The sequence below is a fragment of the Alphaproteobacteria bacterium genome, assembly GCA_030739735.1.
In the GTDB taxonomy this organism is placed as follows: Bacteria; Pseudomonadota; Alphaproteobacteria; order UBA7887; family UBA7887; genus UBA7887.
The window spans coordinates 1-57,671 of record JASLYQ010000018.1 but is presented as its reverse complement, the minus strand read 5'-3'; the positions used below and the strand labels follow the sequence as shown (position 1 = coordinate 57,671).

General features: G+C 60.8%; 48 protein-coding genes (1 of these 48 running past the window's edge). 26 read left to right on the top strand and 22 right to left on the bottom strand.

The annotated features are described in order from the left end of the window. On the bottom strand, positions 1 to 1,616 hold the 5' portion of the coding sequence (locus tag QF629_09880; protein MDP6013838.1) for a mechanosensitive ion channel. The gene continues 559 nt to the left of window position 1, outside the view; 1,616 of the gene's 2,175 nt are visible here — the first part of the coding sequence; it begins with the start codon at positions 1,614 to 1,616; its stop codon lies off the left edge, out of view. A gap of 106 nt (positions 1,617 to 1,722) precedes the next feature. Here QF629_09880 and QF629_09875 point away from each other — a divergent pair, with 106 nt between their 5' ends. Both QF629_09875 and QF629_09870 read left to right on the top strand, forming a co-directional pair. Further along, a complete protein-coding gene (locus QF629_09875; GenBank protein MDP6013837.1) occupies positions 1,723 to 2,919 on the top strand; it encodes a mandelate racemase/muconate lactonizing enzyme family protein in 1,197 nt (398 codons plus the stop codon). A gap of 10 nt (positions 2,920 to 2,929) precedes the next feature. Continuing rightward, entirely contained in the window at positions 2,930 to 3,559 is a 630-nt protein-coding gene (locus QF629_09870) for a glutathione S-transferase family protein (GenBank protein ID MDP6013836.1), read from the top strand. Positions 3,560 to 3,629: 70 nt separating this feature from the next. On the opposite strand, the gene QF629_09865 is transcribed toward QF629_09870, so the two are convergent. After that, a complete protein-coding gene (locus tag QF629_09865) occupies positions 3,630 to 4,223 on the bottom strand; it encodes a hypothetical protein (GenBank protein MDP6013835.1) in 594 nt (197 codons plus the stop codon). A gap of 7 nt (positions 4,224 to 4,230) precedes the next feature. Further along, positions 4,231 to 5,484, bottom strand: a complete 1,254-nt coding sequence (locus QF629_09860; GenBank protein ID MDP6013834.1) for an acetamidase/formamidase family protein — start codon at positions 5,482 to 5,484, stop codon at positions 4,231 to 4,233. Between the two features lie 249 nt (positions 5,485 to 5,733). Here QF629_09860 and QF629_09855 point away from each other — a divergent pair, with 249 nt between their 5' ends. Further along, positions 5,734 to 7,293, top strand: a complete 1,560-nt coding sequence (locus QF629_09855; GenBank protein MDP6013833.1) for a PEP-CTERM sorting domain-containing protein — start codon at positions 5,734 to 5,736, stop codon at positions 7,291 to 7,293. On the opposite strand, the gene QF629_09850 is transcribed toward QF629_09855, so the two are convergent. The 6 genes from QF629_09850 to QF629_09825 all read right to left on the bottom strand — a co-directional run bounded on the left by QF629_09850 (position 7,290) and on the right by QF629_09825 (position 13,689). Continuing rightward, on the bottom strand, positions 7,290 to 8,186 hold the full coding sequence (locus tag QF629_09850) for an NAD-dependent epimerase/dehydratase family protein (protein ID MDP6013832.1): 897 nt from the start codon (positions 8,184 to 8,186) through the stop codon (positions 7,290 to 7,292). The genes QF629_09855 and QF629_09850 overlap by 4 nt on opposite strands. Then, positions 8,183 to 9,619, bottom strand: a complete 1,437-nt coding sequence (gene lpdA / locus QF629_09845; protein MDP6013831.1) for a dihydrolipoyl dehydrogenase — start codon at positions 9,617 to 9,619, stop codon at positions 8,183 to 8,185. Before lpdA ends, QF629_09850 begins: the two co-directional genes overlap by 4 nt. After that, complete coding sequence (locus QF629_09840) at positions 9,619 to 10,842, bottom strand: dihydrolipoamide acetyltransferase family protein (protein MDP6013830.1); 1,224 nt, start codon at positions 10,840 to 10,842, stop codon at positions 9,619 to 9,621. Before QF629_09840 ends, lpdA begins: the two co-directional genes overlap by 1 nt. Continuing rightward, a complete protein-coding gene (locus tag QF629_09835; GenBank protein MDP6013829.1) occupies positions 10,839 to 11,819 on the bottom strand; it encodes an alpha-ketoacid dehydrogenase subunit beta in 981 nt (326 codons plus the stop codon). Before QF629_09835 ends, QF629_09840 begins: the two co-directional genes overlap by 4 nt. Positions 11,820 to 11,823: 4 nt before the next feature. Continuing rightward, positions 11,824 to 12,912 (bottom strand): thiamine pyrophosphate-dependent dehydrogenase E1 component subunit alpha, encoded by a 1,089-nt coding sequence (locus tag QF629_09830; GenBank protein ID MDP6013828.1) that lies wholly within the window; start codon positions 12,910 to 12,912, stop codon positions 11,824 to 11,826. A 75-nt stretch (positions 12,913 to 12,987) separates the two neighbouring features. Further along, positions 12,988 to 13,689: a haloacid dehalogenase type II gene (locus QF629_09825; protein MDP6013827.1), complete on the bottom strand. Its 702-nt coding sequence runs from the start codon at positions 13,687 to 13,689 to the stop codon at positions 12,988 to 12,990. A gap of 228 nt (positions 13,690 to 13,917) precedes the next feature. On the opposite strand from QF629_09825, the gene QF629_09820 reads away from it, so the two are divergent. Then, a complete protein-coding gene (locus tag QF629_09820) occupies positions 13,918 to 15,276 on the top strand; it encodes a porin (GenBank protein ID MDP6013826.1) in 1,359 nt (452 codons plus the stop codon). Between the two features lie 21 nt (positions 15,277 to 15,297). Here QF629_09820 and QF629_09815 read toward each other — a convergent pair whose 3' ends face one another. From QF629_09815 to QF629_09800, 4 genes are all read right to left on the bottom strand, one after another. Then, positions 15,298 to 15,879 carry a class GN sortase gene (locus QF629_09815; GenBank protein MDP6013825.1) on the bottom strand — a complete coding sequence of 194 codons (582 nt, stop codon included), beginning with the start codon at positions 15,877 to 15,879 and terminating at the stop codon, positions 15,298 to 15,300. Further along, positions 15,858 to 18,035, bottom strand: a complete 2,178-nt coding sequence (locus tag QF629_09810) for a marine proteobacterial sortase target protein (protein MDP6013824.1) — start codon at positions 18,033 to 18,035, stop codon at positions 15,858 to 15,860. The genes QF629_09815 and QF629_09810 overlap by 22 nt, the downstream gene beginning before the upstream one ends. A gap of 183 nt (positions 18,036 to 18,218) precedes the next feature. After that, positions 18,219 to 19,022, bottom strand: coding sequence for an SDR family oxidoreductase (locus tag QF629_09805; protein ID MDP6013823.1), 804 nt, complete (start codon positions 19,020 to 19,022; stop codon positions 18,219 to 18,221). Further along, positions 19,019 to 20,068 (bottom strand): alcohol dehydrogenase, encoded by a 1,050-nt coding sequence (locus QF629_09800; GenBank protein ID MDP6013822.1) that lies wholly within the window; start codon positions 20,066 to 20,068, stop codon positions 19,019 to 19,021. Before QF629_09800 ends, QF629_09805 begins: the two co-directional genes overlap by 4 nt. Before the next feature lie 107 nt (positions 20,069 to 20,175). On the opposite strand from QF629_09800, the gene QF629_09795 reads away from it, so the two are divergent. From QF629_09795 to QF629_09785, 3 genes are all read left to right on the top strand, one after another. Continuing rightward, entirely contained in the window at positions 20,176 to 22,326 is a 2,151-nt protein-coding gene (locus QF629_09795) for a 4Fe-4S binding protein (protein MDP6013821.1), read from the top strand. 68 nt (positions 22,327 to 22,394) lie between these two features. Next, positions 22,395 to 23,390: a TAXI family TRAP transporter solute-binding subunit gene (locus QF629_09790; protein MDP6013820.1), complete on the top strand. Its 996-nt coding sequence runs from the start codon at positions 22,395 to 22,397 to the stop codon at positions 23,388 to 23,390. Positions 23,391 to 23,393: 3 nt separating this feature from the next. Beyond that, complete coding sequence (locus QF629_09785; protein MDP6013819.1) at positions 23,394 to 25,364, top strand: TRAP transporter fused permease subunit; 1,971 nt, start codon at positions 23,394 to 23,396, stop codon at positions 25,362 to 25,364. On the opposite strand, the gene QF629_09780 is transcribed toward QF629_09785, so the two are convergent. Then, complete coding sequence (locus tag QF629_09780) at positions 25,272 to 26,507, bottom strand: MFS transporter (GenBank protein MDP6013818.1); 1,236 nt, start codon at positions 26,505 to 26,507, stop codon at positions 25,272 to 25,274. The genes QF629_09785 and QF629_09780 overlap by 93 nt on opposite strands. 320 nt (positions 26,508 to 26,827) lie before the next feature. On the opposite strand from QF629_09780, the gene QF629_09775 reads away from it, so the two are divergent. From QF629_09775 to QF629_09760, 4 genes are all read left to right on the top strand, one after another. After that, entirely contained in the window at positions 26,828 to 28,117 is a 1,290-nt protein-coding gene (locus tag QF629_09775) for a carbohydrate porin (GenBank protein MDP6013817.1), read from the top strand. An 80-nt stretch (positions 28,118 to 28,197) separates the two neighbouring features. Then, positions 28,198 to 29,457, top strand: coding sequence for an imelysin family protein (locus tag QF629_09770; GenBank protein ID MDP6013816.1), 1,260 nt, complete (start codon positions 28,198 to 28,200; stop codon positions 29,455 to 29,457). A gap of 100 nt (positions 29,458 to 29,557) precedes the next feature. Continuing rightward, complete coding sequence (locus QF629_09765; GenBank protein MDP6013815.1) at positions 29,558 to 30,970, top strand: di-heme oxidoredictase family protein; 1,413 nt, start codon at positions 29,558 to 29,560, stop codon at positions 30,968 to 30,970. A 166-nt stretch (positions 30,971 to 31,136) separates the two neighbouring features. Next, complete coding sequence (locus tag QF629_09760; GenBank protein MDP6013814.1) at positions 31,137 to 31,667, top strand: paraquat-inducible protein A; 531 nt, start codon at positions 31,137 to 31,139, stop codon at positions 31,665 to 31,667. A gap of 206 nt (positions 31,668 to 31,873) precedes the next feature. Here QF629_09760 and QF629_09755 read toward each other — a convergent pair whose 3' ends face one another. After that, on the bottom strand, positions 31,874 to 33,385 hold the full coding sequence (locus tag QF629_09755; protein ID MDP6013813.1) for an AMP-binding protein: 1,512 nt from the start codon (positions 33,383 to 33,385) through the stop codon (positions 31,874 to 31,876). Between the two features lie 71 nt (positions 33,386 to 33,456). Here QF629_09755 and dctP point away from each other — a divergent pair, with 71 nt between their 5' ends. The 14 genes from dctP to QF629_09685 all read left to right on the top strand — a co-directional run bounded on the left by dctP (position 33,457) and on the right by QF629_09685 (position 47,643). Further along, entirely contained in the window at positions 33,457 to 34,608 is a 1,152-nt protein-coding gene (gene dctP / locus QF629_09750; GenBank protein ID MDP6013812.1) for a TRAP transporter substrate-binding protein DctP, read from the top strand. 18 nt (positions 34,609 to 34,626) lie between these two features. After that, positions 34,627 to 35,718, top strand: a complete 1,092-nt coding sequence (locus QF629_09745; GenBank protein ID MDP6013811.1) for a TRAP transporter small permease subunit — start codon at positions 34,627 to 34,629, stop codon at positions 35,716 to 35,718. Between the two features lie 3 nt (positions 35,719 to 35,721). Then, complete coding sequence (locus QF629_09740) at positions 35,722 to 37,053, top strand: TRAP transporter large permease subunit (protein ID MDP6013810.1); 1,332 nt, start codon at positions 35,722 to 35,724, stop codon at positions 37,051 to 37,053. A gap of 15 nt (positions 37,054 to 37,068) precedes the next feature. Next, the gene (locus QF629_09735; GenBank protein ID MDP6013809.1) at positions 37,069 to 37,872 is read left to right on the top strand and encodes an N-acyl homoserine lactonase family protein; all 804 of its coding nucleotides are present in this window, start codon (positions 37,069 to 37,071) and stop codon (positions 37,870 to 37,872) included. A 178-nt stretch (positions 37,873 to 38,050) separates the two neighbouring features. Continuing rightward, positions 38,051 to 39,193: an alpha-D-ribose 1-methylphosphonate 5-triphosphate diphosphatase gene (locus tag QF629_09730; protein ID MDP6013808.1), complete on the top strand. Its 1,143-nt coding sequence runs from the start codon at positions 38,051 to 38,053 to the stop codon at positions 39,191 to 39,193. Between the two features lie 27 nt (positions 39,194 to 39,220). Beyond that, positions 39,221 to 40,078 carry a phosphonate ABC transporter substrate-binding protein gene (phnD, locus tag QF629_09725; protein ID MDP6013807.1) on the top strand — a complete coding sequence of 286 codons (858 nt, stop codon included), beginning with the start codon at positions 39,221 to 39,223 and terminating at the stop codon, positions 40,076 to 40,078. Then, positions 40,053 to 40,835 (top strand): phosphonate ABC transporter ATP-binding protein, encoded by a 783-nt coding sequence (gene phnC, locus QF629_09720; protein ID MDP6013806.1) that lies wholly within the window; start codon positions 40,053 to 40,055, stop codon positions 40,833 to 40,835. Before phnD ends, phnC begins: the two co-directional genes overlap by 26 nt. Further along, on the top strand, positions 40,816 to 41,598 hold the full coding sequence (gene phnE, locus QF629_09715; protein ID MDP6013805.1) for a phosphonate ABC transporter, permease protein PhnE: 783 nt from the start codon (positions 40,816 to 40,818) through the stop codon (positions 41,596 to 41,598). Before phnC ends, phnE (QF629_09715) begins: the two co-directional genes overlap by 20 nt. Further along, the gene (phnE, locus tag QF629_09710) at positions 41,595 to 42,377 is read left to right on the top strand and encodes a phosphonate ABC transporter, permease protein PhnE (protein MDP6013804.1); all 783 of its coding nucleotides are present in this window, start codon (positions 41,595 to 41,597) and stop codon (positions 42,375 to 42,377) included. Before phnE (QF629_09715) ends, phnE (QF629_09710) begins: the two co-directional genes overlap by 4 nt. Before the next feature lie 411 nt (positions 42,378 to 42,788). After that, on the top strand, positions 42,789 to 43,778 hold the full coding sequence (locus QF629_09705; GenBank protein ID MDP6013803.1) for a MoxR family ATPase: 990 nt from the start codon (positions 42,789 to 42,791) through the stop codon (positions 43,776 to 43,778). 23 nt (positions 43,779 to 43,801) lie between these two features. Next, positions 43,802 to 44,689 carry a DUF58 domain-containing protein gene (locus QF629_09700; protein MDP6013802.1) on the top strand — a complete coding sequence of 296 codons (888 nt, stop codon included), beginning with the start codon at positions 43,802 to 43,804 and terminating at the stop codon, positions 44,687 to 44,689. Positions 44,690 to 44,720: 31 nt separating this feature from the next. Then, positions 44,721 to 45,770: a VWA domain-containing protein gene (locus QF629_09695; GenBank protein ID MDP6013801.1), complete on the top strand. Its 1,050-nt coding sequence runs from the start codon at positions 44,721 to 44,723 to the stop codon at positions 45,768 to 45,770. Positions 45,771 to 45,777: 7 nt separating this feature from the next. Next, positions 45,778 to 46,800: a VWA domain-containing protein gene (locus tag QF629_09690; GenBank protein ID MDP6013800.1), complete on the top strand. Its 1,023-nt coding sequence runs from the start codon at positions 45,778 to 45,780 to the stop codon at positions 46,798 to 46,800. 3 nt (positions 46,801 to 46,803) lie between these two features. Next, positions 46,804 to 47,643, top strand: coding sequence for a tetratricopeptide repeat protein (locus tag QF629_09685; GenBank protein ID MDP6013799.1), 840 nt, complete (start codon positions 46,804 to 46,806; stop codon positions 47,641 to 47,643). Positions 47,644 to 47,755: 112 nt separating this feature from the next. On the opposite strand, the gene QF629_09680 is transcribed toward QF629_09685, so the two are convergent. Both QF629_09680 and QF629_09675 read right to left on the bottom strand, forming a co-directional pair. Next, positions 47,756 to 48,010 (bottom strand): hypothetical protein, encoded by a 255-nt coding sequence (locus tag QF629_09680; protein ID MDP6013798.1) that lies wholly within the window; start codon positions 48,008 to 48,010, stop codon positions 47,756 to 47,758. Between the two features lie 174 nt (positions 48,011 to 48,184). After that, positions 48,185 to 48,931, bottom strand: a complete 747-nt coding sequence (locus tag QF629_09675; GenBank protein ID MDP6013797.1) for an MFS transporter — start codon at positions 48,929 to 48,931, stop codon at positions 48,185 to 48,187. Between the two features lie 56 nt (positions 48,932 to 48,987). On the opposite strand from QF629_09675, the gene QF629_09670 reads away from it, so the two are divergent. Next, positions 48,988 to 49,476: a CinA family protein gene (locus QF629_09670; GenBank protein ID MDP6013796.1), complete on the top strand. Its 489-nt coding sequence runs from the start codon at positions 48,988 to 48,990 to the stop codon at positions 49,474 to 49,476. Here QF629_09670 and QF629_09665 read toward each other — a convergent pair whose 3' ends face one another. The 5 genes from QF629_09665 to QF629_09645 form a co-directional block, all read right to left on the bottom strand. After that, a complete protein-coding gene (locus tag QF629_09665) occupies positions 49,477 to 50,100 on the bottom strand; it encodes a peptide deformylase (protein ID MDP6013795.1) in 624 nt (207 codons plus the stop codon). It abuts the gene before it with no gap. Positions 50,101 to 50,115: 15 nt separating this feature from the next. Continuing rightward, positions 50,116 to 51,525, bottom strand: coding sequence for an amidase family protein (locus QF629_09660; GenBank protein ID MDP6013794.1), 1,410 nt, complete (start codon positions 51,523 to 51,525; stop codon positions 50,116 to 50,118). Continuing rightward, positions 51,522 to 53,186: a thiamine pyrophosphate-requiring protein gene (locus QF629_09655; GenBank protein MDP6013793.1), complete on the bottom strand. Its 1,665-nt coding sequence runs from the start codon at positions 53,184 to 53,186 to the stop codon at positions 51,522 to 51,524. Before QF629_09655 ends, QF629_09660 begins: the two co-directional genes overlap by 4 nt. Before the next feature lie 26 nt (positions 53,187 to 53,212). Then, a complete protein-coding gene (locus QF629_09650; GenBank protein ID MDP6013792.1) occupies positions 53,213 to 56,689 on the bottom strand; it encodes an indolepyruvate ferredoxin oxidoreductase family protein in 3,477 nt (1,158 codons plus the stop codon). A gap of 347 nt (positions 56,690 to 57,036) precedes the next feature. Continuing rightward, a partial coding sequence (locus QF629_09645; protein ID MDP6013791.1) for an ABC transporter substrate-binding protein occupies positions 57,037 to 57,671 on the bottom strand: 635 nt, incomplete at its 5' end.

The window sequence follows — 57,671 nt, the reverse complement described above, 5'->3', positions numbered from 1 at the left end:
ATCGAGTCCTCGAGCAAGATGAAGACGCCGGTGATCACGTCCTTGACCAGGCTTTGCGCACCGAAACCGATGGCCAGCCCGGCGATACCGGCGCCGGCCAGCAGCGGTGCGATGTCGAGACCTAGCTCCGAAAGCACAGTCAGCGTGACGATGATACCGAGCACCACGCGCGCCACGTTGCGCACCAGTGGCAGCAGAGTTCGCATTCGCGCGCTGCGTGTGCCGGGTGCACCCGGCTGGGTATCCGACAAGAGGCGCTCGACGGTGGCGTTGACCAGTTCCCACACGGTCGCCGCGGCAACCAAAATGAAGACGATGGTCACCAGACGCGCGATCAGGGCGCGGCCGAGTTCGCTGGCCAGCCAGGCCAAAGTGTCACCGAACCAAATCTCGATCAGGAGTAAAGTGGCAACGATATAGATCAGTCCGACAACCACGCGGCGCAGCCCGCCCATATAGCGGTTGGCGCGTTGCTCGAGGCGTGGATAGAGCCGGCGCAGCTCGTCCGAGAGCTTGAGGCCGCGCTCGAGAGCGAGGCGCACCGCGCGCAGCACCAGGAACGTACCCGTCACGAGCACCGCGGTGGCGCCTGTAGCCCGTGCTAGAAAGGTGAAGTCCGTGCTCGACTGCAGCATCCAGGCGCCATAGGCAATGGCAATGTAGAGCAGCGCCGGCACGTGCCATATGTCGGCAAGGCGGGCCACTACCCCCTCACGCGACCGCATGGCATCCGCTAAGGGACGGCGATTCTGTAATACCAGGATGACCAGCAGCGCCGCGACGGCGAGGCCCACCAGTTTTAGCAATACAGCATGAGCACCGGCCGGCAACCCTAGCAGCAGCGCGGATTCCGCGATCACTGTTCCCAGCACGCCGACCAGCGCCAGGCGCCTGACCCAGATCCGTATGTAATAGGCGCTGGCGTCGCTCACGCCCATAATCCCAGCGCGCCCAGTCCCTGCCCCGAACACGAGGCCTGTGAGGATGGTGATCGCCTGAATGAAGATGACTGCATAGACCAACGCTAAGCCGATCACCCGGGTCGTTGGCACGGGTTCGGTTAGGGGCAGGAAGACCAGCGCCACGGCGGCGAACACGGCGATCGGCAGGTAGCCGTATATGACCCTGCCGAGGAACAGGATTGCCGCTTCCAGGACGCCGTCGCCGGTGCGTTTCGCCAGCTTCTCGCGCCCGGGCTTGAGCATGCGATGAAGCATGGTGCGTGACAGCCAGGCCAGCGTGATCACGGAGACGATTTTTAGCGTTATGCGCAGCCAGCGCACGCGGGTCTCGGCGTCCCCCGCCCCGGCGATCAGGCGATCGGTTGCTGCTGGCAGACTCGAGAGAAAGCCGGCGGTTTGCGAAAGTTGATGGCCGACGCGCTCTACGCGCTCAGACAGCGCATCCAGGATGCGTCCGCTTAAACCGGGTTGCACCTCGGTCTGCTGATCGGCCGCGATAAGCGTTTCGAGCGTCTCTATCAGCGCTTCACGCTCGGCCTCGTCCTCGAGGGTCGCTATCAGCGCCTCGACATCTGTGGTCTCGCCCGTGCTCTCTTGTGCAAGCGCTGACGGTGCCGCAAGAAGCAGCAATATCAGCATCAGCCAGCGTAGCATGATGACTCCGTCCCCTTCCGTTCCAAGAGCAGCCTAGCCAGACGATGTTGTCCTGTCACATACTCCGGGCCGAGTCGCAACCGTATTTCTGCCGAGGGTCCCGAGAATGAAGGTTACCAATATCGAAACCCTGCATTGCGATGCGGGGTGGCGTAATTTCTCGTTCGTCAAGCTGAGTACGGACGAAGACCTGGTCGGCTGGAGCGAATACCAGGAAGGCTTTGGGTCGCCGGGCGTCAGCGCCGTCATCGCGGGCCTGGCGCATCAGGTTATCGGTCGCGACCCGCGGCCGACGGAAGCAATCTACGCCGACCTGTATGCGGTGACGCGCCCGGCAGCAGGCGGTGTTGTCGCCCAGGGCATCGCGGCGATCGAAAACGCTCTGCTCGACGTCAAGGCCAAGGCGCTCGGCGTGCCGGTCTACGAGCTGCTCGGCGGGCCGGTGCGGGACAGCATCCGCGTTTACTGGTCCCACTGTGGCACCTATCGGGTATCGAGACCCGAGGCGCATGGCTGCGAGCCGCTGCGCTCGCTGGACGGCTGCAAGGCACTAGGCCAGGAGGTTCGCGAAAAGGGATTCAGCGCGCTCAAGACCAACATCTTCAATTTCGACATGGACCCGCCGCTCTGGGCACCGGGCTTCAACATGCCGCCGGGCCATATCGGCCTCAATGCGGAGCGCGATACCATCAATGCGTTGATCGCCGAGCTCGAGGCCTTCCGCGATGGCACCGGGCCCGAGATGGATATCCTCTTGGATCTTAATTTTAATTTTAAGGCCGAGGGCTTGCGCAAGGTTACTCACGCGCTCGATCCGCAAGGGCTGTTCTGGATCGAGATCGACCTCTACGACCCGGAGGCACTGGCGGATGTCAGGCGTTACTGCAACACGCCGATCTCCGGCGGCGAGACGCTGTTCGGCATCCGTGAGTTCAAGCCCTATCTGCGGCACCAGTCGATGGATGTGTTCATCATCGACGCTATCTGGAATGGTATCTGGCAGTCGATGAAGATTGCCGCCGCTGCCGAGGCTTGGGAGGTCAATATCGCACCACATAACTTCTATGGTCACCTATCTACCATGATGAACGCCAACTTTGTCGCCGCCGTGCCCAACTTCCGCATCATGGAGATTGACATCGACCAGGTACCCTGGCGCGACGAGCTGTTCACTGTGGTGCCGCAAATCGAGAACGGTATTTTGCAGCTTCCAACAGCTCCCGGCTGGGGCACCGAGCCCATCGAAGAGGCTCTAGCGGCGCATCCGCCCAGGCCCACGGGTGGAATCTTGGAGCGGCAGTAAGTTCGCACATATGAAGCTCTACGATTTCACCCAGGCGCCGAACCCTAGACGGGTGCGTATGTTTTTGGCGGAGAAGGGGATCAAGGTTCCCACCGAGCAGGTGAACGTGCGCGAGATGGCACAGTTCGCAGCGACGTTTCAGGCGTTAAATCCTTATGCGATGGTGCCGGTGCTGGAGCTTGACGACGGCACCTGCATTGGTGAGTCGGTGGCGATCTGCCGCTATGTCGAGGAGATGCACCCCGAGCCACCGCTGATGGGCATCGATGCCAAGGATAAGGCGATCGTCGAGATGTGGAACCGCCGCGCCGAGCATGATGGGCTGATGGCGGTCGCCGAGACTGTGCGCAATCTCTTGCCCCTGTTCGAGGACCGCGCTCTGCCGGGCACCCGAGGTGTGCCGCAGATCCCGGCATTGGTCGAACGCGGCCGCGCCTCGGCCGCGCGCTTTTTCGAGCACATCGATGTGCGCCTCGGTGATAGCGAGTTCCTTGCTGGGCCGCGTTTCACCATCGCCGACATCACCGCCTGGGTTGCCACCGCTATGGCCGCACGCGGCGAGATTGCGGTGCCGGAGGACCGTATCAACGTAAAGCGCTGGTTCGACGTCATCGCCGTCCGCCCCAGTGTCCAGGCTTGAGGGCAAATGAAAACTTTCGACCAGAATTTTTCAATTCAGTTCGGAGAATGAAAGCTAGCTTCCATTTGCCTTAATGACTGTGATCGTCTGGCACGCTGGCGGTCTGGTCGGTGGTGGATGGGCCTGCGGGCTCGCGGGCTCCGGCGGCATAGGCGGTGGCGCCGGGGTGTCTGACCAAAGTCACGTTGTTCGCAGGGGCAGCGGCCTCGAAATCGGCAAGGCGCTCGCTCAACGTCTTGGCGACCAGCCAGGCGTGGCGGTCGGGGAAATCGGGGCGGCTGACGAGTAGGTATTCGCCAAAGCGGAAGAGGGCGGTGAGTGGTGATGGCCCGAATTTCGCGAACGGGTCTTGGCCATTATTTAGCGCCCTGGCATCCGCTTTCGAGAACAGTATCACCTCAAGCTGGCCTGTGGTGATCAGGCTTGCCAGGCGCTGCTGGTCGGGCGCACGGCTGACCCGGGAGCGGCTTTCTGGAAGCCATTTGGCGAGTACCGCGGCGATGCTTTTGGCTAGCGGATAGGTGGGAGCATCAGCACGGCAGCAGCCGATCAGAAGATGTTTTTGGCGATAGACCGACCACTGGCGATAGGGCGTATGCCCGCTGGCGGCGGCAAGGCTTGCCGCCGCCAGAGTGCCACGCAGGACTGCGCGGCGGTCGAGCATTTTAGTATCAGTCCTCGAAGACGCTGAGGTCGAGAATGGCCGATACCGCATAGTTGGGCAGATCGACCACCTGGCCCACCACCAAGTCGGCGGCGACGCTGGTCAGGATATAGGCCTGCTCGCGGCTCAAGCCGTGTTCGCGCTGAATATAGGCGATCAACTCGATCAGCGCGGCGCGGGCCGCCAAGGTCAGGTCCTCGTTGAGGTTTTCTAGATCGGCGATCTGGCCGCCGTCGAGATAGGCGAGGAAGGGCGGAATCTCGCCCTTATTCTTGAGCGGAAAGCCGACCGTCGCGTAGAACTCGCTCGGTGCGATGGTTTTGAGCTGGGCGCCGCCCTCGAATTGTGGGCCCGTGATATGGGCACCGGCGCCGGAACGGATCTCGGTGCGTATGGTCACCTTGGCACCGATCTCGATCGCCGTGCCGGACACCTCGCCATCGCCTTGGGCAAAGTGCACGTCGCCGACAAACACGCCGCAGCCGTCCACGTAGCACGGCAACAAGAGCGTGGTGCCGATCTGCATCTGCTGCACGTCCATATTACCGCCATTTTCGCGTGGTGGAATGGTGCGCAGGCAGTCAGCTGCGTCACTGCCTTCAGGGCCGCACACCGCTGCCGGCTGGGCGCCGGTCGGTTGCGGCATCAAGGCGATGCCGCCTGCCGCGGCAAGGGCGCCTTCGCGCGCCTTCCAGGCAGCCACTTCCGGGGCACCGGGCATGACGCCGACGGAGCCCATGAAGGCGGCCATGGGAATGCGGACTCCCGGCATCTGGGCGGAGGTGGCGCCGTCCCGCGCCGTCCGCCAGCCGACGAAAAATGGCTCGGTATAGAGGTCGCGCAAAAAGCCAAACCCGGGAATGATCAGGGTGTAGCCGAACTGGTCAGGCTCGATGTCCACCAGCGTGATCGCGATGGCATCGCCGCGCTTAGCACCATTGATGTGCACCGGCCCGGTCATGGGATGGACGAGATTAAGGTCGACGGCGCTTAGGTCGTCGGCGGTCGAATCCAGCGTCAAGTCGCTATCGAGCGCGTCGCGGGTCTCGAAAGTGATGTAATCGCCGGGATTGGCGTTCACCACGTGCGGGATATTCTGGTGATAGCGATTGATGCAGTTCGGGTCGTCGGCGCAATGGGCACCGCTCTTGGGCACGGTAACGCGATCTTGCCAGGTGACGTCTGTGGTATCGGCGACAGCTTGAGAAGTCATGAGCAGCGCGCTGCCGAGCGCAACCGTCGAAGCGATAGATTTCATCATGGGATCCCCTCCGCAGAAAACTGTTGAGTACATGCTGGCAGCCCTCCGCTGTCAGCATTCGGTTGTCGTTGCGTGGTCCTCGCCGGACATATTTCGTCCCAGCGCAGAAGAACGCTACCTCTCCCCGGTCACGCGATCAATCGCTTATTGGAATCATGCGAAGTTCAGGTGGCTTGATTGGCACTGGAATCATGCCACAGTTATCGGGCGACGCCATGGCGTCCTTATCCGATTTTGGGAGTTTACGTTATGCGGATGCTGCTCAGGCTTCTCGGCCTCTTGGCGGTCCTGATTGTTGCAGCTGCGCTGGCATTGCCGTTCCTGCTCAACACAGACATGGCCAAGGCTAAGATCGCTGATACTGTGAGCCTGGCGCAGGCGGAGGTGCCTGACGCCATGCTGCGTGGTCTTGGCGGCTGGTCCGTTTCGCCGCTGGTCACAATAGGTGACGAGGTGGCGGGCTACCGGCCGCCGGGCGTTCCCGACGGCATCGGCGCTTTTGCCGTTGATGCCGAGACCGTGCGCGTGTTCGTTAATCACGAGCTCTGGCGCGATGCTGGCCCCAGCTATAGCATCGGCGATTTGAAGGTGGTTGGTGCGCGAATCAGTGTCTTTGACATTGATCGTAAGTCCCGCGGGATTCGCTCCGCTGGGGTCGCTTATGACCGCGTGTACGATCACGAAGGCAGGCTCGCCACCACATCGACCCAGATCAGCGAGCAGACCGATATGCCGGGTGTTGGCTTTAGCCGTTTTTGCTCGGGCCAGGGCGTACCCGCGGGCACATATGGCCTGCGCGACGATATCTATTTTGCCGCCGAGGAAGTGAAGCAGGGCGCGCACCCTCATGGCGGCTCTATCTGGGCGCTCAATGTGGCCGGTGGCACTTTGTGGGCGGTGCCGGCGATGGGCCGCGGCGTCTGGGAGAACGTGACGCCACTCGAGACGGGCGATCCTGCGCGCGTGGCCTTCCTACTTGGCGACGACATCGGCGCAGCACCGTTGATGCTCTATATCGGCGAGAAGGGCGCTGCCGATAGTGGCTTCCTTGCGCGCAACGGCCTCGCTCACGGTCGGCTCTATGCCTGGGTTGCCGACGACGGCGTGCTGACGCCGGACGACTTTTCAGGCGCTGGAGCGCATATGACAGGACAGTTTGTTCCGGTTGCCGAGAGCGCTACCGCTCGCGAGCGGCGCACAAGGGCCAAGGAGCTCGGCGCCTTTCGTTTCTCGCGCCAGGAGGATGTAGCCACCGACCCACATGACGGTAGCCGCGCGGTGCTCGCATCTACCGGCGGCGGCGCTTTCTCTTCGGATCGCTGGGGCACCACCTATCTTGTCGATATCGATTTCGGCTCAGGTTGGTTGGCCGTGCCTGCCGACGTGACCGTGCTCTACGATGGCGACCAGTCGCAACCCGGCCCAGACCACGGCTTGCGCAACCCGGACAATCTGGATTGGGGTGACGATGGTGTCATCACCGTGCAGGAAGACCGGGCCGAGAAAATGGGGTCGTTCGGCCGCATCTCGGGCCACGAGGCTTCTATATGGCGGCTGGATCCTGAGACCGGTGAGGCTGAGCGAATTGCCGAAATGAACCGCTCAGTGGTTGATGACGATCCCAAGCCCGACGATATCGGCAACTGGGAGTCCTCCGGCGTGCTCGACGTAACGGCCCTATTCGACGCGGGTCCGGGCGAAACTCTACTGCTCGCGACCGTGCAGGCGCATAGCCTTCGCGGCGGCGCCATCGAGGAGTACAGCCTCGTCCAAGGCGGCCAGATCGTTTGGTTGTCGAGCCCTTATTAACGCGCGTAGCAGCCGTGCTCTATCTCTTCGAGCACGCTCGGCCCGCTTGGCGACCAGCCGAGTTCGCTGCGGGCACGCTTGCCGCGGACGCGGCTGTTTGAGCCCATGGTGTAGTTGGCAGCGCCTTCACCCCATTCGGCGATGCCTTCTTCAAGATTCATGTGTGCGGTTCTGCCGCCTTGATCCAAAGTGCGGCTGATTGCTTCGCAAAGCTCGCGCATCGAGGCCTCGCCGTTCTCGGCAAAATAGAAGCTCCCGGTTGGCGCGCCTTCGAGGACGAGGCGATAAAGCTCCACCAGGTCCGTGATGTGGACGTTCGACCAGATATTGCCGCCGCTGCCGATATGGCGCGGCACGCCGCCATGCTTTTCGGCCAGCGCGAATAGCCAGGGCACCTGCATGCTGTGCTTGTTCAGACCCAGGCCTTCGCCGTAAATCAGGGTCGGGCAGACGATGGCGGTACGGAGTTCGTCGTTGCCGGCAGCACGCACCATGTCGTCGATGATGACGCGATCGGCGCGCCCGGGTAGGGGCGTGATCTTGCTGCCCTCGTCATAGACTGCGTCTCCCGCCTCGCCGCGCGCCATGTCGCCGACGATGCTAGAGCCGCTGGTCTGGACAAAGGTCTTGCCGCTACCCGACATGGCTTCGAGGAAAATTTCCACGACACCGCGGTGGCTGGTATTTGCCGCATTGACCACGGCGTCCGCCTGTGATGCCGCGCCGCTCAACACATCGCGGTCTTCGAGAGTGCCGATGACCGATGGCATGCCAAGCGCATCGGCCTTTGCCTGCGAACGCACCAGGCCCGTCACGCTATGTCCGGCGGCTATCAGGTGAGCAGCTACCGAGCCGCCGATGAAGCCGGTCGCGCCGGTCACAAATATTTTTATGACTTGCTCCTCTTCCGGTTCTTGGGCGTGCTGATGTGGATGGGGTGTCCCAGCGCAATATGCGCAGCCTCGGCTATCTGCTCGCTAAGTGTCGGATGCGGGTGGATGGTAAGCGCCACATCTTCAAGGCTCGCTCCCATCTCGACGGCGACCGCGCCTTCGGCGATGAGTTCCGAGGCGTGTGGGCCGACGATATGTACGCCGAGCACGCGCTCATCTGCCTTGTCGGAAATGATCTCGACGAAGCCCTCGCTCGCGTTGATCGTGCGGCCGCGCCCCGAGGCTGCAAGCGGGAACCTAGCAGCCAGCGGCTCCATTCCCTCCGCCTTTGCTTCCGCCTCGCTCAAGCCCACCGTGGCAATTTCAGGGTCGGAGAACACCACCGCCGGTACGCTCCCAGCCACGAACGCCGTGTTGCGGCCGCAAAGCGCCTCTGCAGCCACTTGCGCCTCGGCTGTTGCCTTGTGGGCGAGCGCGCGGCCCGGTGTAATGTCGCCGATGGCGGCGATATGCCGTGCCACGCGGCGGTCATCGGCGACCGTAAGCAGGCCGGTTTCATCGCTGCGCAGGTTGGTCAGGTCCAGGCCCAAGTTGTCCGTATTGGGCCGCCGGCCGATCGCGATCACCACGACCTCAGCGGGGATCTTAGTTTCGTTCTTGCCGTTCGAGATGGCCAGTTTTCCACGGGAATGGGCGAGTGCCCGGGTGCCGAGCTTAACCTCGACGCCGAGCGCCTTGAGACGCCGCGCGACGGGGCGCGTCAGATGCGCGTCCATGGTCGGCAGGACACGGCTTTCCGCTTCGACAATCGTGACTGCCGCACCGAGCTTGGTGAAGGCTGTGCCGATCTCGAGCCCAATATAGCCGCCGCCGATCACTGCCATGGTCTTCGGCACGTGATCGAGCGCCAGTGCGCCGGTGGAATCACAGATGGTTTTGTCGTTGACAGGCAAGTCGGCGAGGGTCACGGGACGGGAGCCCGTAGCCAATACCAGATCCTCAAAGCGCACGAAGCGCGGCTGGCCGTCCTTCGTAGCGATCACGCCGGCTTTGGCGCCTGTGAAATGGAAGTCTCCAGCTGCGATTTCGACGTCGGCCTGCTTGAGCAGCATGCGCACGCCGTCGGTCAGGCCGGATACGATCTCGCCCTTCCATTTTTGAATGCGCGGCATGTCGATAGCGTTTAGTGTGGCATCTATTCCCATATTCGCGGCATCGCGTGTGCGCTGTGCAAGCTCGGCGGCCTCGATCAGTGCTTTCGAGGGAATGCAGCCAACGCGCAGACAGACACCGCCGATACCGTCCGCCCCGTCGCGGTCGATCAGCGTGACTTTGCGGCCGAGTTGGGCCGCGCGAAGCGCTGTCGCGTAGCCGCCTGGACCGGCACCGACAACGACAAAATCGAGCGGGTCTTCGATCTGGCCGACGACCATTAAGTTTGGCCGAAGAACAGGCGCACGGGATCGGCGAGATAGGCGGCAATAGCGCCGCTAAAGGCGCCGAGATGCTCGCCATCATTGAGCCGATGGTCGCACGAAACGACAAGTGTCAAGTTGGGACGTACGGCTGGCGCGCCGTCGACCGGTATTACTTGGTCGCGGATGGCGCCAAAGCCGGCGATCGCTACTTCCGGCGGCCGGATGATCGGCGTGCCGAAGGTGCCCCCATAGCTGCCGTAATTGGAGATGGTGAAGGTGCCGCCCCGAAGCTGCTCGACGGTTACTTTGCGTGTCCGCGCCACTTCTGCCAGCGCTTCAATCTCGCGGGCGATGTCGATGACCGACTTGCGATCGGCGTCATGCACCACGGGCACGATTAGCCCGTCGGGCGTGGCTGTGGCGATACCGACATTGTAGCGGTGGCGGTAGATGATCTCCTGGCGCGTCATGTCGAGGCTGGCGTTGAAGGCGGGAAAGCGCTTCAGTGCGCCAACGCAGGCTTTGACGAAAAGCGGCAGATAGCTGAGTTTGATGCCGTCTGTTGCCAGCTCTTCGTTTAGTGCCGCGCGGGCGGCGACGAGGTTGGTGGCGTCGATCTCGTGCGTCGTGAGGATGTGTGGGATCTCGCGCCAGGCGGTGGTCATGGAGTTGGCGATTTGCCGGCGCAGGCCGCGCAGCGGCTCAACTCGATCTTCACCTGTTGGTGAAGCGATGGCCGGCGCAGCTGGGGCCGGAGCCGCCGCTGGTAGCGATACCGGGGTGCCACCTTCGGCTGCCCGCTGTACGTCGTCCCTGGTGATGCGGCCGTTAGGGCCACTGCCGGCTACATTGCTGAGCGTGACCCCGAGCTCGGCGGCGAGTTTGCGCGTGGTGGGGCTAGCCAAGGGCCGCTTGCCCTTCGCCTGTGGTGCGGGTGCTACCGCCGACTTAGGCGCTTCCGCATCGGGCGCAGGCGCTGCCGCTGCCGGTGCTGTGCCTTCGGTCTCGATCACCGCCAGCATGGCACCGACTGGGACCATGTCGCCAGGGTCGCCGCCTATCGACTTCATAACCCCCGCGATAGGTGCCGGAATTTCGACCACCGCCTTGTCGGTCTGCACATCGACGATGATCTGGTCCGCAGCCACTGTGTCGCCGGGCGCGACATGCCAATGCACGATTTCGCCCTCGCTCAGGCCTTCGCCCACATCGGGTAGGTTGTAGGTGAAATCGCTCATTGGTCGGCCATCACCTCTTCGATTACAGAAAGTACGCGGGCCGCGTCGGGAATGAAATGATCCTCGATGGCCGGCATGGGGTAGGGTGCGTCCGGCGCGGTGACACGGCGCATCGGCGCCTCCAGGGAATAGAATGCCTGCTCCTGCAGCAGAGTGAGCACTTCGGCGCCGAAGCCCGCGGTAGCTTGGGACTCGTGCACGACAACACAGCGCCCAGTGCGCTCAACCGCCGCAACCAGGCCCTCCTCGTCGAGTGGCACCAGGGTGCGAAGATCGACAACATGGGCGCTAATGCCTTTTCCCGCCGCCATCTCCGCGGCCTTTTCTGCAACGGGAACCGCGGCACTCCAGGCGACAAGCGTAATATCGCTACCCTCGCGTAATGTTGCTAGCTCGCCAAAGGGGATGGTGTATTCCTCTAGCGGTACCTCGCCCGTGATCAACCGATAGCCGCGCAACGGTTCTAGAAATAGTACCGGGTCATCGTCGCGAATGGCTTGCGCTAACAGCCCCTTGGCGTCATAGGGGTTGGCGGGAATCACCACTTTGAGGCCAGAGGATTGGGCGAATGTCTGCTCCATCGAGTCGCTATGGAACTCGGGCGTGCGCACGCGGCCTCCGAAAGGTGAGCGGATGGTGATCGGGGCGCATTGGCTCGAGCGGGTGCGGAAGCGGACACGCGAAATCTGCTGGTTGATCTGATGGAAGCATTGCTGAGTGAAGCCGAGGAACTGGATTTCCACCACTGGCCGCCAACCGGTTAGTGCCAAGCCGAGCGCCGAGCCAGTGATAACGCTCTCAGCAAGTGGCGTATCGACGACGCGTCGCGAGCTGTAAAGCTGTTGTAAACCGTCAGTGACTCGAAAAACGCCGCCGAGGTGGCCCACGTCCTCACCCATCAGCATCACGCTTTCGTCGCGCGCCATTTCCTGCTTGAGGCCTTCGCGGATGGCCTCGACCATATTCATCTTCGCCACCGCCTCAGCCCTCCACGCCCAAGTGTTCTGCGCGTTGGCGGCGCAGTGTTTGGGTCGTTTCGGCGAAGACATGTTCGTAGATCGCTTCCGCGCCTGGCGCGACGTAGGCATCGGCCTCGGCAAACGCCCCTTCCACCTCATCGCGGATTCCCGCCTCGCATTCACCAGCCTTGATGTCGTCCCATAAGCCCTTGGCCGCGAGATACTTCTGCACTCGGTCGATGGGGTCCTTTTTGCGCCAGTGCTCGCGCTCTGCCGGATCAACATACCGTGTTGGATCGTCAGCGGTGGTATGCATGCCCATGCGATAGGTCACCGCCTCGACCAGGGTAGCACCTTTGCCTTCGCGGCCGCGGCGCACGGCATCGGCCACCACCTTGTGCACGGCGAACATGTCATTGCCGTCGACCGAGACGCCGGGAAAACCATAAGACGGCGCCCGCGAGGCGAAATCCAACCCGCTTGTCTGAATGGCACGCGGCGTCGAGATGGCCCATTGGTTGTTCTGCAAAAGGAAGATTACCGGTGCATCGACGATGCCGGCGAGGTTGCAGGATTCATGGAAGTCGCCTTCGGATGAGGCGCCGTCACCGAAAAAAACCACTGAGACGCCGTCCTGATTCTTCAGCTTCATGCCCCAGCCGAGGCCGACGGCGTGCGGAATTTGTGCCGCCAGAGAGACCTGAGTTGCCATGACGTTGACCCCGTCCGGGATGATGCCTCCGTCGGGATGGCCGCGACGGTAGAGAATCAGCGACAGCATCGGAATGCCCTGACTGTACTGCACGGGAAACTCGCGATACTGCGGCACCGCCCAGTCGCGTGCCGGATCCATGGCCAGCGCAGTTCCGACCAAGGTCGCTTCCTGGCCAAAAATCGGCGCGAAGGTGCCGAGACGGCCCTGGCGCTGCTGGCTCAAACATTTTTCGTCGAAGGCGCGGCCCAGCATCATCAGACGCAGGCCTTCGAGGGCTTGCTCGTCAGATAGTTCGGGTTTGACACCGCGCTTGAGCTTGCCGTTTCCGCCGAGCATCGACAACGGCGCTACGGCCTTGGGTTTGGGTTGATATTGGGGGGCGAAATCGCCAGGCATGGTGCCTCCTGGTGGGCTCGTGTTTTGTTGCGTCGGACCCTATCACGGGCTCATTCGGGTTGGAATGGTGCTGATTCAACCCTGCCCGGGGGAATATGCAGCCGCCAGCTTGGCCATGCTTTCAAAGCGGTTACTGATGCGCAGGTTCGGGTTGGCGGCGAGGGTGGCGCCGCCACCGGATTTGCCGGTGCGGCGGTCGATCCAGACCGTTTCCAAGCCCATGGCTAGTGCCGGCGCATGGTCGTGATAAAGACTTTGCGCCACGTGCAGTAGCTCACGCGGCCCGATACCACGTTCTTTGAGCCGCGCCAGTAGATACGCAAAGTTCTCCTGTGCGGGCTTGTAGCTGCCGATATCCTCGGCCGTGCAGATGAGGTCGAATGCAACACCAAGGTGCATATTGCTACGCGCAAAGCTGGCGCGGTCGACATTGGACAGGATCGCGAGCTGGAAGCGCTGCTTGAGGCAGGCGAGCGCTGCAGCCGTGTCGGGAAAAGCAGGCCAATCGCCGACCGAGACGCCGAAAGCTCGAGCCTCGTCGTCGCTGACTTCAGCATCGAACTCCTTGCCGAGCCGTCGCATCACTTCTTCCAGCACCTGTGGGTAGAGGCGGTCGGGCTGCTCCGCCTCGACGGCACTTTCATGCTGCGCAAAGGCGGCCAACAGCGCTTCGGACTCGACATCAAAGCGTGCCCGGCAGGGCGCCAGCGCTACCAGAATGCCGGTCTCCCAGTCGATTAGTGTGCCGTAGCAGTCGAAGCTGAGGGCTTTGATCATAGCTCGGACGATAGCGCGGCTCTTGGCTCGGCGTCCGGGCGGGCATTGCACACAACGGGCATGGGTATTCCATTTAGAATCCAGTCTGGAGCATAGCAGCTTCAACGTGCCTGCAAGGCGCATCTCTTGACCGTCATACGCCTGTCGGGTACGCGTGTGACGACAACGCTCGCCACACCATTCCTCGTTCAGCCACACGCCCACGCATTAACCGACAGGCCGCGCCGCATGCCTAGAGTCCTACTTCGCTTCTCAGCTTTTCTCTTTGCCTTGCTCCTCGCCGACCCGCTCGCGGCGCAGCAGCAGGGTGAAGAGGAAGACGTTTACGCGGGCACGCCCGAGAAGAAGCAATACAATCCAGAGACGGCAGTCTTCGGGCCGTTGCCGCGCTGGCGCAGTGAGGACGGCAATTACAATTTCGGCGGCGGCATGATGATGCAAGTCGATGCCGGAACTTACAGCCAGAACGACCAGGGCAATGCGCGTCAATCGATTGATCCGAACCTTGATGACGGGCGGAAGGCGCGCCGCGGTATCCTGCTCGCAAGCGGCCTGATCCACAACGACTTCATCGTCTTTGCCGCCTATGATGCGTTCCATACTGGTGATACGACCATGGACGGGCTGCGTTCGGCGGTGCTTGCCTATCGCGGTTTTGATCCGGTCTGGTTCATGGTCGGCCAGCAGAACATCGCCTCACCGCTCGATGCTGCCACCTTCTCCAGCCGCCGTGCCTTCATGGAGGAGAGCATGGGCTCGGGCGCCTTTGGTTATGCCCCGGGCACGCCGTCGCTGGGTGCGTCCGTGATGCGCCGGACCAAGCACAACTATATTCGCCTTGGTGTCTTCGGCGTACCCGCCAAGGAGGTCGGAGGCGACAGCGAGGGTTATGGCCTCCATGGCCGTGTTGCCTGGGCGCCGATCGCCGAGCGCACCCGCGCCCTGCATTTTGGCCTAGCGGGCTATTGGCGCGTGCCGACCGTGACACGCGGCGAGGTTGGTGGTAGCGAGAGTTTCAGCGCACGCCCGGAAATGAGCATCGACGACGCCAATTTTCTTGATACTGGCACGATTTTGCGCATTAACGACTTCTACTACACCTCCTTCGAATTCCTCAGCGTCTACGACTCGCTGGCTCTACAGGGCGAATATCAGCGTCTGGCTGCAGACCGCTACAACGGTCCGCATGATACTGCATTTCAAGATCTTGTATTCGATGGCTATTATGTGCAAGCTAGCTATTATCTGACAGGAGAATCTCCGAACTATTATTCTCGCTTTGCCACGCTGTGGCGGGTGCAGCCCTTCGATGAATTTGATCTGGCGACCGGTGGCTGGGGTGCGTTTGAGGTGGCGCTACGCTATAGCCATATCGATCTTGACGATGGTGCTGACGACCTCACCCATGGCGGCATTCGTGGCGGTAGCGCGGATAACATCACGCTCGGGCTCAATTGGTATCCGACGGCACTGACCAAGGTCGCGATCAATTACGTGCATGCGGATATTGACAATCAGTCGAACACGGGCCTGAGCGAGGGCGACGTCATCGACGCGATCGGTGTTCGCCTGCAGTGGGAGTTCTGAGCCAGGCGCGCTACGTCTGATCTACTCGAAGGCTTCCGCGAATACGACGTAACGCAGCGGTCCGCCGGGCATTACGGCATTGAAGGGATAACAGGTCACCAAGGCCAAAGCCGGGCTCTCACCCGTTGGATCGAGCCGAGTCTCACGGGAATCAACGATACGGGAATCGGTAACACGAAAGGGCTGTATGAGCCCGTCGCTGGTCTCGATTGTCAGCCAGTCGCCTGAGACGACGTTCTCCAGGAACGCGAAATGGGTGTCGCGGTGGCCACCGATCAGGCTCAGGCCGGGTTCGCCGGGTGCCGGTGAGCCGTCCACGTGCCCCGGGGCGAAAGCTAGGCTAGAGCCGCTACTGCCGGCCAACACGATCTGATCGATACCGTGCGCTGGCACGCGCAGCCGCGCCAGCGGGTGGGTGTCGGCCCAGGCCCAGGGCTTGGCCGCATTGCCGTTTGCCATCGTCTCCTGCCAGGCCGATGCGAGCAGGCGTTGGGCGAGCCAGGCTTTGGCATGAATCCAGCCAGCTGTGCTCACCAGCCAGCCGCCGATGACGAGCAGCAGGCAGACAAGAGCAGCGTGACCTATGCGACGCGGCGGCGCCATAGCCACAGTCCGGCGAGCAGCAGCATCGCCCCCAGCAGCAGGTTGAGTTGCGCCGACGTCGCGCTTTGCGGCAGGCTGAGCCCGCGGTTGCTGCCTATGGTGACTGGTGCACCGGCCGAGGTCAGGGTGATGCCACCGCTTGCCGCTTCTTCTTGCGGCGCTGTGGGTCGTTCGCCAAACACCTTGTCGTAGTCCCAGCCAGCGGGCAGATTTAGTGGTAGCTTGCCGCTTAGCAAAGGCGTGCCGTCCGGGCGCGTCGGGGTCACATCGACCGCCACTAGGCTTGTGTGCTCGGTGACCAGATGATGTTGCAAGGCCAGGGTGACGATAGTCTCGCGCGCAACGGTGGGGTCGAGATAGCGACCAGCGCGGTGCGATAACGTGTCGATGCGATCGCGTGCCCATAGCTTGCCGATGCCTTTCGCCGGTGTGGCTTGTGCCAGGTCGAGACCGGCGCGCCATTCCAGGCCCGCGTAACGCCCGGCGACAACCAACTCACCGTCTGCTCTGGTTAGCCGCGCTGTCAGCACTATCGGTTCGCTCGCGTACAGATCAGGCATGGTCAGGCGTGACAGGTCCGGCGCCGCCCCATCTGGCCAGAGCAGGGTTATGTCCGTCATCACAGTCGACTCGAGCTTGACGAAGAGTGCCGCCATGCGCTCATCGACTTCGCTTGTGTTGGCGATATGGGTGTAGGTGCCGCGGCCGGTCTCAGAGGCTTTGACCATGAAGTAGCTGTTGGGTGCGGATCCGATCCCAACCGTGAAAAGCCGTGCCGTTCCGAGCTCGCGATCGATGATATTGAACAGATCGCTTTCGTTGCCGACACCGCCGTCGGTGAGAAAGACGACCTGCCGTAATGCCCCAGCTGCAGCATTGCCACGAAGCGCCATATCGAGCGCCGGTGCCATCTCCGTACCCCCCTCGGCTCGCAGGCTCTGGATAAAGCCTTGGGCGATGGTCTTGTTCTCTGGCGAGGCGATAAGGGGTGTGGAGAAGAGGCCGCGGGCCTGATTGTTGAAGACGATCACATTCAGGTGGTCGTCGGCACCGAGCCGTTCGATGGCTAGTACGGCGGCGGCCTTGGCCTGGTGGATCGAGGTGCCGGCCATGGAGCCGGATATGTCGAGCACCACGATAAGCTCGCGCGGCGGTGCCGGCGGTAGCGCCTCAGCCATATCCGGGTCGGCTGGCAGCAGCATAGCCAGGAGATAGGTGTCTTCACCAATGGTTTCTGCGAACAGTCCCGCGCGCGGGGCATTGCCGACATCCGGGCGCCAACTCAGCACGAAATCACGATCGGTGGGCACCACGCTGTCGGCCAGGGTGATAACTGTGACACCATCGTTGCTGCCGGCGATATCGACTGCATGATAGAGGCTTTGGAAGTCCGTGACGGGGAAGCCCGGCACCAAGGTTAGTATTAGGCTGACGGGGTTGATCTTGCCTTCGTCGGGCCGTAGCACCGGGGTCTTGACGCGGTCGTCGTCTGGAGCCTGCGATCGCATCGCCCAGCCATCACTGTTAAGACTGACAGTGGTCACCGGTGTAGGCACGTAACGCGGGCCGACGACCATGGGAAAGCGCAACTCGAAGGCGCCGGCCTCATAGCGCAGCACCTGCTGGTACTCTATCTCGACAACGATGCTCTCGTCGGGACCGATATTGGCCACGGACGTAGTGAAGATGTTGGGACGCTCGGATTCGACCAGGTTGGCCTTGCGACCCTGCTGACGGGCTTTTTCGTAGAGACGGCGGGCCTGCTGGCGCTTGTGAACGCGGCCCTGGATGACGCGGGCACCGATGCGCATGCGAAGGGAATCGACAGCCGCGTTCTCGGGCACGGGAAAAATATAGAGCCCCTCGACCCAGTCGTCGCTCGGATTGTGGAAGTGCTGGCGCACGGTGGCCCTGGCGACTAGGCCGCTCACCTCAATGGTCGCTTCGGTCGCTAGAAGTGGCGCCAAGTGGAATGGGCCTGTGGTCTCGACGCCGTTGCTGTGCAGCACCAGGCTGCCGTTGCCGGGCGTCTTCTGGTCGGCGAGGGGCAACTCCGCCAAGGGCGCGGTGGCCAGGGGTGGAGCGAGAGCAAGGCTAAACAGGATAGTGGCGCAAGCACGGCCTGCCGCAGGGAACAGCTTGGTATAGGTGGGCATGATTTTCCCCTTCGTGGACGGTCGCAGCTGACCGAGACGAAGACGGTGCCCGACAATGTGGGCGACACTATGGGCGGATGGTGGCCGTCAGGGGGAAATACGGTGGCAAAATTGGGGCGGGATTATTCGGTGCCGACACCGTCGATGGCTGCAATGCGTCTATACACGAGCCGCAATGCTTCTTTAAGCCTCTGGCCAGACCACATTGGCGGTGAGGTCGGGCCAGGCGGCGGGTGCGCCGGCCGCTTTCGCGGCCTCGGCGGGCGCCAGATCGGCATCCCACAGCGCAGCGATAAAGCGTCGGCCCGTGACGCCATTGGAATGGTCACTGGAAAGCCATTGCACCGGCGCGACCATGGCCGAAACCTGGATCAACACGTCCCGGGTTTCGCTGAACGAGAGGGGGACCAGGCGAGTGTTTGTCGGGCCGCCCGGCACGACGATATTGATGCCGACGCCGGTATCCGCAAATTCTTTGGCCCAGATTGCCGTTGCCGCCTCCAGTGCTGCCTTGGTCGGGCCGTAGGGTGCGAAGCCCTCGTTGAGCATGGTGAAAAAGCTAGTGGTGATATTTATCACTCGACCCCAGCCGCGTGCCGCCATGGTGGGTGCCAGAAGGCGGGTCATCAGGAACGGGCCCATGGTGTTAACTATAAAAAAAGCACGCCATTGCTCGGGCGCGATATCGGCGATGCCGACTCGATGCGTGAAGTGCTCCTCACGGATCATACCCATGCCCACGGCGGCGTTGTTGATGAGGATATCGATCGGACCAAGAGTGGCTTCGACCTCCGTCACAACACGCTGGCACGAATCGGGCTCCGAGACATCGTGCTGGAGCTTAGGCATATCGAGGGGAGATGCAGCCAGGGCCTCCCGATCGATATCGCTTACGGCAACGCTGACACCTGCTGCGGCAAGACCCTCGGCGATGGCTGCGCCGATCCCGCGTGCGCCGCCCGTCACCAGCGCCACACGCCCGCTCACGGTGTCAGAACTACCCGGCCGAGCACCTGGCCGGCGCGCAAGGCGTCGAGGGTTGCGCCCGCGTCGCCCAAAGGCTTCTCGGTGAGCGGGATCGGCGCCACTGCGCCCGCCCGTACTAAGGCCATCATCTCGCGAAATTGAGCCAGCGAGCCGACGTAGGATCCGGAGATGGAGATGTTGCGCAGCGGCAACATCGGGATCGGCATGCTCATGCGCCCGCCGAAAAGCCCAATCACAACCAGATGCCCGCCCTTGCCTAGGCACCTGTCGGCGAAAGTGAATGAGGCTTCCGAACCCACGAAATCGATCACTGCAGCCGCTCCGCCGCCCGTGGTGCCTCGGAGAGCCTTGATCGCGGCCTTGTCGGCGCTGTCAAACGCCCCGGCTGCGCCGGCGGCGAGTGCCGCCTCGCGCTTGCCAGCATCGATATCGGCGACCAGCACGGGGCCTTGTGTCAGCGCTTTGGCGAAGGCGAGCCCCATCATGCCGACCCCGCCGAGACCGACGATCAGGAGCGGTCCGGCAAGTGTCCGCACTCCCGCCTTTTCCAAGGCCCCGTAAGCGGTGATTCCTGAGCAGGCATAGGTCGCGGCAAGCGCGGATGACAGATCTCCATAGGGGACCAGATACTTGGCGTCCGGCACTAGACAATGGTCGGAATAGCCACCGTCGATATTAACGCCGATCGCACGCGGCTGATTGCAGACGTGGCCGTCACCGGCGGTGCAGATGTCGCAATTGTCGCAGCCGATCCAGGGATAGACCACGACCCGGTCGCCGATCGCAACGCCATTAGCCTGATCACCAAGAGCAATGACCTCGCCCTCGACTTCGTGGCCCATGGTAAACGGTAGGCTACGGCCGCTCGAGAGGTCGAGACGCTTATCGTCGCCGAGCTCGAAATGGCCGTCGTGCAAGTGCACGTCGCTGTGGCAGACGCCACAATTGCGCACCCGAACGAGCACTTCGCGGCCATCGGGCGTCGGTGCATCGGCCGTGTCGCTGGCGAGCGGTTCGCCATAGGCTACGATTTGTTCGCTTCTCATAGATGTTCCCCTGGATATCACCGTTCCGTTGCAGAATAACCCTCAGCAACGACTAGCGCCACTCACGGGAATTGGTTAGTTTTTCGCCACACAAAGAAGGGTGCGTAATGGGAATCGAACGAGCGCTTGCGTCTCTAGTCCTTGCGGCCGGCATCATAGCCGGCCTTGTCGCGTCCGCGCTCGGCGAAGACCCGATTCCGCCAGACGTTGCGAACTGGTACAATCCCGACCTTGGAGCCGAGTGGCTGACCATGGAGCGGGTGCAGCGGCTGTTTCCCGAGGCGACCAAGATCATGCCGTTGGAAGGTGAGGTCCTTTCGGCCGTGGTCATGAAAGACGGCACGCCGCTCGGCTACGTTTTCGACACCGCTGACAAGAGCCGCTCTCTCGGCTTCTCGCTCCAGCCTTTCAATATTGCAATCGGCCTTGGTCTTGACGGGGTTCTCACCGGCATTGATGTTGTCGAGCAGCATGAGCCGATCATCGACCTGATCTTGCTGCACAAGCTGGTTACCCCCTTTACGGCGCAATATGCGGGCCTGGACATTCGACGGCCGTGGCGTGTGGCGCTGACGCGAGTCGAGGAAGAGGGCACTCTGGACGGCATCAGCTCCGCTACGATCAGCGCTGTGCTGTTTAACGAGGCTGTGCTTGACAGCGCGCGCAAGGTGGCTCGGGCGAGGGGCTTGCGGCTCAACGACGAGCCGGCCGTCGATCTAATCGCTTACGATCCGGCGACGTTGTCTGAGTTGATTGCCGATGGCTCGATCGCGCGTCTGACAATAAATAAGTCAGATCTCGCCGAGACCACCGTAGGTTATCCGGCGCTAGCGCCGCTTTCCGACCAAGTCGGTGGTGAGCACCTCGACGATACCACTGTGATCGAGCTGTTGGTGGCACCAGTGCATCCGCCGACCATCGGGCGAAACCTGCTCGGGCAGGGCCGCTACAATCTTTTCGTCAGCGGTCGCGACCCGCGCGACCTGACATTACTGCTCATGGGTGCAGGCCCCTATCTGTTTGATCCGCAAAAGCTGCGCGCGGACGGTGTTCTGGATCGTGCGCGCGTTGTCCAAGGAGGCCAGGTATTCGCCCTCGACCGCGGCCAGTATCGCTACATCAATTTTCTGCCGGACAGGTCCGGGCCAAAATTTTCTCAGATGGGTCTGTTTTGGATCAAGCACGAGCAGGGTATCAACCCGCTCGAGCCGTTCATGGTCGAGCTCGACGTGGTCGCGCGCAATGGAGAGGATCGCGTGACCTTCGCTGTTGATTATACGCTGGACGCCCGCTACATCGTCGAGCCGACGGGTGTTGCTGTGGCGAGCGGGGACAGTGGCCCCGCCTGGCTTGCGACGTGGCGGATGCAAGGCAGTAATATCGCTATTCTGTGCGTGCTGCTGCTCGCCCTGACAGCGATCTTGTTCGGGATGCAGTGGCTGACCCGGCGGCCACAACTCTTCAGTGCTGTGCGGATTGCCTATCTGGCTGTCGTCGTTGCTTGGCTCGGCTGGCAGGTCGGCGCTCAGGTCACCATCATCAACCTGCTGACCTGGCTGCAGACGATCATCGGTGGCGGCAGTCCCGAAGTGGTGCTGTCGGATCCGTTGATCGCCGTCCTGATGGCTTTCGTGGTGGTCAGTTTCGTCATCTGGGGCCGCGGCGTGTTCTGCGGCTGGCTCTGTCCCTTCGGTGTCATGCAGGAGTTGTTGGCCAAGGCGGCCCGCAGGCTGGGCATCCGGGAAGTCGGCCTGTCCTATCGTGCTCACCAGCTGCTTTGGCCGGTCAAATACGTGATTTTGGCCGTCCTTGTCGGGCTGTCCTTCTATTCCATGACGACGGCTGGCACGGCGGCTGAGGTTGAGCCCTTCAAGACAGCGATATCGCTGCGATTCGCGCGCGATTGGCCCTATGTCATATACGCTGTGACGCTGCTCGCCATAGGCCTGTTCACTGAGCGTTTTTTCTGCCGCTTTCTCTGCCCTGTGGGGGCCGCCATGGTGCTCGGCGGCAAGCTGCGGCTGCGACCGCTCGTCTTCCTTAAGCGTTATGCGGAGTGCGGCAGCCCGTGTCAGCTGTGCACCCGGCGCTGCCCGATCCAGGCGATCGCACCGGACGGGCATATCGTCATGGACGAATGTTTCTACTGCCTCGATTGCCAGGTGCTTTACAACGATGCCCATCAATGTCCGCCGCTGGCTCAGCAGCGCAAGCAGCGCGAGCGCGACACGCTTATCGAGCCGGTGACCGCGCAATAGGGCGCATCGCCGTTGCCTGGATTGGCGGGTGAGCATAGGCTCGACAATTGCACAGCAGGGGGGGCGCCATGACAATACGGTGGGTGCGACGGCTTGCGGCGCTATTGGTACTGCTGCCCATGCCGGCGGCAGAGGCACAGGACAAGCCCTATTCGACCGATGCGGGCGAGCAGGTGGTGGCTGCGGGCTCCATCGGTGGTTCCTGGTTCGTTATCACCACAGCCATGTACGACCTTTTCCAGCGCAATATCGAGGGACTGCGCTATACGGTCACCCCGGGCGGCGCAGTCGCTAATCCGATGGCGGTCGAGCAGGGTCTGGCTACGTCGGCGCTCGGCTATAACTCGCTGCTGCATGCGGCAAGCCGGGGCGAGCCACCCTACCGCAAGGTAATGGCCGATTTTCGCGGTATCCTTAATCTTAATGTGGCCGGTGTCGTGCACCCGATCGTGCTCGAGAGCTCGCGCATAACATCACTCGCCGACATCGCCACGAAGGAATATCCGCTGACCATCGACACCGGCCCGCGTGGCACTGGCGGCGAGCTGGCGGCCAGCCGTTTGCTCGAGCTCTATGGCGCAGACTATGACAATATTCGCGACTGGGGCGGCTCGATCACACATTCCTCGTATCGCGAGGCTCTGGGCCGCATGAAAGACGGCCACATTGAGGCTTTTCTCAACGACGACATCATCGGCAATCCAGTCTTCACCGATATCGCTCATGCCCGCGACGTCCTGTTTCTGCCTATGGACGAGGATATTCGCGAGCAGATGGTTAAAAAATATGGCTATCGCCGTGCAATGATTCCGGCTGGGACCTACGCTGGCCAGACTGAGGACGTGCCCTCGACCGCGCAGCATTTTGTCTTCTTCACGCATAAGGATGCACCAGACGACCTAGTTTATGCCATGACGCGCCTGACCTTTGAGAACAGGGACGATCTGGTGGCTGCGCACAGCCTCTTCGAAGCGCTTGATCCTGCGGTTGGCCCGCGCGACTTTCCAATCTCTCTGCATCCCGGCGCAGAGCGCTATTACCGCGAGATGGGATTGCTGAACTAGCGCATGATCGAGATCGCCGGCCAGCGCCGACTCTCCGGCTTCGGCGGACTGCTGCTGCGCTGGGGCAGTGTCGCCATCGTTGCCTATCATCTCTACGGCGCGCAGTTCGGCTTGCCAGAGGCGCGCATGTTTCGCCCTATGCACGTGGCGATGTATTGCGCGCTCACCTTTGTGGCATACGGTTGGTGTAGGGATGACCGGAGCGTAAAAATTCCGTGGTGGGACTGGCTACTGTTCGCTCTGGCCTGGCTGCCAATGGCTTATATCTACGCGAATTTCAGCTATATCGCGGAAGAGCGCTACCCCTATGTCATGCCGCTCGAGATCTGGGATTGGGCTGCAGCCTTGCTCGCTATCATTCTCGTCGTAGAGGCATGTAGGCGTACCGTTGGCTGGACACTTGTTGTGCTGCTGGCAGTATTTGTGCTTCACGCTCTGTACGGCCCCTATTTTCCCGCTCCGTTTGACACTGGTGCGGTGGCGCCGATGCTGCTGGTCGATCACCTGTTCATGACCACCGACGGACTCTACGGGACCATCACCAATATCTCCGGCACCTATGTCCTCATGTTCGTGCTACTTGGCGCTGTGCTGGAGAAGGCCCGCGGCGGTGAGCTGTTCATGAACATCGCGATTACTGTCATGGGCAAGGTCAAGGGCGGGCCGGCCAAGGCCGCGGTGCTGGCAAGTGCTCTGTTTGGTTCCATCTCCGGCGCCGCTACGGCGAATGTCTATGCGACGGGCACGTTCACCATTCCGTTGATGATCCGTACCGGCTTCCGGCGCAAGTTCGCGGCCGCCGTGGAGGCGGTGGCATCGGCTAGCGGGCAATTGGTGCCGCCGATCATGGGCTCGGCGGCCTTTCTCATCGCTGACTTCACCAACACCGAATATACGGATGTTGCGCTGGGGGCGGCGCTGCCGGCCTTCCTTTACCTCTTCGCCGTCTATTTCATGGTCACCCTGGAAGCAAAGCGGAGCGATTTGCCGGCCATGGCTCCCGATATGGTGGCAACCGCGCGGCGGGCGATCCGGCTCGATATCCACATGCTGCTGGTACTGGTTGTCGTCGTGGTTTTGCTGGCTAATCGTTATACGCCGTTCTTTGCGGCTTATGTCGGCGTGGTGGCGACGGTCGTGCTGTCTTGGCTTCGCGCGCATACGCGCGTCGATGCCAAGACGCTGTTCGATGGTTTGGAGGCAGGCGCGCGGCGCATCGCACCGATAGCTGCCGCGTTGTTCGTCGCGGCCTTGGTCGTGGGCGTCATCGAGCAATCGAATCTCGGCCTGCGCTTCACTTCTATTCTGCTCAGTATCACCGGGGAGAATCTCTTCCTCACCATGGTGCTGGTGATGCTTTGCTGCATCATTCTTGGAATGGGGCTGCCGACGGCGGCGGCTTATATGGTGGTGGCTATCTTCGGGGCGCCGGCGCTGATCAAGCTTGGCGTGATGCCGCTAGCGGCGCATTTCTTCATCTTCTATTACGCCATCATCTCGGCTATTACGCCGCCCGTCGCCATCGCCGCGTATGCGGCGGCGACTATTGCACAGACGCCGCTACAGTCGACTGGCTTTGCGGCGATGAAGCTTGGCGCGGCGGTTTATCTTGTGCCCTTCGTCATAGCTTACAGCCCTTCGCTGTTGTTGATTGGCGACGGCCTCGATGTCATCCAGGCCTTAGTAACTGCGCTGGTCGGCATCGTGGCGCTCGCAGCCTGTGTCCAGGGCTATCTCCTGCGACCGATGGGAATCCCTGAGCGTTTGCTGGCGGGCGCGGCAGCGGTTGCACTGCTTGCCGGCGGGTGGCGCAGCGATCTGGTAGGTGCCGGGCTGCTGGCCTTGGTGGTGCTGGCGCAGGCCGTGCGCGCAAGGTCGGATCTATCCGCTTCCCTCCAGGGTGAGCGAAGCGTGGGCCAGGCGCCGCCAGGCCAGAAGCGTGATGGCGGTGGAGGCGAGGCAGCCGGCGACTAGCGGCGCTGCCAGGCCGGCTATCTCGGACGCTGCGCCCATGGCCAACGCACCGAGCGCCGGACCGCCACGGAAAAGTAGACCGTAGAGGCTGAGCACGCGCCCACGCATACTGCCGTCCACGGCGGTTTGCAGCAGCGTCTGCACACCGACGCCACAGGTGACCAAGAAGAAGCCGGTCAGTGCCACGCAAGGCAGTGCGGTCCATAGGCTGCGACTGAGGGCAAAGCCAAGCACGGTGACGCCGGCCATGGTGGTGCCAACGAGTACGATCCGCGTAAGACCTTCCGAGCCGCCCCGCTGGGCAAGCCAAATCCCGCCCGCGACGGCGCCGATCCCTATCGTCGAGCTGAGCAGGGCTAGGGTCCCGGCCCCACCCTCCAGGACGGCGGCGGCGAAGCCTGGCATCAGCTCGATGAAGGGGCGAACGGCTATCGATAGGATTGCCATCATGATGAGCAGCATGGCGATGCCGCGATGCCCGGCGGCATAGCGGAAGCCGTCGGCGACGTTCCCGAGCAGGCCGCCACTGCTGCGCCGGGGTGGCGATTCAGGAAGGACTGCCCGCAAGCCGTGTAGAGCCACGAGAAAGGCGAGGAAGCTTACCGCATTGGCAGCGAAGGCGACCGCCGTTCCGCCGGCCACGATCAGCGCTCCGGCGATGGCAGGCCCGAGAAAGCGTGCCAAGTTGAAAACAACCGAGTTGATGGCGATAGCCGTCGATAAGTTCTGCCGCGAGACCAGGCTGGATACCAGGGCCAGCCTGGCCGGCTGGTTGATACCGATCACCGCCCCGCCGAGCAGGACCACGACCAGCAGCGACCAGCGATCGATAATGCCGGTTGCGGTCAAGCCGCAGAGCATAAGCGCCTGCAACATCAGCAGCGATTGGCCGAGGCGTAGCAGGCCAAGTCGGTTGCCGCGGTCTGCGAGCGCGCCGCCGAGCGGGCCAACCAGCATTGCCGGCGCAAGATCCGCGAAGGCGATGATGCCAAGCCAGGCGCCCGAGCCCGTCAACTCCCAGGTCAACCAGCCTATGGCGAGCCGCTGCACCCAGGTCCCGGTCAGCGAGACGGCGTTGCCGAGCACGTAGCGGCGGTAGTTTGATTCGCTCAATGTGGCGGCGATTGCGGCAAACCCGCTCATTCCGATCATGGTCCGCACTATATCTCAGGGTGCACCGCTATCGTCTGCCGCTATCGTCAGCGCCTTGCGCCGGACATTGCGGACGGTCTTCTCGGCGGCGTCTTTCGTGCTCATGGATCCCTGTCTCATCTGGCTTCTTGATGGCTGCGATGAGCCTTCCATAGCATCCCGACCCCCTTTTAAACGGCCAAGCCTAACATTCTGGTTATTGACATTACGCAATAGGAATGCAACACATTCTCATTGCGAATAAGACGCATTAGCGCTATATGTTTGTTTGACAGTAACAATCTGTCTAATGGAATGGAGATCCGTAAAAGATGCCCCAGAAACCATCCCACGCATCGTTTTGCTCGCGCAAAATCCCGACTAAACCTTCTACCGTCTTTTTGCGACTCACGAACGTTTCCGGATTACGGATTGCCGTGACTGGTCTGGTCCTCGCAGCATTCTCCATGCCGCACGCGCTGGCTGGATGTTTCGCAGACTCCGCCGACTGTGCGGGTTTAACGTTTGATGCCGCCTACACGGGAGAGTTGTGGGCAAATACGCGTGGAGGGTTGGCGCGCGGCGAGGAATACATCGACAATCTCGGTATAAACGTTGAGGTCGACGCGAATGAAACCCTCGGCATCGAGGGCGGTACACTTCTTCTACACGTGGTGGGCAACAATGGCGCCGCCCTCACAGGAGACCTCGTTGGTGATGCTCAGACCGTTAGCAACATTGAAGCGGAAACAGCGCTGCGTCTGTATGAGGGTTGGTATGAGCAAGCTTTTTGGCAGGATCTTATTTCGCTAAAGGTGGGGCTCTATGACCTTAATTCCGAGTTTGACGCGCTGGAGACCGCCAGCCTGTTCATCAACGGTGCGCACGGTATCGGTTTGGCCTTTTCGCAAACTGGCCAGGGTGGCCCATCGCTCTTTCCCAATACGGCGTTCGGCGGTCGTCTGCGGGTCAACCTCACCGACGAGGTCTCGTGGCTGAGTGTTGTTCTGGATGGCGTGCCCGGCGATCAAGCCAACACGCACAAAACCCACATCAGTTTCGACAATGGCGATGGCGCACTCATTACCAACGAAATCGACTATGAGGGTGATGATGGCCTGAAGTTGGGTGTGGGAGTCTTCCATTACACCGACGGATTCGACGACCAAGTCGACACGAACGCTGACGGAGCCGCAGTCAGGCGCAGTGACAATACAGGGTTTTATCTTCTTGGCGAAACGCTCGCTTATCGCGAAACCAGCGATACGGATGAGGGTCTCCGCCTATTCGCCCGTTACGGCTTTGCGAATGAAGATATCAACCAGTTCAAACACTATGTAGGTGCGGGCTTAGTCTACACAGGACTATTCGATGGGCGCGACGAGGACCAAGCGGGCTTCGGTGTCGGCGTGGGAATCAACGGTGACCCGTTCAAGACTGCCAATGCTGTCACGGAAGATGAGGAAATCGATTTTGAGTTGACGTATCGCGCCCAAATCACGCCGTGGCTAGCTTTGCAGCCGGACGTTCAATACGTAGTCAATCCCGGTGCGGGCGCTAACGGTGCTCTCGACAATGCATTGGTTGTGGGATTGCGTTTCGAGATTACACCCTTCCAATAGTTCTATGAGCCGTCAGGACTGATCTGTCCGCAACCATGGAAGTTACGTTCTTTGCCAAGAAGAATGGAGAGATTTAAGAGATGAAATACGCTGTTGTAGCCGCCGCCATTGCATTTGCGTTACCCGTTCAGGCAGTGGCGTCGATGGAGGTTAGCGATATCCTGGAAACCTACGCAGATATCGCATTGGCGAAATACGAGGATTCCCATACAACCGCGCTGGAACTACAGTCGGCCGTCCGCGCCTTTTTGACGGAGCCGAGCGAGGCGAGTTTAAAGGCGACGAAGACGGCCTGGATTTCGGCACGTGTCCCCTACCAACAAACCGAAGTCTACCGCTTCGGGAATGTTCTCGTCGATGAATGGGAAGGCAAGGTAAACGCCTGGCCATTAGACGAAGGTTTGATCGACTACGTTCACAGGGGGTATGGCGCGAACAATGAGGAAAACGCCTTTTACACCGCCAATGTTATTGCCAACCCCGACCTGGTGTTTGGGGGTCATACCGTCGATGCTACGACGATCGATCAAGACCTTATCCACGCCTTGCACGAGGTCGATGCGGTTGAAGCCAACGTCGCCAGCGGCTATCACGCTATCGAGTTTCTGATTTGGGGACAGGACCTGAACGGCACCGGCCCAGGCGCCGGTGAGCGACCCTGGACCGACTATTCACTTACCGGTTGCACTGGCGGAAACTGCCTGCGTCGAGCGGCCTATCTGACCACTGCGACCGACCTGCTCGTTGCGGATCTGCGAGAAATGGTTGTCGCGTGGGGTACGGGCGGTAAAGCACGGGTCGGGTTGAGCGCTAGCACCATGCAAGATGGCCTGGCAACAATCATCACGGGCATGGGCAGTCTGTCTTTCGGCGAGTTAGCCGGAGAGCGTATAAAGCTGGGTCTTTTGCTCCACGATCCCGAGGAAGAACATGACTGCTTCTCGGACAACACCCACAATTCCCATTATTTTGATGAGGTTGGCATCCAAAATGTATATCTTGGTCGCTACCAGCGCATCGACGGACGGGTTGTTGAGGGGCCGGCCCTAAGCGATCTTGTCAAAGCGACTGCACCCGAGGTCGATGTCGAGATGCGCGGTAAACTGGACGCCACCATTGCTGCTATGGAGGCTATGCGGCAGTCGGCGGAGAATGGTGTGGCCTACGATCAGCTTATCGCAGATGGGAATACGGCGGGTAATGCCGTGGTCCAAGCTGCCGTCGACGCGCTTCTCGATCAGACCACGACGATTAAGAAAGTCGTGGCCGTACTAGCATTAGGTGACGTGGCATTCGAGGGCTCGGATAGCCTGGAAAACCCGGAGGCGGTTTTCCAATAAGAGGTTTTCCAGTAATATACGGGCCTTGTGTCTTGAGAAAGGGATTGGAACGCTGCGCTGGCTTGCTTTTGTCTTGCTGATATTTGTGCTGCCGGTGAGCGTGCTCGCTGGCGCCACTGCAGATCAAAGGGCGGCGATACTGGCTCCGACCAACCACTTCTCGCAAGCCGAGAAATGGGAGACGTTATCGGGCGGCTCGGCGACCAATCGCAGGCGCTTTGGCCATGATGCTTTTTCGCAGCACTCCGCCAACTTGCCTTTCGAAGAGCAAGCGAACTTTTTTGTTGGCGACGGCGTGTTTCGCCGTGTCTGGGTCACGGCCCCGGCGTCAGTCAAAACGGCTGACGGTTTAGGGCCGCTCTATAACGCCAGAGCTTGTCAGCGTTGTCACCTGAAGGACGGTCGCGGCCACCCGCCTGCCGGTCCCGACGACACCGCGGTTTCGATGTTTCTGCGTCTTTCAATACCACAGCAGACTTCGGGTAATGAAAAGCTGACCGTGGTCCCGGAGCCCACCTATGGCGGGCAGTTGCAGGATCTAGCCCTACCCGGGTACCGGGCGGAGGGGCGAATGGTTATTTCCTATCAGGACGTCCGCGTCGTGCTGGACGGCGGGAAAGCTATTGTCCTGCGCAAGCCCACCTACAGCGTGGCAGATCTTGCCTATGGTCCGATGCATCCTGACGTCATGCTGAGCCCGCGTGTGGCGCCGCCGATGATTGGCCTAGGGCTCCTTGAAGCCATCGCGGAAGTTGACATCCTTGCCCACACTGACCCCGACGATGTCGATGGGGACGGCATCAGCGGTCGGCCCAACCGGGTGTGGAGCGCCGAGCAGGGTAAGTTCGTTCTGGGCCGCTTCGGCTGGAAGGCCGGCCAGCCAAGCCTTGCCGAGCAGGGAGCGAGTGCGTTTGCGGGGGATATAGGCATCTCCAACCCCTTGGTGCAGGACCCCTGGGGCGACTGCACGGAGGTACAGACGGATTGCCGTACAGGCCCGCACGGCGACTCTCCAAAGCATGGTGGTTTTGAAGCCCCGTCCGAGATCATGGAGTTCGTCTTGTTCTACGCCCGCAATCTCGCAGTGCCCGCCCGACGCGATGTCGATGCGACTAATGTGCTCGCGGGCAAGCGGCTTTTCTATGTTGCTGGCTGTACTGGTTGTCATACCCCGAAGTTTGCCACTCGCAATGACTACGCGGTGCCCGCGCTTGGCGGCCAGCTTATCTGGCCTTACAGCGACCTTCTGCTGCACGATATGGGTGACGGCCTGGCGGACGGACGGCCCGAGGGTGAGGCGAGCGGGAGGGAATGGCGCACACCACCGCTGTGGGGCATAGGTCTCACCGAAGCGGTCAGTGGCCACACGTTTTTTCTGCACGATGGTCGGGCGCGCGATCTGACGGAGGCCATTCTTTGGCATGGTGGCGAAGGACAGGTGGCGCGAGATGCTTTCGCGGCAATGCCAAAACGTGAGCGGGATGCTGTGCTCGCCTTTCTAAATTCGTTGTAAGGTGGTGTTATGCATGCAGCTTAAGGCTGTTGGCATAGATTGCTTCACCTTCGCGAAAATCGGTACGGCGCCGTAACGGCGATACTCTCGCGGACCCTTTATCTTTGTGGCGGCGGATTGCGCTACACTGCGAGGCATGGAAGCGGGCGAGAATAAGCTGGAGACCTTGGCGAGCAGCAGCACGGGCGCCGATCGCTGGATGGGTGTGTGGCTTGGGCTGTCGGCGCTGTTGGTCTGTGCCGGGCTATTCCTGCCGGCCGTGACCGTGCGCCGGCTGTTCCTGTCCGAGGAATATTCGCTGGCCGAGGGCGTCTACAGCTTTCTTGTGGCCGGGGACTGGTTCCTGTTTCTCGTCACTTTTGCCTTCACCATCGTTTTTCCCATCAGTAAGGTCGGTGTCTGCTTAGCCCTGTGGTTTCTGAGCCCGCGTGGTAGCCAGCGCTCGGTAAAGTTCGCGGGCACTCTCGCCAGCCTGTCGAAATGGTCGATGCTGGATGTGTTCGTGATTGCGCTAATGGTACTGGTGGTTGACGGTCGTCTGCTCGATAGCGCCGACATTCATGTCGGCGTCGTGGCCTTTACCGGCGGCGTGTTACTATCCGCCTGGGGCGCCCGGCGGATCGGCATCCTGCACGGTGCTGGGGCACTTTTCGACCAAACGCGATCATTTGATGGCCCGGATCGCCATGCTGGGTAGGCGCTCTGCACCGCGTGATGCGGGAACATCGGGCAGGCGACCCAACGCATCCAACGCGACAAGGCGCTCCACCGCAGGTTTGGTGCTTTTTACCGTCGGTCGCGTTGCACGCCGCCTGACGTGGGGTCACACGATGGCGTGGTGCACTCTTAACCAAGGGTAAACATCATCCCGGTCAAATGGATCGCGTATGGTCGGAAGGTGTCCTAGCGCCAGTAAGGCTCTTTGAGCAGGCGCTTGTATAGCTTGCCGTTGGGCTGACGCGGCAATTCCTTGCTGAAGTCTAGGCTATGCGGACATTTCACATGCGAGAGATGATCGCGGCAGAAGGCTAGCAACTCGGCCTTGGATGCCGTGGCACCGGACACGAGCTGCACCACCGCATGCACCTGCTCGCCGAGCTCGGCATGGGGAATGCCGAAGACCGCGGCATCCAGCACCGACGGGTGGGTCACCAGCAGGTTCTCTACCTCCTGAGGGTAAATGTTGACGCCGCCTGAGATGATGGTGTGGGCAAGGCGGTCAGTGAGATAGAGATAACCCTCGTCATCCACATGCCCGACATCGCCGAGCGTCGTCCAGCCCTCGGCATGGTGGGCGCGGGCGGTCTTCTCGGGGTCGTTGTGATAGGCGAAGTCATTGCCGCCGCCGAAATAAACCACGCCCGTCTCGCCTGCCGACAGCTCGTTGCCGTCCTCGTCGCAGATGTGTACCTCACCGGCCGCCGAGCGCCCGACCGAACCCTTGTGCTCGAGCCAGGCGGCGCTGTCGATGACGGTGATGCCGTTGCCCTCGGTGCCGGCATAATATTCGTGCAGGATCGGCCCCCACCAGTCGATCATCTGCTCCTTCACGGGGATCGGGCAGGGGGCGGCGGCATGAATGGCGATCTTGAGGCTTGAGAGGTCGTAGGCCGCGCGCGTTTCCGGAGGGAGCTTAAGCATGCGCACGAACATGGTTGGCACCCACTGGCTGTGGCTGACCTTGTAGCGGGCGATGGTGGCAAGCGCCTCTTCCGCATCGAAGCGCTCCATGATCACCAGCGTCGCGCCACGGCGCAGGAAGCCGAGACAAAAGCGCAACGGCGCTGCGTGATAGAGCGGTGCCGGTGAGAGATAAACCGATTCCGGCGCCATGCCGTAAAGCGCACCAAGAGCCTCCCAGCGCGGATCGACGGTACCAAGAGGATCGCCCGAGAGCATCACCTCCACTCCTTTGGGCCGCCCCGTTGTGCCCGACGAGTAGAGCATGTCGGCGCCCTCGCTCTCATCGGCGAGGGGCTCGGCGGACTGTCCCTCGACCGCCGCCTCGAGTGACTCGAACCCGTCGCTTGCGCCGTCAAGCATCAGCCAGTACCGGGGTCCTGGTGAGGTGGCGTGAAGGGCCTTCGCAACATCGGCCTTGGCGGCGGACCCGACATACAGACTGGCGCCGCAATCGCTGACGATATACGCCGCTTCGTCGCTGCCGAGATGCGTGGCGAGGCAGGTATAGGTCAGCCCGGCGCGGTGGGCGCCCCAGCAGAGCGGGAGAAACCAGGGCTGGTTCTCCAAACACATTGCGATGGCGTTGCCAGGACGCAAACCGCGGCTACGAAAAAGTTGGGCGCAGCGCCGTGACAGTGCCTCGAAATCGCCGAAAGTCACGGTGTGCCCCGTCCCTGCCATGATCAACGCCGGCTTGTCGGGATCGCTCTCGGCATGTATGCCCGGATGCATGGTTGGCCTTTCGTGTGTCAACGCTGCCGATGATATACCATGTCGCTTGGAGCAAAACGGGAGGGATCAAAATGAGCAATCGCAGCCAACGCGCGGCCAAGGCCGCGGCGACCACGCGCCGACGCATGCTACAGGCAGCGCTAGTCACCGGCGGCAGTGCGGCAGTCCTGGCGGCGACGAGCCAGCTCGGCGCGCCGTATATCGGCACTGCCAAGGCGGAGGGCTCGACGTGGAAGGTGCAGACCTCCTGGCCCGGCGGCATCGGCCTGCAGATTTTCAAGGACTGGTGCGCCACCATTGTCGAGAAGACCGGTGGCGAGCTGGCGTTCCAGGGCTTTGGCGCCAAGGACGTGGTTGGCGATTTCCAGCTCTTCGATGCGGTGAAGAACGGCGTGCTCGATGCCATGAACCCATTCACCATTTACTGGGCCGGGCGCATGCCGGCTTCCGTGTTTCTGACCTCGTATCCTGCGGGTCTGCGCAACCCGCACGAATGGGACGTGTTTTACTACGGCCTTGGCGGGCTGGAGATGGCTCGTGAGCTGTTCGCTAAACAGGGCATGTACTATGTTGGGCCCATCCATCACGGCCCTAATATCATTCACTCCAAAGTGCCGATCCGCTCGATCGAGGATTTCAAGGGGCGCAAGATGCGCTTGCCCGGCGGCATGGTGGCGGAAATCTTCCAGGATATCGGCGCCAAGACCACGTTGATGCCAGGCTCGGACATTTTCCCAGCGTTGGAGAAGGGCACTATTGACGTTGCCGACTATGTTGGCCCGGCGGTCAACTATGCGCTCGGTTTCCACCAGGTCACGCGCTTTATCTCCATGGGCCCACCCGGTTTCATGTCGCTCTACCAGCCCGTCGATTTGATGGACCTGACTGTTGGTGATCGCTCCTGGCAAGCCTTGTCGCCCGAGATGAAGCAGTTCGTGGAGATGGAGGTGCACGTCTATTCCGATCTCCACCACGCCGCCATCCAGAAGGCAGACCAGGAGGCCTGGGGCAAGTTCGCCGAGGCCGGCACACGCGTCACGCGCCTGTCCGAACGCGATGTCGAGGCCTTCACCAAGGTCGCGATCCCGCGCTGGTTCAACTGGGCCAACAAAGACGAGAGTGCGGCACGGGTGTTCAAGATCCAGCTTGACTACATGATGTCTGGCAGCCTCGGCTACGTTACGCCAGACGCTGTGGCAGGCCAGGAGCTCAAGTGGAGCTAGGTGCTCGGATCAACAAGAATGCCTGACCTGCAATTTGTCCTGCCCCACTGGCTCTATTGGGCGGGCCTGATCGTCTTTCCGCTCTCTGCGATGGCGCTGGTCAAGTGGCAGGGTGCGCGCGGTCCACTCACGCATGTCTCGCTGCCGATAGGCTATCTGTTGCTGGTCACGGCGGGCTTTATTGGTGCCCATCGCTTCTACGTGCGCGACTGGCGCGGGGTGATGTTCCTGCCGTTGCTTGCTGCCATCATCTACGCCAACGGCGAGATCCGTGATGCTCGAGAGCTGCGCTCCATCGCCGATTCCGATGTGCAGGTTGCCCAATATGACGTGGAATATGGAGAGCTCGATGTCGCCGATGGCCGCGAGGGCGCTGAGGTGGCGCTCGTCTCGGCGCGGGAGGGCCTCGTCGAGGCGCAGGAGAGCCTTGCGGCAGCCGAGGCTGGGATGCGGCTATGGTCGACAGCTGCGCTCTATGTTGCGATCGCTGTCGCCTTGTTTCTGTTGCTCGATGCGGTGCTGCTGCCGGGCATGGTGCGGCGCTGCCGTGCTGTCGAGGGCGAGGTCGCACCTCCCGGCGAGGTGACCGACGAAGGACTGCCACCCAATTCCCACCACGGGCTGGCTGGAATATTGGAGGCAGTTACCCGACTGTCGGGGGAGTTCGTGGCCTATTGGTCGGTAATCGCGGTCTTCGCCTATTACTACGAAGTCATCGCCCGCTACATCTTCAATTCGCCGACCAACTGGGTGCATGAGGGTATGTTCCTAATGTTTGGTATGCAATATCTCATCTCCGGCGCCTATGCCTACATGGCCGATTCCCATGTCCGTGTGGATGTATTTTATGCCCGCTTATCCGTACGCGGAAAAGCGATCACGGATCTCATGACCTCGGTTTTCTTTTTTGTCTTTGCCGGTACGCTTCTGGTCACCGGCTGGACCTTCATGATGGACTCGTTCGAGGTGGGCGAGGTCTCGTTTACCGAATGGGCGATCCAGTATTGGCCGGTCAAGATCACCATCGTTCTCGGTGCGGCACTAATCCTGCTACAGGGACTAGCTAAAATGCTGGCCGACCTGCAGCTCGCCATGCGGGCGGAGGCCTGAGCCATGGGCCTGGAGATTCCCATTGGCTGGCTGACGTTGCTCATGTTTGGCAGCCTGCTCGTTTTGTTGATGGCGGGCTTGCCGCTCTCCTTCGTCACCGGCGGCCTCGCCTGCATTTTCCTGTTTCTGCTCAACGACGCGCGCATGCTCAATATGGTGCCCTCGCGCGTTTTTCCCTTGATGACGGATTATCAATTGTCCGCCATCCCCTTATTCATCTTCATGGCAGCAATGCTCGAACGCGCTGGACTTATCGGCGAGATGTTCGACGTCATTTACAAGCTGCTCGGCGGTGTTCGCGGAGGTCTCGCTAGCGCCACCATCTTCGCCTCGACCTTGTTGGCGGCGATGGTTGGCATCATCGGTGCCGCGGTCGTCACCATGGGCATAATCGCCTTGCCGGCGATGTTGCAGCGTAATTACGACGACAAGATCGCAATGGGCGCGATCATGGCGGGCGGGACGTTAGGTATTCTTATCCCACCAAGCATTCTCGCCATCATCTACGCGGTGGTGGCGGAGCAGTCGGTGGGCGAGCTGTTCGTCGGTTCGGTCATCCCAGGCCTGATGCTGTCGGGCATGTATATCGGCTACGTTTCGCTGCGCTGCTGGCTGCAGCCCGAACTGGGGCCTGCAATCCCGGTAGAGGAGCGCCTCGATTTCCGCGAGAAGCTCAGGCTGGCCAGCACCATGACCGCACCTGTGGTGCTGATCGTGCTGGTGCTCGGCGTAATATTCACCGGCGTGGCGACACCGGTTGAGGCGGCAGGGCTCGGCACCTTCGGCTCCTTCGTTGTTGCGGCACTGCATCGCCGGCTCGACTGGTTGACCGTACGCGAGGCCTGCCTGACGACCCTCAAGGCAACCTCGATGGTGCTTTGGATCATGTTCGGCGCGACGGTCTTCGTCGGTCTCTACGTGCTCCAAGGCGGGCAGGAGTTCGTCACCTCGGCGCTGGAAGGCACCGGGCTTGGTCGCTGGGGTGTCCTCATCCTCATGCAGATCATATTGATTCTGCTCGGTATGTTTCTCGACTGGGTTGGTATCCTGCTTCTTTGCGTTCCCATTTTCGTGCCGATTATCAAGGGTCTGGGCTTCGATCCGTTGTGGTTCGGAGTGCTCTATCTGGTGAACATGCAGATGTCATTTTTGTCGCCGCCCTTCGGCTATGCGCTGTTCTATCTGCGGGGTGTTGCGCCGCCACGCATTCCCATGGCCAACATCTACATGGCGGCACTGCCGTTCCTTGCCATCCAGATGATCGGCCTGACGTTGTGCATGATCTTCCCCGGGCTGATCACCTGGTTGCCCGGCCAAGTCTATGGCGGCCAATAACAGAGGAGTGGGCGGATGAGCGAGTCCGATACCTATGAAGTTTTTGCAGTGCGCTATGGCTGTCACGACGGGCGGTCGCGCCGCGAGAACTTCATCATGACCGACAAGCATGATTGTGACATGCCGCTCGATTATTTCGTCTGGGCCATCACCAATCAGGACCGCACCATTATCGTAGATACGGGATTCGACCCCAAGGAAGCGGCGCTACGCGGGCGCAAGGTGATTCGGTTGCCGCGCGAGGGGCTGGCCATGCTGGGTATAGACTCGGCGGCAGTCGAGGACGTGGTGGTAACGCATTTACACTATGATCATGCCGGAACCTGCGGCGATTTTCCCAATGCCAGGTTCCATCTTCAGGATCTAGAAATGGCTTATGCCACTGGTCGCTACATGCGGAATCCGTTCTTCGGAAAGCCCTATTCCGTGCATCATGTGACCGACATGATTCAGCGTGTCTATGAAGGTCGTGTTGCCTTCCACGATGGCGATGACGAGCTGGCGCCGGGCATCTCGGTACATCATATAGGTGGCCATACGATGGGTATACAATGCGTGCGCGTGCGTACGGCGCGGGGCTGGCTCGTCCTGGCGTCCGATGCTACACATTTTTACGAAAACTTCGAAACCAACTCGCCGTTTCCGATCGTTTTCAATGTAAGGGAAATGATCGACGGTTTCGATAAAATGCGCGGGCTCGCGGAGTCCATGCAGCATATCATACCCGGCCATGATCCGGCGGTGATGGAGCGCTACCCGGCGCCCAAGACGGACCTTGATGGTGTGGTAGTGCGCCTCGATGTGGCGGCTAAGGGATAAGCCGACTACACCACTGGCTGGCCGTGATCTCTATGCCGCTGTTGCTTGCATATCTTGAGGTGGGGCATCATCATTGTAAGCTGATAGCAGCTGAACACGACAAACTTGCGCCGCGGCGCTGTATACTCCGCATCCTGTGTTACTCCCGCGGCATAGCGGAAATCCTTGCATTGCGCCCATGACTGTTGAAACCGTATTGACTAATGCCCGCGTGGTCGCTCGCGATGATGTGATAGCCGGTAGCGTCGCGCTGTGCGGCGGAACGCTTGCGTCGGTCGACGAAGGCAAAAGTGCGTTGTCCTCGGCGTTCGATCTCGAAGGTGACTTTTTACTGCCGGGTCTGGTGGAACTGCACACAGACAATCTGGAGCACCACTTCGTGCCACGCCCCGGCGTTCGCTGGCCGTCTCTGGCCGCGACGCTCTCACACGATAACCAGGTAACCGCGGCCGGTATTACGACCGTTTTCGACGCCCTCTTTGTCGGTGATATCCACGTGGACAGTACCCGCCGCCGAGACCTGACAGACATGGCGAATACGCTGGGCCAGGCGCAGGACGGTGGCATGTTGCGGGCAGAGCATCGCCTGCATGTACGCTGCGAGGTTGCCTGTGAGACGTTGACTGATCTTTTCGAGCCGTTTGAGAGCCACGCGCTAGTGGGGCTGATCTCGCTTATGGACCATACGCCCGGTCAACGGCAATTCCAGAATATCGCGCATTACCGGGCGTATTACAAAGAGAAGTGGCATGTGAGCGACGCGGAGATCGATGCCTTCATCGCGCACCAAGATGCGGTGGCCGGCCAGGTAGCCTGGCCCAACCGGGAACGTATTGCCGCCCACTGTCGTGAGCACGAGCTGCCGCTCGCGAGCCATGACGATGCGACCTCCGAACATGTTGCTGAGGCGAAGGTGCTTGGCGTTTGCCTAGCCGAGTTTCCAACCACGCGGGTAGCTGCGATGGCGGCGTCCGAGGCGGGGATCAACGTGATCGTTGGTGCCCCCAATTTGGTACGCGGGGAATCGCACTCGGGCAATGTTTCCGCGAGAGACTTGGGTCGCCAGGGCCTGATTGATATTCTCTCTTCCGATTATATGCCGTCGAGCCTGCTCTATGGCGCCTTCGTGCTGCATAGCGAACTCGGCGTGGACTTGGCCAGTGCCGTGGCCACAGTGAGCCGCACGCCGGCGCGTGCTGTGGGCCTGGACGATCGGGGCGAGATCGCACCACGGCTGGCGGCCGATCTGGTGCGTGTGCGTCTGGTCGGCGATGTGCCTGTGGTGCGCAGTGTCTGGCGGCGTGGCGTGCGGGTCGCGTAATAAGGATTGCTGCGGAGAAAGATGGTGATGCGAATGATACGGCTTGTCGGGCTGATGCTAGCCATGATTGCTGCCGTCGAAGCGCGCGCAGATAGCCTCTCGATCGGCCTTATTCCGGCTGAGAATAATGAGGAGATGGTCGAGGCGTTCGAACCCATGCGCGCTTATCTGGAGCGCCGTCTGGGCTCCAAAGTGCGAGTTTACACTGCGACCGATTACACCGGCATTATCGAGGCCATGCGGAAGTCCCGTATCGACATAGCCTGGTACGGGCCCATGTCCTACTATCTAGCTGAGCGCGAGGCAGGGGCTGAGGCCTTTGCCATTGGCGTTCGTCCCGGTGGCAGTGCCAAGTATCACAGTATCATCACCGTGCCCGAAGATTCGACGGCGAAAAGCCTGGAGGATCTGCGTGGCGGCACCATCGCCTTCGTCGATCCCGCTTCGACCAGTGGCGGCTTGATGCCGACCTTCGTAGTAAAGAGTCTGACAGGCCTGATGCCGGAAGAGTTCTTCGACCGCGTCATCTGGGCCGGAACCCATGATGCCGCTCAACTCGCCGTGAAAAACGGTACAGTCGATGCTGCTGCGGGCGCCGACATGATCTATGAGCGCATGCTCGACGCCGGCTTGATCACGGCCGAGAGCAACCGAATTCTGCTCACCTCGGACGCCTTGCCTGGTGCACCCTTGGCCTATCGCGGTGACCTGTCCGACGCGAAGAAGGCCTGGCTCGTCGAGGCCTTCCTCGATGCTCATAATCATACGGACATTTCGGGGCTTGTAGGCTCGGCGCATTTCGAGCGTGCGGACCCGGCCGATTATTCTGTGATACGCGATATGGTGATCGAGCTTGGCATTGCCGACGAGCAACTCCTCGACTGAGCCGGCGATCGAGATCGCCGGGCTGGCTAAGCGCTTTGCCAACGGCGTTGAGGCACTGGCTGGGGTCGATCTTGTCATAGAGGCGGGCAGCTTCGTCGTCGTGCTGGGACCCAGTGGCGCCGGCAAGTCGACACTGCTGCGTTGCATTAACGGGCTCGAGACACCGAGTGCGGGCAGAACCATCGTTGAGGGTCGGTCTGTTGAGAAGCGTAGCTTGCGCTCCATTCGCTCACACGTTGCCATGGTCTTCCAGCACTTCAATTTGGTTGGCCGGCTCAACGTCATGACGAACGTGCTGTGTGGGCGCCTCGGTAAGAGGTCCACCTTGGCTAGCCTAATCTACCTGATGCGCAAGGACGATCTGGGCGTGGCTAGGCGGGCACTTGACAGGGTGGGCCTGACTGATCGGGCATGGGACCGCGCCGATCGCCTTTCCGGGGGGCAGCAGCAGCGGGTGGGTATAGCCCGTGCGCTCGCCCAGGAGCCCTCCATCATGCTGGCGGACGAGCCCGTCGCTAGCCTCGACCCGGCGATCAGCGAGGAGATTCTGGATTTACTGAGCGAAATTCAGAAACAGGGGATCACCATGGTCGTTAGCTTGCACCAGGTCGACTACGCGCGACGCTATGCTGAGCGGATCATCGGGCTGAATGATGGCCGTGTCGTCTTCGATGGTACGCCAGAGGCGCTATCCGATGCAGTCCTCGAGACCATTTACGGACGCCGGAATGGCAGCAATGGCTTGGCCCACGGCTAGCGGTTTGCCGTCGCGCGCCGTGGTGCTGGGGGCCGTCGGCATCTGCGTCGTGCTGACCGCTGCACTGTCGATGCTGGAGTTGGGTAGAGGTGGGTTCTTGGCCTCCCTCGGGCGTTTGTTCGAGTATGTCGGCAATATCATCGCCACCCCCGATTGGGAATATGCGCCCACCGTGGCCTCGAAGATGCTTGAGACGGTCGAGATGGCTTTTCTCGGTACCGCGCTTGCTGTTGTGATGAGTTTGCCTCTCGGCTTGCTGGCCGCACGCAACTCGGCACCGCACCCGGCGGTTTCCCACACGATACGGGCAATAATGACAACCATTCGCTCATTACCAGAGTTGATGTGGGCACTGTTCTTCGTGACGGCGGTCGGCTTGGGACCCCTGCCGGGCGTGGCCGCTATTGCTTTGGTCAGCATCGGTTACCTCGGTAAATTTCTAGCCGAGGCCATAGAGGCCGTGCCAGATGCGGCGGTGGAGGGTGTCGTGGTGCATGGCGCAAATCGCATGCAAGTGCGCTTCTATGCCTTGATGCCGCAGGCTTGGCCAGATTTCATTGCGGTCACGTTCTACGTATTCGAGCACAATGTGCGTGCCGCCACCGTGCTTGGGATCGTGGGTGCCGGTGGCATTGGCTATGACATGACCATGGCCATGCGGCTGTTTCGCTATGACCGGCTGGCGCTTATCTTGCTCGCCATTTACTTGGCGGTCACGATCCTAGACCGACTCTCCGACCGCATACGAGCGAGAGTGATATGAGAGACCTGTCACCCCTACCGCGCAAGCGCGTCAACGCCTTTCCATTATGGTTGGCGGCGCTCGCTGCGTTGTTCGTTGTGGTCACTCGTGATCTTGAGATTGATTTTCGCGCGCTTGCCTGGGGAGCCGCGGACATGGGCGAGTTTCTTGGGCGTTTCGAAACACCGGATTTTAGCCGTCTTAGCCGCTATCTGATGTTGATGGGTGAAACGGTAGCTATGGGGCTGTGGGGGACGGCACTCGCTTTTCTCGGCGCCTTCGTCATCGCACCGTTCGCCGCCCGCAATTTGTCTCCCCATCCGCTGATATACCGCGTTGCCCGCGAGTTGCTGAACTTCCTTCGCGCTATGCCGGATCTCTTGTTTGCGATGCTGTTCGTGGCGGCTATGGGGCTTGGTCCCTTGCCGGGCGTCTTGGCTATTGGCATGCATGTAACCGGATTTCTGGGTAAGGTCTTCGCCGAGAATCTCGAGCGCGTCGATCCCGGGGCCTATGAGGCAGTGCGTGCCAGCGGCGCCGGTTTTCTGCAAACCGTGATGTGGGCCGGCTGGCCTTCGGTGCTGCAGGAGACGGTCGGCTATACGATATTCATTCTTGACCGTAATGTGCGCATGGCGGCAATCCTTGGCCTAGTTGGTGCCGGTGGTATAGGCTTCGAGATAAAGACCACCATGGGGTTGTTCCAATACGATCAGGCGGCGGCGTTGGTCCTGGTGGTTGGCACGACGATTCTTGCCATTGACTACCTGTCGGCATGGGCGCGTCGAAAAGTGCGCTAATTTCTCCTGAGTTTCGGCCATGATCCATGGCTAACCTGCCACTTATATTATGGATCTTCCTTTCTCCTATCGCGCTGGTAACTGCGTTGCTGGCCGAGGCCTAGGTTGCTGCTAGCAACATCAGCATTAAGGCGCAGTGGCGCAATCACATCGTCACAGTCGCGGTTGATTGGCTGCGCGAGAACAGCCGGCGAAGGTGCGATCATGACAGGAGTGTTATTCCCGCTGCTGGAAAACATTTTCGTGCCTCGTCCGTGGGAGCACCGTGGTTGCTGATGCTACCTCAACGTATCGACCCGGTGATCGGCAAGGACGGGTAGACCAATATTCACCTGCGCTGTTGAGACTGCTAGTCGCTGTGCTATATGTGCACGCGCTGTAGGTCGGATCTAGAAAGGCTCGAAAGCAAAGATGCCGTTGGATGTGCACGAAATCAACGCCCTCGTGGAAAGTCAGGGCGGGTTCGTCGACGATGTTATGCAGGCGCTTGAGCGCTCGATCGTCGGACAAAAATATATGCTGGAACGCCTTGTGGTGGGCCTGCTGGCCAATGGTCACGTTCTCATAGAGGGTGCGCCGGGCCTCGCCAAGACGCGGGCCGCCGTGGCCTTGGCTCAGGCGCTTCACGCGGACTATCAGCGCATACAGTTTACGCCTGATCTGCTGCCGGCGGATTTGATGGGCACGCTGATTTATCAACCGCAGTCGGGTGAGTTCACCGTGCGCAAGGGACCGGTCTTCGCCAATCTGGTGTTGGCTGATGAGATCAACCGCGCACCTGCCAAGGTGCAGAGCGCTCTGCTCGAGGCAATGCAGGAGAATCAGGTGACTATCGGCGAGGATACGTTTGCGCTGCCGCAGCCGTTCCTGGTCTTGGCGACGCAGAACCCACTCGAGCAGGAGGGAACTTATCCGCTGCCGGAAGCGCAGGTCGATCGCTTTATGCTCAAGCTGAAAATTGGATATCCGGCGCGCGACGAGGAGTTGGAGATCCTTGAGCGCATGGCGACAACGGCGAAGGAGGCCCCGCTTGAGCCTGTTGTCGAAACTGAGGCCATCATTGAGGCGCGCAAGGTAGTCGATCAGGTTTACATCGATGACAAGATTAAGAGCTATATCGTCGATGTGGTTCATGCGACGCGCGAGCCAAGCGCCCACGGGCTGGATATTGGCCCCTATATCGATTTCGGTGCTTCGCCGCGTGCCTCGATTTATTTGGCCCTGGCCAGCAAGGCCTATGCCTTCATCAATGGGCGTGGCTATGTGACACCCCAGGACATCAAGTCGATCGGCGCCGACATTTTGCGTCACCGTGTCCTGATCACATACGAGGCGGAAGCTGCCGATATTACCGGCGAGGACTTGATTCAGCAGATCTTCGATCGTTTGCCCGTCCCTTAGGCCACAATCCGGGTTAATCCGCCATGTTGCCGGTCGAGGTTTTCAGGCAGGTTCGCCAGGTCCACATCCGCACGCGGCGGCTAGTCGACGGCATATTTGCTGGCGAATACCACAGTGTGTTCAAGGGTTGCGGGATCGAGTTCGCCGAGGTGCGCGAATATATGCCAGGCGACGATATCCGCACGATAGACTGGAACGTAACCGCACGTGTCGGCCAACCTTTCGTCAAGCAATATGTCGAGGAACGAGAGCTAACGGTCATGTTGCTCGTCGACATGAGCGCATCTGGACAATTCGGCACGGTGTCTCGTCTCAAGAGCGAGATCGCGACTGAGCTAAGCGCTGTGATCGCGCTCAGTGCCATCACCAATAACGATAAGGTAGGGTTGGCCCTATTTACCGACAAGGTAGAGCGCTTCATTGCGCCACAGAAGGGCAAGAATCGGGCACTTCGACTGATTCGAGAGCTATTAACGTTTAAGCCTGAGAGCAAGGGTACCGATATTGGCGGGGCCATGGAATATCTCCATACGGTGACCCACCGGCGCGCCGTAGTCTTCGTCATTTCTGACTTCTTTGGCGACTCCTTCGACAAGCCATTGCGCCTACTACATAAGCGGCACGACGTGATTCCCGTATGCCTGGTCGATCGTCGTGATATGGAGCTTCCCGCTGTCGGATTCATGCGCCTACATGACCTGGAAAGCGGCCAGGAAGTTCTGGTAGATACCGATAGCGCCGCGGTGCGCGCCCATTTCAACGGGTCCCGCCGCAAGGCCGCTGAGGACAGACGGCGCATGTTCCGCTCGATGGGTCTCGATTCGATTGACGTGCATACGGACGAGACCTATATCCGCCCGTTGATGCGATTCTTTCGCCGGCGCGAGCGCCGCCTTGGAGAAGGGCGATGACCGGGCAAGGAGCCGAGGAGAACCGATCAGCATGAGGCTGGAGAGCCCATTCATGCTGTTGCTTTTGCTCCTGGTGCCGTTGCTCTTCTATTCCTGGCGGCGATTTGGACGTCAAGCGACGGTCGATTATCCGGCGGTGGGCGAACTCGCCGCACTGCCCCCGACATTCATGATGCGGGTGCGCGTGGCACTACCCTATCTCAGGCTGCTCGCGCTTATTTTCTGCATTGTCGCGTTGGCCCGCCCGCAATGGGGACAGCAGGTCACGCGTATCTATCGTGATGGTATCGGCATCGTCATAGTGGTTGATATTTCCAGCAGCATGGCCGCGCTAGATCTTCAGATCGGCGACGAGCCAGCCAACCGTCTTGATGTGGTAAAGGAGACCTTTCGTGCTTTTGTCATGGGAGAAGAGGCCGGCGCCGTAGTTAATGACGACGACACCCCACATGGCCGCGAGGGCGACATGATCGGCATGGTCACTTTCGCTCGCTTCAGCGATAATTTGAGTCCTCTTACGCTCGACCATGACGCTTTGCTTGGTGCTCTGGAAGAGGTCACCATCGTGCAATTGCCCGAAGAGGATGGCACCGCCATCGGTGATGCCGTCATCATGGGCGCGGAAGTTCTGCAACGTGCCGGGGGAAAGAGCAAGGTGTTGCTGCTGTTGACGGACGGCAGCAACAACGCCGGCAATACCGACCCGATCCAAGCGGCGGTGGCGGCCAGCGCATTGGGCGTCAAAGTCTATACCATAGGCACGGGAACGCGTGGTACCGCCATGACGCCTATCCGTGATAGTGACGGCGCCGAGCCGAGATTGGCGCCTGTTCAGGTGTTCATCGACGAGCATACGCTGACCCAGATGGCGACAACGACGGGCGGGCAATATTTCCGAGCGACGGACGGCAAGGCCTTGCAAGAGATCTATGCCGAGATCGATCGGCTAGAGAAATCCACCAACATTGCAGAGCAATACCAACGCTACATAGAGGGCTATCCTTTATTGCTCTTTGCGGCTTTGGCCCTGTTGGTGTTCGAGGGCGTCCTGGTAAACACACGCTTGCGGGCCCTACCGTGAGGCGCGCATGATACTCGCGCGTGCAGAATTCGCTGCCTTATTATTGTTGGTACCGACCCTGGCAGGGCTCTATCTATGGGGCTTTCGACGCAGGCGGCAAGCAATGTCGACCTTTGTGACTTTGAACCTGGCGTCGCGTCTGGTGGGTAGCTACAGTTGGTCAAGGCGCATTGCGAAGGCGAGTTGTTTCGTTGCAGCTGTTGGCTTTCTCGCCGCCGCTCTCATGCAGCCGCAATGGGGCCGAGACCTTGAGGATACGTCGCGCCGCGGTCGCGATATTTTCATACTGCTCGATGTTAGCTTGAGCATGTTGGCGGAGGATTCGGAGCCCAACCGCCTAGAGGCGGCCAAAGCCGGGGTCACGGCCTTTGTCGATTCCATGCGCCAATTTGGCGGCAACAGGCTCGCGCTAGTTACCTTCGCGGGTCGTGCTAGTCTGCAGAGTCCTCTTACCCTCGATTACGATTTCTTTCTCAATCGTTTGTATATGGTGAGCCCTGAGAGCGTCGATCGACGTGGCAGTTCCCTTGGCAGCGCCATACAGAAGACCTTGTATGGCTTTGGTGCAATTGATCCTACATACACGGATATCATTATCGTCAGCGACGGTGAGGATCATGGTAGCGGTCCCATCGATGCTGCCAGAACAGCTGTGGATGAAGGGGTCAGCGTGTATACCGTCGGTGTGGGTGATGCCAGTGGGGGCGCCCGCATCCCGATAGAGAGCAGTAGTGGTCAGCGCAGCTATTTGCGCTTCGAAGGTGAGGACGTGGTATCCGTGATGAAAGAGATGGTGCTGCGGGATATAGCTCGGTTGGGCGACGGCGCTTATGTGCGGGTGCGCACGGGCCCGGTAGATTTCATCAGTCTTTATATGGATCATATCTCCAGTAAGGCGCAGCGCGATTTGGAGACCTCGGCAAGTGAGGCCTTGATCCATCGCTATCACTGGTTTGTAATCGTGGCGGTCATGTGTCTGGCATTGGAAATGATAATTAGGGAAAGACCGACGCCTGTCGGGGAGGCTTGATCAATGCGCGTGGCGATTATCGCTGTCATATTTGGTCTGTCATGGCTGCCGGTATCTGTGTTTGCGCAAGGGGTCGACATCGAGTCGCCCTATGATGCCGTGCCGTTGGCCAATCAGGCATTCGAGGAGGAGAGATATCGTGACGCGGCGGATCTCTATGCCATAGCTCTGGCGGATCTTCCGGGCTCGCCAGAGCTGCACTTCAACCAGGGCAATGCCTATTTCAAGCTGGGAGATTTGGCTCAGGCGACTGCCGAATACATGCGGGCGCTAGAAACGGATTCACACCCGTTGGCAGCTCGCATCTACTACAATTTGGGTAATGTGCATTATCAGCGTGCTATAAATGCTATGCGAACCTTTCGCGACACGGTTGCACCGGTGCGTGAGGCCATGCAGAGCTATCGAGATGCGCTGACGCTCGATCCGGATCTGGTTGATGCGATGTACAATCTCGAGCTTGCGGATCGCTTGTTCGACGAACTATCGAAGCAACGAGCCTTGAGACAGCTCAATCCCGAGATACGCAACCAGTCAACTTCGGCAAGTCAAGGCCAGTTTTTCAACGAAGAGGCGGGGGACAAGCCATCGGAAAGCCAGGATGAACAGGCCGAGGCGAATAGTGATGTAGCCGGCGAGCAAGGCAAAGCCGCCCCGCAAGGCCAGCCGCCGGACGACCAGGGTGCCCAGGCTGATCCCGACGGCTCTCAGCGCGACATGTCGGCGGAAGAGGCGCAGGAGATGGTAGATCTTGTGCGCGACAAGGCTCGTGCGGCAGAAACCATGCGGCAACAATGGCGCCAGGCCCGCATGCGCGATTCGGCAGCTGAAAAGTTCTGGTAAGCATTTTTAGCGGTCAGCACGAACCTCGAAACTCTAGACCGACGCCTTCTTTCGCCCACTACAATCAATGGCGATATCGTGAGAGCCTTGCCAGGGGCGAGACGCTTTCGCTTTAGCGCGCTCCCCGCCAAAGCCAGATACCGACGCCCGCGGTCACCATGCCGAAAGCCACAAATGCGAGGCCGTAACTGCCTGAAAGAGTGACGATTGTGCTAAACAGCGCCGGGCCGACGACAACGCCAAGAAAGCTGAACGCTACTGTGCCGCCGGTGGCCACACTGACACGCTCGGCGGGCACGGAGCGCACGATCTCGGCTAAGTAGACACCTGGCCAGCCTGCTGCGACGAACCCCACCAGGGCAGACATCGCAAAAACACCTAGCAACGGCCAAGAGGGGCTGAGCTGAGCTGCGAGTAGGCAAACGGCGGTCATGCCGATGCCAACAATGGCTAGCAGCCGACGTGCTAAGAGCCAATGGTCACTGACCCAACCCAAAGCCAAACGGGCAACTACGCCGGCCGTCTGCAAGGTCGCAAAGGCCTAGCCTGCCGTAATCAGATCGAGGCCGCCACGATCAACGAGATAAGCAGTGAATATAGCAAAAATGGACGATTGCAGCGCGGCGAACGTGAAAGCAGCCAAGGTCAACCCGCGTAGCGCCGGTTCTCGTGCTGCCTCTATGATGGTCGACAACGGTGATCGCAGGGATATGGCCACAGTGGGGTCGCGGTCGTCATCAAGTTGTGCGCGTAAGGGATATATGACTAACGAAAATATTGTAACAATAGTAGCAAGTATGATAATGGACGTCTGCCATCCGAATAATGTCGCGAGAACGGGCGCGAGCAGACCCGCGAGTAGGCCGCCGATAGGAACCGCACTTTGTTTTGCCGAGAATACGATGCCACGTCGCTCAGCGGGTGTCACGCGGGCAAGAATATGACTCGCCGCCGGCGTTGCTAGGCCATAGCCCATGCCGGTCACCACGCCAAAGACAAGGATTGCCATGAGCGGGCCGCTGGCGCTCATCGCCAGCGCCGTTCCTGCGACAATGAGGGAGGCTTGGCTGCAGCGGATCGGGCCGATGCGCCGTACCAGTGTACCGCCGAGCGCGGTGCAGAATATGGCACCGGTGAAGACTAGCGAGGCGTATATGCCGATCAAGCTGGAGCGAATGCCATAGGCGTCGGCAAGCACGGGCGACAGCACCGGCAACACACTTACCGCCATCGCGACCATGGCCTGTACCAGCATGGTCGCCGCTAGCGGTCCGGCGACCTGTTTCATGGCATTGACCCGATGGAACAATTGACCATTCGCCGGAGAAACGCTAGGGGTTGGGAATGATAGACTTGACTACTTACGCTGCGCCCGTTGCGGCGCGGCTGATCGCCGCGGAACAGACCGTCGCGGTGAGCGAGTCGTCCAGCGGCGGCTTGATCTCCAGCTCGCTTCTGGCGATACCGGGGGCCTCTGCTTACTTTCTCGGTGGCGGCGTGGTCTATACGTTGGCAGCGAGAGGTGCCTTGTTGCCGGACCCGGGCTCGGCACTGGATGGCGTAAGAAGCGCTTCCGAGCCCTATGCTCTGTGGCTTGCCCAGACCATGCGCGAGCATCTTGGCAGTACCTGGGGCCTGGCCGAGACGGGTGTCTCGGGTCCGACCGGCAGTCGCTATGGCGACGCACCCGGTTATGCCTGCATTGCCGTGTCCGGTCCGAGCGAAAAGGTGATTACCATCGAGACCGGAAAATCAGATCGCCAGGTAAATATGTGGGCGTTCACCGAGGCCGCTCTCTCCTTATTGGTGACAGTCATGGAAGATGGCGCTTGATTAATTGGCTACGGTTGCGAGCCAGCGCTCGCGATCGGGCCAGTGCGTCACGAGATCGAGAAAAAGCGGGTCCAATTGATCAGGTTGGGTCGCCGCATCCTCCGCCAACGCGCCCGGAGAATCGTTGAAGCACAACAAAGACATGTCGTCCATGCGCGATGGATAAAGCCGTCCGTCGAGGTGATCGCACTCATGCTGCAACAAGGCTGCCCAGGTGCTATGTGCTTCCACGCTCACGCTGCTGCCAGAGAGTGTTTGGTAGGACAGGGAGACGCGCGGATAGCGTGGCACCTTACCATGCAGACCCGGAATCGAGAGACAGCGCTCCCATACCGGAACTGTTTTTTCGGCTAATGGAGTGATTATCGGGTTCACCAATACGGTCCAGTCAACGGGCTCTATGCTAGATCCGGTCGGGATTCTCACTGCGATCATTCTATAGACAACCAAGCGCTTACTTACGAAGACTTGCGGCGCCGCTATGCCGCTGGCGCCGATATGCTCCAAGGTCTCGCGCATATCCTCGGCAAGCCGGGCTATTTTCGGGCTGGTCGGATCCTCGACCGACTCGGCGATTTGGCGCAAGATCGGATGCCCCATTTTGGCGATGCTGCGAATAGCCATGGTCTCAGCTCCTTCTTAGAGCGGTGGACGCTTGTCAGCCCAGGGGCATGTATTCTCGAAGGCGGCTGCGGCCTGGAGCACGGTGAGATCTGCAAATCGTCGGCCGACGATTTGCAGACCTACGGGAAGGCCGTCCTTTGTAAAGCCGCACGGCACCGAGGCCGCCGGATTGCCGCTGAAGTTGAAGGGATAGGAGAACTCAGCCCAGTTGATCCAATCCCAGGGATGTTGCGGCCAATGCTCGGGCTGCAGGCGGTCGGCGGGGAAGGCGGCAACGGAGACCGATGGGGTCAGCATGAGATCGCATTGCTCGAAGGCGCGATGGACCTCCTCGACGTAACTGAGCTTGCGTTGTCGCATGTCGAGATAGTCTTCCATGCTGTGTCCCATGCCGGACGTGATGCAGCCGATCAAGCCAGGATCCATACGGTTTTTGTGGGCATCAAGAAATGGCGCGAAGGCCTGCTCATGCGCCGACCAAAGAAAGCGAATGATTTCAGGACCATCAGGTCCAAAAGTCGGCTCCACCTCCTCCACCCGGCAACCGAGATCGTTGGCGAAGACATTGACGGCCGCGGTTACCAACTCGGCAACCTCGTCGTCTACACGCGCATGCCCGAGGTCGGGACTGTATGTCACTCTGAGATTGGTAACGCCGCTGTCGAGCCGCAGAAGATAGGGCTCAGGCGCAGACTCCAGAGCGGTGTGGTCCCAGGGATGTGGACCGGACATGACTTCCAGCATCAGGGCCGAATCGGCGACGGTGCGCGTCATGGGACCGATATGCGTGGTCTGGTCGTTGTTGGGCACGGGCCAGTTCGGCACGCGGCCATAGGTCGGCTTGAGGCCAAAAATGCCGGAAAAGTGAGAGGGCATGCGGATCGACCCGGCACCGTCCGAGCCTTGGTGCAAGGGACCGAAACCTGCTGCTGCCCCCGCTCCGGCACCGGCTGACGATGCGCCCGCGTTGTAACCTATCTTCCAGGGATTCGACGTGATGCCTGTCAACGGGCTTTGGCTCACCCCCTTCCAGCCAAATTCTGACGTGGTGGTCTTGCCGAGCACTATGCTGCCGGCCTGCTTGAGGCGCGTCACACAGGGCGCATCCACTTCCGGGACCACGCCTTTTTGGGAGAACGAGCCGCGCTCCGTGGCGATGCCTTCGGTGACTACAAGGTCTTTGATGGTTACCGGGATACCATGTAACGGCCCCAGGGCTACTCCGTTCGCCACGTCCGCCTCGGCCTTGCGTGCCGCCTCCATGGCGGCGTCTGCCGTGAGCGTCGCAAAGGCGTTAATTGCTGGCTCATGCGCTTCAATGCGGGCGAGCACCGCCTCCATCAACTCGACGGGGGAGAGCTTCTTATCGCGGATCAGCGCTGCAAGATCAGTCGCAGAGGTGTAGCAAAGATCGGTGTCACTCATCCGCGTTTTCTCTCCGGCGGTATCTTCTTGTGGGATAGCTTGCGCGTTTCAGCGGTGATGACGTCGAGTACGGCGGGCTGGCCTTCGCCGGTCGCATTTAAGGCCCTTTGCAGGGCGGGACGGATTTCCGCCGGCTTGGTGACCGTCTCAGCATGGCAGCCGAGAGCGCGTGCCAACTCCGCATAATCGCCGTGCTGGGTCGCGGAATCAAAACGCTTGATGGATTCCGGAATGTTCTGGTCGTAGCCGCTGAAGATGGAATCATGCTTGATTATCGTCAGCGTACCGATGTTGTTGCGCGCCGCGGTCTCGAGGTCCATACCCGTCATGCCGATGGAGCCGTCGCCCATGACGTTCACCACTGTCTTATCCGGGTTGGCGATCTTGGCACCCATGGCGAGGCCGAGCGAGAAACCGAGTTGCGACGACTGCCCCCAGCCCAGATAGGAGCGTGGTGTGGTGGATTGATAGAAGACGCTTTGGATATCGCGCGAGGCGCCTGCTTCATGGGTGATCATGGTTGTGTCGGGATCAAGTCCCGCCCACAGCTCGCGAAACATGCGATAGCCATTGATGGGCTCTGAGTCGTCGCTGAATAGCGGCTCGAACTCTGCTAGCCAGGCGGTGCGCGTCTTGGCGAGCCGTGCCTCGGTAGCAGCCCGCTTCTCGCCAAGCCCATCGTCACCAATGCGCTTGCGCAGCTCCACCGCCAGTTGCTCAAGGAACAGCTTCGCGTCAGCAATCACACCCGTGGTCGCGGCATAGTCCTTGTTAATGTCGCTGGGGTCCACGGTGGCATGGACGATAGTCTTGTTGTCCGGTACCACCCGGGTAAAAGGCGCGTGGCTCAGGCTGGTGCCGACGGCGAGTAGGGCGTCGCAGGCGTCGAGCTCTTCCACCACCATCGCTGTGGCCGTGTGGCCGCCCATACCGGCCGACAACGGGTGGGTCTCAGGGAATGCGCTCTTGCCTTGCAACGTCGTCATTACAGGCGTGCCGAGTAGTTCGGTCACATCCTGCAAAGCTTCGTAGGCTTCAGAAAAATGGACGCCCTGTCCGACCCAGATCAAAGGTCTGTCGCTCGCTAGCAGGCGTTCAGCAGCCTCCTCCACGGCGCCCTGGTCGGCGGCTGAGCGTAGGCGCGGCACGGGCGTGTAGTCGATCTCACCTTCCCAGTCCCTGTTGCAGACGTCGCTCGGTACCTCCAGCATTACCGGGCCGGGCCGTCCCGAGCGCAAGGCTGTGAACGAGCGCCGCACATAGTTGGGTAATTGGTCCGGCACGATTAGCTTTTGCGACATCTTGACGGTCGCCGCGTAGTTTCTTGCACTGTCAAAAATTGTCGGTGTGTCGAGATAGCGCAACCCCGGATGGCCGGGAAGGAAAAGGATCGGCACGGAATCCGTATAGGCATGGGCGATGCCAGCAAATGCGTTTTCCGATCCGGCCATCCCCTGGACAGTCAGGGTGCCGATCTGTTGCCCGTTGGTCGAGCGAGAGACGCCGTCGGCCATATTTCCGGCCACGCGCTCCTGGCGCGTGACGATGCTTGGCAGTCCCGCGCGGGACATCGGCTCCATCACCGGGCTGAAGGGAAAGCAAAAGCACTGCGTAATGCCCTCCATACGCAGCATACTCACTAAGGCGTCACCGACTTTCATGTAATCCTCCCCGATTAGTGTGTGGTCTACGCGGCGCGTGCGTGTGATGACGTCTTTTCAAGCTCGGCGAGAAGGCGCTCGCGCTCGCTAGCCGCCGTGTTTATAGCCTCATCCTTGACGTAGCCGAAACCGCGAATGTGTTCGGGGATCTCGGCTAGGGAAATTGCCGTGGCAAGTGAATCCACGGATAGCATTGCCGAGATCGTTTCGATGTCCGTGATGTATTGATCTCGCAAACGGCGCTCGGTGCGACGCTCCGCCGTCCAGCCGAAGGGATCGAAGCGGCCACCTCGCAATCCTTTCATGCCAGCCAACAGCTTCATCAGGCCTGCCATCCAGGGGCCGTAGTCACTCTTGCGTTGCAAGCCAGTATGCGGGTTGCGGCGCGAGAAAAAGGGCGGGGCCAAGTGGTAGCGAATACTGTAGTCGCCGCTGAATGTCTGCTTTAACTGCTCGGCAAAGCCGCGATCACGATGCAGCCTAGCCACCTCATATTCGTCCTTATAGGCCATAAGCTTGAAGGCATATCGCGCTACGGCGGCAGCAAAATCCGTCCTGTCACTGCCAAGCTTCGACTCCGCGTGCTGTGCCATTTCGACCAGGTCGCGATAGCGGGAAGCGTAACCGGCGTCCTGATAGTCCGTCAGATAGTCTACGCGTCTGGCAACGGTCTCTTCGAAGGTTTCTGCAACCGAATTCTCCGTTGCGTCCGCCATCAAGGCGGTGACAGCTTCGGGCTCGGCGGCGGTCAGACGCCCTAGGCGGAAGGCCAGTAAGTTGAACGGCACCGCAACCCCATTCACCGCAATGGCCTCCTCGATGGCTGCGACGGAAAGCGGCAGACAGCCGCGCTGCAAGGCAAAACCGATCATGAAGCTATTGGCTCCGATGGTATCGCCCGTTAGCGCCAGCGCAATACGCGTGGCATCTACCGTGTGGGCGTGACCGGCGCCGACGTGATCGGTGAGGGCTTGCACGAGAAGGCTGCCATCGACCGACAAATCACGGGCAAGTTGAAATGCGGGTGTGGGTGTCACGTTGGCATTTACCACGGCCTGGGTCTGATCGGGCTCGACCACATGCAAGGCCGAAGGCGCGACCGCTGCCACCAAGTCGCAGCCGAGCAGAAGGTCGGCCTCGCCGAGACCGACCCCATGCGAGATTTCGACGCCTGGCGCGGCGGCGATCTTCAGGTGGCTGTAAACCGCCCCGTTCTTTTGGCTGAGGCCGGTCATGTCGAAAATCGAGACGCCTTTGCCTTCCAGATGAGCTGCCATGCCGAGAACGGCCGAGATGGTAACCACACCGGTACCGCCTATGCCGGCGACCAGCATAGCCCACTCCTTATCGAGAGCTGACCCGCCCGGCTCGGGCAGATCATCGAACACGCCGGCAGGCAGCTCGGCGACATTGGGCCGTCGTAAATCACCGCCCTCGACCGTGACGAAAGCCGGGCAGAAGCCTTTGATACAGGAATAATCCTTGTTACAGCTGGACTGATCGATCTTGCGCTTGCGACCGAACGTTGTTTCGACAGGATGGATCGAGACGCAATTGGCCTTGCTTGAACAGTCACCACAACCTTCGCATATCAGGGTATTGATGAAGGCGCGCTTATTTGGGTCGGGGAAAGCGCCTCGCTTGCGCCGACGCCGCTTCTCCGCCGCGCAGGTCTGCTCATAAACGATGACCGTAGTGCCGGCAATGTCGCGCATGCGCCGCTGCACGGCATCGAGTTCGTCGCGGTGATAGACGCGTGCGCCGGCAGGCAGATCGCAAAGCCCGCGGAACTTCTCTGGCTGGTCTGAGACGATGGCAAGAGCCTTGATCCCCTCCGCGTGCATCTGCCCGGCAATCTCTACGACGCTGAGCCCGCCCTCGACGGGCTGGCCGCCGGTCATCGCGGCGGCATCGTTGTAGAGGATCTTGTAGGTGATGTTGGCACCGGACTGAACCGCCGCCCGCACGGCTAGCGAACCCGAATGGGTGTAGGTACCGTCACCCAGATTTTGGAAAATGTGCCCGGTCTCCGTAAACGGGGCCATGCCGGTCCAGGTGATGCCCTCACCACCCATGTGTGTGCCCAGCATGGTGCGACGTTCGGGCACCAGCACGGCCATGCCGTGGCAGCCGATGCCGCCCATGGCCATCGAGCCATCTGGGGTTTTCGTCGACGTGTTGTGCGGACAACCGGAGCAGAAATAGGGTGAGCGTACGGCACTGTCGCCAATGCCGGGAAGATTGCGCCCGATGCGGCTGCGCAGACGCGTCCAACGGGCCTCGCAGTCGTCGTCCATCAGATCGCAGGCCTGCATGCGCTCGGCGACCTTGTCTGCGACCGTCGCGGCCTCGATTTGATTGTCGATGGGCAGCAGCGGATTGCCCGCGCTGTCGGTCTTGCCCGTAATGCGCGGGTGATCGGGCATGTCGTAGAGTATGGCGCGCGCCTGCTCTTCCATGAAGGACCGCTTCTCCTCAACGAACATGAGTTCGTCGCACTCGGCGGCGAAAGTCCTCAGTCCTGCCGGCTCGAGCGGCCAGATCATGGCCACCTTGTAAACGCCGATGCCGCGCGCCTTGGCCGCCGCGTCATCGATGCCCAGGGAGCGCAAGCCGGCAACGGTATCGAGGTAGGCCTTGCCGGCGGTGACGATGCCAAGGCGCGTCGGTCGGTCCGCGCCGAAACGCACGCCGTCGAGCTTGTTAGCGCGCGCATAGGCCTGGGCACGCGGCAGCTTGAAACGTGCCAGGCGCTGGTCTTGACCGATTGGATCGTATTCCATGCGGATGTGCACACCGCCTTCCGGCATCGGCGCATCGTCGGGCAAGGTAATACTCACGCGGTCCGGATCGACTGATGCGGTCTCGGTGGCGATGATGGTCTCGTTGACGGTCTTGAAGCCTGTTAATGTGCCGGCAAAGCGCGACATGGCGATGCCGTGGAGCCCGAGGTCGAGCAACTCCTGCACATTGGCCGGGTAGAGCACGGGAATGTTGTTAGCCGCCAACGCCTGGTCGGACTGGTGGGCGATGGTTGAGGACTTGCCGGGGTGGTCGTCGCCATAAACCAACAGCACGCCGCCATTTGGGTGTGTGCCGGCATAGTTGGCGTGTTTGAAGGGATCGCCAGAGCGGTCGACGCCGGGGCCCTTGCCGTACCAGATGCCGAACACACCATCGACCTTACGGCCCGGCACAAAATCGAGCTGTTGCGTTCCCCACACCGCGGTTGCCGCCAAATCCTCGTTGAGACCGGGTTGGAAGAGAATATCGTGCTCGCGCAAGTGCGCGGCGGCCTGCCACAGCGCGCCATCATAACCACCCAGTGGCGAGCCGCGATAGCCGGAGATGAACCCGGCAGTGTTGAGCCCTTGGGCGCGGTCGCGCTCGCGCTGCATGATCGGCAGACGTACCATAGCCTGTACGCCCGACAGGAACACTCGCCCACTGGCAGCCGTGTACTTGTCTTCCAGGCTTACTTTGGCAAGACCGTTGCCATCCATATCTCGGTTCTCTGCCCTAGGTGGCGGACTGCCGCCTTGTTGTCTCCGCGGCGGAGTGTAGTCAACAGGGCGCGGTGCGGCCATAGTCCTTGCTTGGGCAGTGCCATGCGTCTGGCACGTGCCTCCCGCGCGCGTTTCGTCGCTCCAGGGAAACCTTTAAATGCGGCGGCGACGCTAATAGGCACCGCTCATGCGGGTCGAGCAGATCCTCAGCTAGTGCCGAGGAGGTAGCGCTTATAATCGCTGGGCAGAGTCCGGTAGCGAGCCGCCATATGATTTTTGTGGCAGATTGTAGGTAGTATCGACTGTACCGAGCTTGTTTGTCTGGCAGCAGCAACCGCAGCGGCTCAACGTTTTCGCGCGCTCTCGATGTTCCAGAACAATTGCACCGGCGCCTTGATCAGGCCTCGGAGGTGATCGCGATAGGCGACAGGGTTGCGCCATTGGCCAATGGTGGCGTGAGTGACGATCTCGAAAGCGCGCTCCTGGATTATCTCTGCTAGGCGCATGCGCTCGCCTGCGTCGCCCTCGCGCGCGAAGGCATCGCGCAAGCGCTCTACCTCGGCATCGCAGGGCCAGCCGAACCAGGCGCGGTCGAGACAGCCGGCGCCGATGACCGCATTGCTGATCGGATCCATCACGTTGCCGGTGATGGCCCAGGTGTGGAACAAGTTCCAGCCGCCTTCGTCGACCGGCTTGCTGATGGCGCGCCGCGAGGTCAGCGTGCTCCAGTCCATCGCCTGCAGTTCGACGGCCATGCCCGCTTCGCGCAACAGCTGGGCCGTCACAAGCGAGGCGGCGTTGAGGATGGCGATATCGGTGGGCTGCAAGATCACCACAGGCGTGCCGTCATAGCCTGCTTCGGTGATCAAGGCGCGCGCCTTGTCCAGATCCTGGCTCATCAAGGCCTCGGCGGCGACATCGCTTTCGAGTGGCGTGCCGCAGGCGAAGATAGCGGGGCAGGTTTGCCAGTAGCGGGAAT

Excerpts from the sequence above, each read along its gene's own strand:
- QF629_09875 (MDP6013837.1), top strand. The coding sequence starts at position 1,723 with ATGAAGGTTACCAATATCGAAACCCTGCATTGCGATGCGGGGTGGCGT.
- QF629_09870 (MDP6013836.1), top strand. The coding sequence starts at position 2,930 with ATGAAGCTCTACGATTTCACCCAGGCGCCGAACCCTAGACGGGTGCGT.
- QF629_09865 (MDP6013835.1), bottom strand. The coding sequence starts at position 4,223 with ATGCTCGACCGCCGCGCAGTCCTGCGTGGCACTCTGGCGGCGGCAAGC.
- QF629_09860 (MDP6013834.1), bottom strand. The coding sequence starts at position 5,484 with ATGATGAAATCTATCGCTTCGACGGTTGCGCTCGGCAGCGCGCTGCTC.
- QF629_09855 (MDP6013833.1), top strand. The coding sequence starts at position 5,734 with ATGCGGATGCTGCTCAGGCTTCTCGGCCTCTTGGCGGTCCTGATTGTT.
- lpdA (MDP6013831.1), bottom strand. The coding sequence starts at position 9,619 with ATGGTCGTCGGCCAGATCGAAGACCCGCTCGATTTTGTCGTTGTCGGT.
- QF629_09840 (MDP6013830.1), bottom strand. The coding sequence starts at position 10,842 with ATGAGCGATTTCACCTACAACCTACCCGATGTGGGCGAAGGCCTGAGC.
- QF629_09830 (MDP6013828.1), bottom strand. The coding sequence starts at position 12,912 with ATGCCTGGCGATTTCGCCCCCCAATATCAACCCAAACCCAAGGCCGTA.
- QF629_09825 (MDP6013827.1), bottom strand. The coding sequence starts at position 13,689 with ATGATCAAAGCCCTCAGCTTCGACTGCTACGGCACACTAATCGACTGG.
- QF629_09820 (MDP6013826.1), top strand. The coding sequence starts at position 13,918 with ATGCCTAGAGTCCTACTTCGCTTCTCAGCTTTTCTCTTTGCCTTGCTC.
- QF629_09815 (MDP6013825.1), bottom strand. The coding sequence starts at position 15,879 with ATGGCGCCGCCGCGTCGCATAGGTCACGCTGCTCTTGTCTGCCTGCTG.
- QF629_09810 (MDP6013824.1), bottom strand. The coding sequence starts at position 18,035 with ATGCCCACCTATACCAAGCTGTTCCCTGCGGCAGGCCGTGCTTGCGCC.
- QF629_09800 (MDP6013822.1), bottom strand. The coding sequence starts at position 20,068 with ATGAGAAGCGAACAAATCGTAGCCTATGGCGAACCGCTCGCCAGCGAC.
- QF629_09795 (MDP6013821.1), top strand. The coding sequence starts at position 20,176 with ATGGGAATCGAACGAGCGCTTGCGTCTCTAGTCCTTGCGGCCGGCATC.
- QF629_09790 (MDP6013820.1), top strand. The coding sequence starts at position 22,395 with ATGACAATACGGTGGGTGCGACGGCTTGCGGCGCTATTGGTACTGCTG.
- QF629_09785 (MDP6013819.1), top strand. The coding sequence starts at position 23,394 with ATGATCGAGATCGCCGGCCAGCGCCGACTCTCCGGCTTCGGCGGACTG.
- QF629_09780 (MDP6013818.1), bottom strand. The coding sequence starts at position 26,507 with ATGAGCGGGTTTGCCGCAATCGCCGCCACATTGAGCGAATCAAACTAC.
- QF629_09775 (MDP6013817.1), top strand. The coding sequence starts at position 26,828 with ATGCCCCAGAAACCATCCCACGCATCGTTTTGCTCGCGCAAAATCCCG.
- QF629_09770 (MDP6013816.1), top strand. The coding sequence starts at position 28,198 with ATGAAATACGCTGTTGTAGCCGCCGCCATTGCATTTGCGTTACCCGTT.
- QF629_09755 (MDP6013813.1), bottom strand. The coding sequence starts at position 33,385 with ATGCATCCGGGCATACATGCCGAGAGCGATCCCGACAAGCCGGCGTTG.
- dctP (MDP6013812.1), top strand. The coding sequence starts at position 33,457 with ATGAGCAATCGCAGCCAACGCGCGGCCAAGGCCGCGGCGACCACGCGC.
- QF629_09745 (MDP6013811.1), top strand. The coding sequence starts at position 34,627 with ATGCCTGACCTGCAATTTGTCCTGCCCCACTGGCTCTATTGGGCGGGC.
- QF629_09740 (MDP6013810.1), top strand. The coding sequence starts at position 35,722 with ATGGGCCTGGAGATTCCCATTGGCTGGCTGACGTTGCTCATGTTTGGC.
- QF629_09735 (MDP6013809.1), top strand. The coding sequence starts at position 37,069 with ATGAGCGAGTCCGATACCTATGAAGTTTTTGCAGTGCGCTATGGCTGT.
- QF629_09730 (MDP6013808.1), top strand. The coding sequence starts at position 38,051 with ATGACTGTTGAAACCGTATTGACTAATGCCCGCGTGGTCGCTCGCGAT.
- phnD (MDP6013807.1), top strand. The coding sequence starts at position 39,221 with ATGCGAATGATACGGCTTGTCGGGCTGATGCTAGCCATGATTGCTGCC.
- phnE (MDP6013805.1), top strand. The coding sequence starts at position 40,816 with ATGGCTTGGCCCACGGCTAGCGGTTTGCCGTCGCGCGCCGTGGTGCTG.
- phnE (MDP6013804.1), top strand. The coding sequence starts at position 41,595 with ATGAGAGACCTGTCACCCCTACCGCGCAAGCGCGTCAACGCCTTTCCA.
- QF629_09705 (MDP6013803.1), top strand. The coding sequence starts at position 42,789 with ATGCCGTTGGATGTGCACGAAATCAACGCCCTCGTGGAAAGTCAGGGC.
- QF629_09700 (MDP6013802.1), top strand. The coding sequence starts at position 43,802 with ATGTTGCCGGTCGAGGTTTTCAGGCAGGTTCGCCAGGTCCACATCCGC.
- QF629_09695 (MDP6013801.1), top strand. The coding sequence starts at position 44,721 with ATGAGGCTGGAGAGCCCATTCATGCTGTTGCTTTTGCTCCTGGTGCCG.
- QF629_09690 (MDP6013800.1), top strand. The coding sequence starts at position 45,778 with ATGATACTCGCGCGTGCAGAATTCGCTGCCTTATTATTGTTGGTACCG.
- QF629_09685 (MDP6013799.1), top strand. The coding sequence starts at position 46,804 with ATGCGCGTGGCGATTATCGCTGTCATATTTGGTCTGTCATGGCTGCCG.
- QF629_09680 (MDP6013798.1), bottom strand. The coding sequence starts at position 48,010 with ATGTCTGCCCTGGTGGGGTTCGTCGCAGCAGGCTGGCCAGGTGTCTAC.
- QF629_09675 (MDP6013797.1), bottom strand. The coding sequence starts at position 48,931 with ATGAAACAGGTCGCCGGACCGCTAGCGGCGACCATGCTGGTACAGGCC.
- QF629_09670 (MDP6013796.1), top strand. The coding sequence starts at position 48,988 with ATGATAGACTTGACTACTTACGCTGCGCCCGTTGCGGCGCGGCTGATC.
- QF629_09665 (MDP6013795.1), bottom strand. The coding sequence starts at position 50,100 with ATGGCTATTCGCAGCATCGCCAAAATGGGGCATCCGATCTTGCGCCAA.
- QF629_09660 (MDP6013794.1), bottom strand. The coding sequence starts at position 51,525 with ATGAGTGACACCGATCTTTGCTACACCTCTGCGACTGATCTTGCAGCG.
- QF629_09655 (MDP6013793.1), bottom strand. The coding sequence starts at position 53,186 with ATGAAAGTCGGTGACGCCTTAGTGAGTATGCTGCGTATGGAGGGCATT.
- QF629_09650 (MDP6013792.1), bottom strand. The coding sequence starts at position 56,689 with ATGGATGGCAACGGTCTTGCCAAAGTAAGCCTGGAAGACAAGTACACG.